At 38.7% G+C, this 57,671-nt stretch carries 53 protein-coding genes (2 of these 53 cut by a window edge); 19 read left to right on the top strand and 34 right to left on the bottom strand.

Features of this window, described 5'->3' with window-relative positions; translation table 11 throughout:
• The 3 genes from OQ268_RS11800 to OQ268_RS11790 form a co-directional block, all read right to left on the bottom strand.
• Positions 1-599 carry the 5' portion of an RsiV family protein gene (locus OQ268_RS11800; RefSeq protein WP_265856349.1) on the bottom strand. 571 nt of this gene lie to the left of the window's left edge, so the window shows 599 of its 1,170 coding nt (coding positions 1-599); its start codon is at positions 597-599; its stop codon lies beyond the left edge, outside the window.
• Positions 600-637: 38 nt separating this feature from the next.
• The gene (locus OQ268_RS11795) at positions 638-1,495 is read right to left on the bottom strand and encodes a polysaccharide deacetylase family protein (RefSeq protein WP_265856348.1); all 858 of its coding nucleotides are present in this window, start codon (positions 1,493-1,495) and stop codon (positions 638-640) included.
• Between the two features lie 68 nt (positions 1,496-1,563).
• Positions 1,564-2,442 (bottom strand): polysaccharide deacetylase family protein, encoded by an 879-nt coding sequence (locus OQ268_RS11790; RefSeq protein ID WP_265856347.1) that lies wholly within the window; start codon positions 2,440-2,442, stop codon positions 1,564-1,566.
• 174 nt (positions 2,443-2,616) lie between these two features.
• Between OQ268_RS11790 and OQ268_RS11785 the strand changes: the two genes are divergently transcribed.
• Positions 2,617-5,124: a S9 family peptidase gene (locus OQ268_RS11785; RefSeq protein ID WP_265856346.1), complete on the top strand. Its 2,508-nt coding sequence runs from the start codon at positions 2,617-2,619 to the stop codon at positions 5,122-5,124.
• A gap of 297 nt (positions 5,125-5,421) precedes the next feature.
• Here the strand turns inward: OQ268_RS11785 and OQ268_RS11780 are convergent, their stop codons facing one another.
• On the bottom strand, positions 5,422-5,979 hold the full coding sequence (locus OQ268_RS11780; protein WP_265856345.1) for an NADPH-dependent FMN reductase: 558 nt from the start codon (positions 5,977-5,979) through the stop codon (positions 5,422-5,424).
• A gap of 96 nt (positions 5,980-6,075) precedes the next feature.
• On the opposite strand from OQ268_RS11780, the gene OQ268_RS11775 reads away from it, so the two are divergent.
• The gene (locus OQ268_RS11775; protein ID WP_265856344.1) at positions 6,076-7,278 is read left to right on the top strand and encodes an MFS transporter; all 1,203 of its coding nucleotides are present in this window, start codon (positions 6,076-6,078) and stop codon (positions 7,276-7,278) included.
• A gap of 77 nt (positions 7,279-7,355) precedes the next feature.
• Here the strand turns inward: OQ268_RS11775 and OQ268_RS11770 are convergent, their stop codons facing one another.
• The 5 genes from OQ268_RS11770 to pyrE all read right to left on the bottom strand — a co-directional run bounded on the left by OQ268_RS11770 (position 7,356) and on the right by pyrE (position 13,053).
• Entirely contained in the window at positions 7,356-7,871 is a 516-nt protein-coding gene (locus tag OQ268_RS11770) for a DUF6646 family protein (protein WP_265856343.1), read from the bottom strand.
• A gap of 424 nt (positions 7,872-8,295) precedes the next feature.
• Positions 8,296-8,949 (bottom strand): outer membrane beta-barrel protein, encoded by a 654-nt coding sequence (locus OQ268_RS11765; RefSeq protein WP_265856342.1) that lies wholly within the window; start codon positions 8,947-8,949, stop codon positions 8,296-8,298.
• Between the two features lie 146 nt (positions 8,950-9,095).
• Complete coding sequence (gene clpB, locus OQ268_RS11760) at positions 9,096-11,696, bottom strand: ATP-dependent chaperone ClpB (RefSeq protein WP_265856341.1); 2,601 nt, start codon at positions 11,694-11,696, stop codon at positions 9,096-9,098.
• Positions 11,697-11,981: 285 nt separating this feature from the next.
• Positions 11,982-12,380: an SRPBCC family protein gene (locus tag OQ268_RS11755; RefSeq protein WP_265856340.1), complete on the bottom strand. Its 399-nt coding sequence runs from the start codon at positions 12,378-12,380 to the stop codon at positions 11,982-11,984.
• Between the two features lie 28 nt (positions 12,381-12,408).
• A complete protein-coding gene (gene pyrE, locus OQ268_RS11750) occupies positions 12,409-13,053 on the bottom strand; it encodes an orotate phosphoribosyltransferase (protein WP_265856339.1) in 645 nt (214 codons plus the stop codon).
• On the opposite strand from pyrE, the gene OQ268_RS11745 reads away from it, so the two are divergent.
• Entirely contained in the window at positions 13,052-13,666 is a 615-nt protein-coding gene (locus tag OQ268_RS11745; RefSeq protein ID WP_265856338.1) for an NUDIX hydrolase, read from the top strand. The genes pyrE and OQ268_RS11745 overlap by 2 nt on opposite strands.
• 134 nt (positions 13,667-13,800) lie before the next feature.
• On the opposite strand, the gene OQ268_RS11740 is transcribed toward OQ268_RS11745, so the two are convergent.
• The 5 genes from OQ268_RS11740 to OQ268_RS11720 all read right to left on the bottom strand — a co-directional run bounded on the left by OQ268_RS11740 (position 13,801) and on the right by OQ268_RS11720 (position 17,041).
• Positions 13,801-14,409, bottom strand: coding sequence for a hypothetical protein (locus OQ268_RS11740; RefSeq protein ID WP_265856337.1), 609 nt, complete (start codon positions 14,407-14,409; stop codon positions 13,801-13,803).
• Positions 14,399-14,902 carry an RNA polymerase sigma factor gene (locus OQ268_RS11735; protein ID WP_265856336.1) on the bottom strand — a complete coding sequence of 168 codons (504 nt, stop codon included), beginning with the start codon at positions 14,900-14,902 and terminating at the stop codon, positions 14,399-14,401. Before OQ268_RS11735 ends, OQ268_RS11740 begins: the two co-directional genes overlap by 11 nt.
• A gap of 161 nt (positions 14,903-15,063) precedes the next feature.
• Entirely contained in the window at positions 15,064-15,525 is a 462-nt protein-coding gene (gene coaD, locus OQ268_RS11730) for a pantetheine-phosphate adenylyltransferase (RefSeq protein ID WP_265856335.1), read from the bottom strand.
• A 182-nt stretch (positions 15,526-15,707) separates the two neighbouring features.
• Positions 15,708-16,244, bottom strand: coding sequence for a 16S rRNA (guanine(966)-N(2))-methyltransferase RsmD (rsmD, locus tag OQ268_RS11725; protein WP_265856334.1), 537 nt, complete (start codon positions 16,242-16,244; stop codon positions 15,708-15,710).
• Complete coding sequence (locus tag OQ268_RS11720) at positions 16,235-17,041, bottom strand: DUF3822 family protein (RefSeq protein ID WP_265856333.1); 807 nt, start codon at positions 17,039-17,041, stop codon at positions 16,235-16,237. The genes rsmD and OQ268_RS11720 overlap by 10 nt, the downstream gene beginning before the upstream one ends.
• Before the next feature lie 217 nt (positions 17,042-17,258).
• On the opposite strand from OQ268_RS11720, the gene OQ268_RS11715 reads away from it, so the two are divergent.
• Together OQ268_RS11715 and OQ268_RS11710 are read left to right on the top strand one after the other, a co-directional pair.
• On the top strand, positions 17,259-18,401 hold the full coding sequence (locus OQ268_RS11715) for a putative sensor domain DACNV-containing protein (protein ID WP_265856332.1): 1,143 nt from the start codon (positions 17,259-17,261) through the stop codon (positions 18,399-18,401).
• A 58-nt stretch (positions 18,402-18,459) separates the two neighbouring features.
• Entirely contained in the window at positions 18,460-19,893 is a 1,434-nt protein-coding gene (locus tag OQ268_RS11710; RefSeq protein WP_265856872.1) for an ATP-dependent DNA helicase, read from the top strand.
• 196 nt (positions 19,894-20,089) lie between these two features.
• Here the strand turns inward: OQ268_RS11710 and OQ268_RS11705 are convergent, their stop codons facing one another.
• Positions 20,090-20,935: a CvfB family protein gene (locus tag OQ268_RS11705; RefSeq protein ID WP_265856331.1), complete on the bottom strand. Its 846-nt coding sequence runs from the start codon at positions 20,933-20,935 to the stop codon at positions 20,090-20,092.
• 192 nt (positions 20,936-21,127) lie between these two features.
• On the opposite strand from OQ268_RS11705, the gene OQ268_RS11700 reads away from it, so the two are divergent.
• Both OQ268_RS11700 and OQ268_RS11695 read left to right on the top strand, forming a co-directional pair.
• Entirely contained in the window at positions 21,128-22,864 is a 1,737-nt protein-coding gene (locus tag OQ268_RS11700; RefSeq protein WP_265856330.1) for an ABC transporter ATP-binding protein, read from the top strand.
• A complete protein-coding gene (locus OQ268_RS11695; RefSeq protein ID WP_265856329.1) occupies positions 22,848-24,608 on the top strand; it encodes an ABC transporter ATP-binding protein in 1,761 nt (586 codons plus the stop codon). Before OQ268_RS11700 ends, OQ268_RS11695 begins: the two co-directional genes overlap by 17 nt.
• Here the strand turns inward: OQ268_RS11695 and OQ268_RS11690 are convergent.
• Positions 24,573-26,666 carry a tetratricopeptide repeat-containing sensor histidine kinase gene (locus OQ268_RS11690; protein ID WP_265856328.1) on the bottom strand — a complete coding sequence of 698 codons (2,094 nt, stop codon included), beginning with the start codon at positions 26,664-26,666 and terminating at the stop codon, positions 24,573-24,575. The two genes, OQ268_RS11695 and OQ268_RS11690, sit on opposite strands and share 36 nt — an antisense overlap.
• A gap of 373 nt (positions 26,667-27,039) precedes the next feature.
• Here OQ268_RS11690 and OQ268_RS11685 point away from each other — a divergent pair, with 373 nt between their 5' ends.
• Entirely contained in the window at positions 27,040-27,480 is a 441-nt protein-coding gene (locus OQ268_RS11685) for a hypothetical protein (protein WP_265856327.1), read from the top strand.
• Positions 27,481-27,491: 11 nt separating this feature from the next.
• Here OQ268_RS11685 and bioA read toward each other — a convergent pair whose 3' ends face one another.
• Complete coding sequence (gene bioA / locus OQ268_RS11680) at positions 27,492-28,745, bottom strand: adenosylmethionine--8-amino-7-oxononanoate transaminase (protein ID WP_265856326.1); 1,254 nt, start codon at positions 28,743-28,745, stop codon at positions 27,492-27,494.
• Positions 28,746-28,924: 179 nt separating this feature from the next.
• On the opposite strand from bioA, the gene OQ268_RS11675 reads away from it, so the two are divergent.
• Positions 28,925-29,713, top strand: coding sequence for a phosphatase PAP2 family protein (locus tag OQ268_RS11675; protein WP_265856325.1), 789 nt, complete (start codon positions 28,925-28,927; stop codon positions 29,711-29,713).
• Positions 29,714-30,130: 417 nt separating this feature from the next.
• On the opposite strand, the gene OQ268_RS11670 is transcribed toward OQ268_RS11675, so the two are convergent.
• Positions 30,131-30,784 carry a flavin reductase family protein gene (locus OQ268_RS11670; protein ID WP_265856324.1) on the bottom strand — a complete coding sequence of 218 codons (654 nt, stop codon included), beginning with the start codon at positions 30,782-30,784 and terminating at the stop codon, positions 30,131-30,133.
• A gap of 230 nt (positions 30,785-31,014) precedes the next feature.
• Between OQ268_RS11670 and OQ268_RS11665 the strand changes: the two genes are divergently transcribed.
• The gene (locus OQ268_RS11665) at positions 31,015-32,088 is read left to right on the top strand and encodes a helix-turn-helix domain-containing protein (protein ID WP_265856323.1); all 1,074 of its coding nucleotides are present in this window, start codon (positions 31,015-31,017) and stop codon (positions 32,086-32,088) included.
• Between the two features lie 110 nt (positions 32,089-32,198).
• Entirely contained in the window at positions 32,199-34,364 is a 2,166-nt protein-coding gene (locus OQ268_RS11660) for an outer membrane beta-barrel family protein (RefSeq protein WP_265856322.1), read from the top strand.
• Between the two features lie 17 nt (positions 34,365-34,381).
• On the opposite strand, the gene OQ268_RS11655 is transcribed toward OQ268_RS11660, so the two are convergent.
• The 5 genes from OQ268_RS11655 to OQ268_RS11635 all read right to left on the bottom strand — a co-directional run bounded on the left by OQ268_RS11655 (position 34,382) and on the right by OQ268_RS11635 (position 36,847).
• Complete coding sequence (locus OQ268_RS11655; protein ID WP_265856321.1) at positions 34,382-35,527, bottom strand: FAD-binding domain-containing protein; 1,146 nt, start codon at positions 35,525-35,527, stop codon at positions 34,382-34,384.
• Positions 35,528-35,530: 3 nt separating this feature from the next.
• Positions 35,531-35,812 carry a TIGR03643 family protein gene (locus OQ268_RS11650; RefSeq protein ID WP_265856320.1) on the bottom strand — a complete coding sequence of 94 codons (282 nt, stop codon included), beginning with the start codon at positions 35,810-35,812 and terminating at the stop codon, positions 35,531-35,533.
• Between the two features lie 98 nt (positions 35,813-35,910).
• Positions 35,911-36,075, bottom strand: a complete 165-nt coding sequence (locus OQ268_RS17880; RefSeq protein WP_265856319.1) for a DUF2256 domain-containing protein — start codon at positions 36,073-36,075, stop codon at positions 35,911-35,913.
• Positions 36,076-36,217: 142 nt separating this feature from the next.
• The gene (locus OQ268_RS11640; RefSeq protein WP_265856318.1) at positions 36,218-36,499 is read right to left on the bottom strand and encodes a hypothetical protein; all 282 of its coding nucleotides are present in this window, start codon (positions 36,497-36,499) and stop codon (positions 36,218-36,220) included.
• Positions 36,500-36,847, bottom strand: coding sequence for a hypothetical protein (locus OQ268_RS11635; protein WP_265856317.1), 348 nt, complete (start codon positions 36,845-36,847; stop codon positions 36,500-36,502).
• Between the two features lie 228 nt (positions 36,848-37,075).
• Here OQ268_RS11635 and OQ268_RS11630 point away from each other — a divergent pair, with 228 nt between their 5' ends.
• A complete protein-coding gene (locus OQ268_RS11630) occupies positions 37,076-38,173 on the top strand; it encodes a Gfo/Idh/MocA family protein (RefSeq protein ID WP_265856316.1) in 1,098 nt (365 codons plus the stop codon).
• Between the two features lie 74 nt (positions 38,174-38,247).
• Here OQ268_RS11630 and OQ268_RS11625 read toward each other — a convergent pair whose 3' ends face one another.
• The 7 genes from OQ268_RS11625 to OQ268_RS11595 all read right to left on the bottom strand — a co-directional run bounded on the left by OQ268_RS11625 (position 38,248) and on the right by OQ268_RS11595 (position 45,210).
• Entirely contained in the window at positions 38,248-40,515 is a 2,268-nt protein-coding gene (locus OQ268_RS11625; protein WP_265856315.1) for a GH92 family glycosyl hydrolase, read from the bottom strand.
• Between the two features lie 173 nt (positions 40,516-40,688).
• Complete coding sequence (locus OQ268_RS11620; RefSeq protein WP_265856314.1) at positions 40,689-41,009, bottom strand: DUF983 domain-containing protein; 321 nt, start codon at positions 41,007-41,009, stop codon at positions 40,689-40,691.
• Between the two features lie 68 nt (positions 41,010-41,077).
• On the bottom strand, positions 41,078-41,491 hold the full coding sequence (locus OQ268_RS11615) for a DUF6691 family protein (RefSeq protein ID WP_265856313.1): 414 nt from the start codon (positions 41,489-41,491) through the stop codon (positions 41,078-41,080).
• Positions 41,492-41,499: 8 nt separating this feature from the next.
• A complete protein-coding gene (locus OQ268_RS11610) occupies positions 41,500-42,057 on the bottom strand; it encodes a YeeE/YedE family protein (protein ID WP_265856312.1) in 558 nt (185 codons plus the stop codon).
• Positions 42,058-42,152: 95 nt separating this feature from the next.
• Positions 42,153-43,571, bottom strand: coding sequence for an MBL fold metallo-hydrolase (locus OQ268_RS11605; RefSeq protein WP_265856311.1), 1,419 nt, complete (start codon positions 43,569-43,571; stop codon positions 42,153-42,155).
• An 83-nt stretch (positions 43,572-43,654) separates the two neighbouring features.
• Positions 43,655-44,452 (bottom strand): sulfite exporter TauE/SafE family protein, encoded by a 798-nt coding sequence (locus tag OQ268_RS11600; RefSeq protein WP_265856309.1) that lies wholly within the window; start codon positions 44,450-44,452, stop codon positions 43,655-43,657.
• A 116-nt stretch (positions 44,453-44,568) separates the two neighbouring features.
• Positions 44,569-45,210 carry a Crp/Fnr family transcriptional regulator gene (locus tag OQ268_RS11595; protein ID WP_265856308.1) on the bottom strand — a complete coding sequence of 214 codons (642 nt, stop codon included), beginning with the start codon at positions 45,208-45,210 and terminating at the stop codon, positions 44,569-44,571.
• A gap of 132 nt (positions 45,211-45,342) precedes the next feature.
• On the opposite strand from OQ268_RS11595, the gene OQ268_RS11590 reads away from it, so the two are divergent.
• Both OQ268_RS11590 and msrA read left to right on the top strand, forming a co-directional pair.
• Entirely contained in the window at positions 45,343-46,386 is a 1,044-nt protein-coding gene (locus OQ268_RS11590) for an NAD(P)-dependent alcohol dehydrogenase (protein WP_265856307.1), read from the top strand.
• A gap of 144 nt (positions 46,387-46,530) precedes the next feature.
• Positions 46,531-47,025, top strand: coding sequence for a peptide-methionine (S)-S-oxide reductase MsrA (gene msrA, locus OQ268_RS11585; RefSeq protein ID WP_265856306.1), 495 nt, complete (start codon positions 46,531-46,533; stop codon positions 47,023-47,025).
• Between the two features lie 67 nt (positions 47,026-47,092).
• Here the strand turns inward: msrA and OQ268_RS17875 are convergent, their stop codons facing one another.
• Together OQ268_RS17875 and OQ268_RS11575 are read right to left on the bottom strand one after the other, a co-directional pair.
• A complete protein-coding gene (locus OQ268_RS17875; protein WP_407674002.1) occupies positions 47,093-47,245 on the bottom strand; it encodes an efflux RND transporter permease subunit in 153 nt (50 codons plus the stop codon).
• Positions 47,246-47,435: 190 nt separating this feature from the next.
• Complete coding sequence (locus tag OQ268_RS11575; RefSeq protein ID WP_265856305.1) at positions 47,436-48,134, bottom strand: NUDIX hydrolase; 699 nt, start codon at positions 48,132-48,134, stop codon at positions 47,436-47,438.
• A 148-nt stretch (positions 48,135-48,282) separates the two neighbouring features.
• Between OQ268_RS11575 and OQ268_RS11570 the strand changes: the two genes are divergently transcribed.
• Positions 48,283-49,338 carry a UDP-glucose--hexose-1-phosphate uridylyltransferase gene (locus tag OQ268_RS11570; RefSeq protein ID WP_265856304.1) on the top strand — a complete coding sequence of 352 codons (1,056 nt, stop codon included), beginning with the start codon at positions 48,283-48,285 and terminating at the stop codon, positions 49,336-49,338.
• 10 nt (positions 49,339-49,348) lie between these two features.
• Positions 49,349-50,518 carry a galactokinase gene (locus OQ268_RS11565; RefSeq protein ID WP_265856303.1) on the top strand — a complete coding sequence of 390 codons (1,170 nt, stop codon included), beginning with the start codon at positions 49,349-49,351 and terminating at the stop codon, positions 50,516-50,518.
• Between the two features lie 64 nt (positions 50,519-50,582).
• On the opposite strand, the gene OQ268_RS11560 is transcribed toward OQ268_RS11565, so the two are convergent.
• The gene (locus tag OQ268_RS11560; RefSeq protein WP_265856302.1) at positions 50,583-50,903 is read right to left on the bottom strand and encodes an RNA recognition motif domain-containing protein; all 321 of its coding nucleotides are present in this window, start codon (positions 50,901-50,903) and stop codon (positions 50,583-50,585) included.
• A gap of 278 nt (positions 50,904-51,181) precedes the next feature.
• Here OQ268_RS11560 and OQ268_RS11555 point away from each other — a divergent pair, with 278 nt between their 5' ends.
• Both OQ268_RS11555 and OQ268_RS11550 read left to right on the top strand, forming a co-directional pair.
• Positions 51,182-53,704 carry a beta-L-arabinofuranosidase domain-containing protein gene (locus tag OQ268_RS11555; protein ID WP_265856301.1) on the top strand — a complete coding sequence of 841 codons (2,523 nt, stop codon included), beginning with the start codon at positions 51,182-51,184 and terminating at the stop codon, positions 53,702-53,704.
• 74 nt (positions 53,705-53,778) lie between these two features.
• Positions 53,779-54,642 (top strand): OmpA family protein, encoded by an 864-nt coding sequence (locus OQ268_RS11550; protein ID WP_265856300.1) that lies wholly within the window; start codon positions 53,779-53,781, stop codon positions 54,640-54,642.
• A gap of 382 nt (positions 54,643-55,024) precedes the next feature.
• On the opposite strand, the gene OQ268_RS11545 is transcribed toward OQ268_RS11550, so the two are convergent.
• The gene (locus OQ268_RS11545; protein WP_265856299.1) at positions 55,025-55,546 is read right to left on the bottom strand and encodes an RNA polymerase sigma factor; all 522 of its coding nucleotides are present in this window, start codon (positions 55,544-55,546) and stop codon (positions 55,025-55,027) included.
• A gap of 353 nt (positions 55,547-55,899) precedes the next feature.
• Between OQ268_RS11545 and treZ the strand changes: the two genes are divergently transcribed.
• Positions 55,900-57,671, top strand: the 5' portion of a protein-coding gene (gene treZ / locus OQ268_RS11540) for a malto-oligosyltrehalose trehalohydrolase (RefSeq protein WP_265856298.1). 82 nt of this gene lie beyond the right edge of the window; 1,772 of the gene's 1,854 nt are visible here — the first part of the coding sequence; its start codon is at positions 55,900-55,902; the stop codon falls past the right edge of the window.

The raw sequence follows: 57,671 nt of genomic DNA, 5'->3' as shown, positions 1-57,671 counted from the left end.
ATTCTTTTCAGCTCTTGGTCTAACCACTTTCCAGTATCATCATTTGCAATGGGCTGTAAGTATTCCATAGTAATCTGCGCCATTGGAGATTTGACCTGCTTATCGTCGGCTTTAATCGAATCCAGAAATATCCCGGCTGTAAATTCATAACTCCCCTGAGGATATTTCTCCACTAGCTTAACAGCATAGCTCCTATTTTTTTCGCCGTTATACCAGGTACCTGTAAAGCCCTTTCCATTCCATTTAAGGCCAATTTTGGCTTGTTTGGCATCTTTGTCAAAATAATAATCATAAAAACTATTTTCATTAAGCACCAAACTATCTGTGCCAACTAAAGTATCAACTGAAAGATTCAGCCAGGCACCATCATAATAGTAGTTTCCATCTACGTCATCGTCAATTCGCTGAAGGTGCATTACCACTGGCTTGCCAGCTATGGTACCTTCTAAACGTTTATAAAAATTACCCGATAAATCTGCTGGCTTACTTTCGCTAATTGTATCATTGCCTACAGTTGCTTCAGAATTTTTATTCGAATTGTTGTTGCAGGCAGTAATTATGGCAGCTAATAATGCTAATGCGAGGATATAGTTTTTCATGGTAGGGCTAAGCGGGTGTACTTAATTTACATTCCTAACTATGATTTTGTTTTGTTGAAACTCTTATTAATGCTATAGTACAAGTTTTTAGCTGTGTATCTTCCAGGATCAATAATCCTCCTAATGGTGTATAACGGGTATTGTTCATCACGCGGGGTTGATAAGATGAATGCTGCTTTGAAACCATGTTCTTTTAGCTTATGTAAGGTAGACGCTTTGTAAACGCCATATGGATACGCAAAATATGCTACCTTTTTGCCTGTAATTTCTTCCAGCTTCTTTGTGGGCTCGTCTATCTGTGTAGTCCAATCGGCATCTGTAAACTGTGTAAAGTTTTTATGGTCGTAAGTATGACTGGCAATTATATTTCCTTCATCAGCCAGCTGTTTAATTTGCGCTTTTGTCATATAGTTTATCCTTCCTTTTCTTCCAATGGAAACTGTCATGATAAAATATACACCCTTGAAACCATATTTTTTCAGCGTAGCATTACCAACAGTGAACTGGTCTTCATCCGTGTCATCGAAGGTAATCATAATCGGTTTGTTCGGAAGTTTCGATCCAAAAACCAGGTAATCGTATAACTGATCTGGCAGGATGGTATGGTATCCGCTATCGGCTAGCATTTTAATGTGATCCCTAAATTTATCTGGCGAAATGATGTCATCGTGTGCGCGCTTGCTATCTGATGCTAAATTATTGCGAATCTGGTGATAGCACAACACAGGAACTTCCCGGCGTGCTAAAATAGTTTTAGCATCGGCAGCTTGCTTTGCAGATAAGTTGGGTGTTGTTTTTTCCACGTGGCCAAGATCGCTTTTTGTTTGACTTGGCTCTAGGGAACAGGATGAAAGCAGGAATAGGGTGATAACGGCAAAGTGCAGTAATCGTTTCATGATGAGCGGTGATGTTTGGTTATTTAGTACAAGGTTTTAAATTAATGTATTATGGCCTGAGCAAAGAATTAAAAACTATTTTTGATGCTATTGCTTAATGTTTTCGGACTCCAATAGCCACTTGCAATAATTCTTCTAATGGTGTATAAAGGGTCTCGCTCATCTCTTTTGGTAGAAAGTTGATAAGCCATTCTAAAGCCGCGTTTTTTGAGTTCAGGGATTCCTTCCGCATTCCATAAGCCAAATGGGTATGCAAATTCTGTCATTTTTTTACCTGTAATCTCCTCTAGTCTTTTGGTCGGTTTATCCAATTGCTCTTCCCAGTCTTTGCCTGTGTATTTTTTAAAATTCTTGTGATCGTAAGTGTGCGATCCGATAACGTTTCCTTCGTCAGAAAGTTGTTTAATCTGATCAGAACTCATGTAATCAACAAACTTTCCTTTCTTGCCTATAGAAACTGTCATTACAAAATATACCGCCTTGTAACCATACTTTTTTAAAGTGGGATTCACAATCGTAAACTGATCCAAATCTGTATCATCAAAAGTGAACATAATAGGTTTAGCTGGCAATGGGGTGCCATTATTCAGGTAAGCGTAAAGTTGATCGGGCAGTATGCTATGGTATCCGCTATCGGCCAACATCTTTACCTGGTCTTTAAAGTTTTGAATTTCAACAATATAATCTTTACCTACTTTTCCATCTGTGGGCTTCCAATTTCTAACCTGGTGGTAGCACAAAATGGGCACTTGTTTTCTCGCCAAGATAGTTTTGGCATCTGCTATCTGAATTTTCGAAACATCAATTTTCGGTTCATCACCAGTAACATTTTCGGTGTTTTTACCCGTCGTGTCGGCTAATGCTTTTGCGTTACTTTTGCTTTCTGATTGACAACTATTTAAAAAGAATAAACTGGCAGCTACCAGGATAATTGTAGAGTTTTTCATCGTATTGATATGTGGTTGCAAAACTATAAAATCTATACACTAATTGCACTTTCGGCAAAGCATTGTTGATAATTATTTTCAACCCAAAATAACTGCTAGCTATCTTATTTATTACATAAGAAAACGTTTTCAATTGGCTTTAATTAAATAATTTAGCTGCTCCAAACAATTGAAATGAACAAATTTTACAAATTAGCCATTTGTGCGCAGTTTTTGTCGCTAACTGTTGCTGCACAAACAAAAACTTTTACCATAGCAGAGAACATTACGCCTCAACCTAAGGCCAACTACCAGCTGGCCTCACGCTTTTCGCCAAATAAACTTAAGAAAATGGTTTATTCTACTTCAGTAGATCCGCATTGGCTTAAATTGAGTAATCGGTTTTGGTACACTTTCGAAAGTCCGAAGGGAAAATTCTGGTACTTGGTAGATCCTGCTGCCAAAAGCAAGAAACAGCTTTTTGATAATGCCAAACTTGCTGCCGATATCACCTTGATTGTACGCGATCCCTTCGACGCCGAACACCTGCCTTTAGAGAATCTAAAATTTGCTGCTGATGAGAAAACCATTTCTTTCGAGGTAAAGAGTTCTATCGATGAAGTTAAAAAAGACAGGAAAGATAAAAAAGCTGCAGACTCGTTGCAGAAAAAGATTTATGCTTTCAATTACGATTTGGCGACTGCAAAATTAACAGAGATGCCAAATTTTACCAAACCTAAACCTAAGCCAACTTGGGGATCAGTAGCGCCAGATTCGTCTGCAATCATATTTTCAAGAAATTACAATCTCTATTGGATGGATAAAGAAAACTACAAAAAAGCCATCAAAAATGAGGAAGATAGCACTATTGTAGAGCACAAGCTTACTAAAGACGGTGTTAAGTTCTATTCATATGGCAGCGATGGAGATGGCGAAAACAATGTAGAAAACGAAAAAAACAATAAAAAAAGGAGAGGTGCTTATGTCCTATGGTCGCCCAATGCTAAGTATTTTGTCTTAGACCGTACGGATGCACGCAAAGTGAAAGATCTGTGGGTAATTAACAGTGTTACCCCAGGGAGGCCTACCTTAGAAACTTATAAATACCAAATGCCGGGCGAGGCAGAGGCACCACAAGATGAGGTTCTGCTTTTTGATTTTGCAGCCAAGTCTTACAAAAAATTAAATGTTGCTGCATTTAAAGATCAAAGCATTAGCGTTTGGAGCAAGCCATCCCTCGCGAAAGATAGAGACAACGAGTTTAGACCGTCAATTTGGTTGGGAGACGATAGCCGCTTCTACTTTTCTCGTACAAGCAGAGATTTAAAGAAAATTGATATTGGCACAATTGATATTGCAACTGGAAAGGTTACACCAATTATCGACGAGCGTTTTAATACCTACGTAGAAGTTAATCGCCCTGGTCTAATTAACAATGGTCAAGAACTTATTCACTGGAGCGAACGCGATGGGTGGGCGCATTTCTATCTCTTTGACGGAAATGGGAAACTTAAAAACCAAATCACCAAAGGTTCTTTCCACTGCGAAAGCATCATTAATATCGATGAAAAAAATCGCGTACTATACTTCACAGCCAACGGTCGTGAAACCAAAGAAGACCCATACTACTTGCATTTGTACAGCATCAATTTCGATGGCTCCAACATGAAGTTGCTCAACGCCGGAGATTTCGACCATGCCATTAGCATGAACGATAATAATACCTACTTTGTAGACAATTATTCCAGGGTAAACACTGCACCAAAATCTACGCTTTATGATAAAGCAGGCCGAAAAGTAATGGATTTAGAAACTACAGATCTATCCTTACTGATGGCAGCAGGTTATAAATTTCCAGAAACTTTTAAAGTAAAAGCAGACGATGGTATCACGGACCTTTATGGGGTAATGTACAAGCCATTCGATTTCGATCCAAACAAAAAATACCCAATTATAGAATACGTTTACCCAGGCCCACAAACTGAAGCAGTAAATAAGGCTTTTAGCAAAAGCATGGACAGAACGGAGCGTTTGGCGCAATTTGGCTATATCGTAATTACAGTTGGTAATCGTGGTGGTAATCCTGCCCGATCTAAATGGTACCACACCTATGGCTATGGCAACCTCCGCGATTACGGTTTGGCTGATAAAAAAACTGCCATTGAACAGCTGGCTGCTAAATACTCGTACATAGATGATACCAAGGTGGGTATAACAGGTCATTCTGGGGGCGGTTTCATGTCAACAGCGGCAATGTTGGTGTATCCAAACTTCTTTAAAGCTGCGGTATCTAATGCTGGTAACCACGATAACAGTATTTACAACCGTTGGTGGAGCGAGAAACATCATGGTGTAAAGGAGGTAATTTCCCTAAAAGGCGATACATCATTCAAGTACAGCATCGATAAAAACCCCGATTTGGCAAAAAATCTGAAAGGTCATTTATTGCTAATGCACGGTGATGTAGACAATAATGTGCATCCTGCAAATAGCATCCGTGTGGCAAACGCCTTAATGAAAGCCGGAAAGCGGTTTGATTTTCTTATAATCCCTGGTCAACGCCACGGTTTTGGCGATATGACGGAGTATGCATTCTGGAAACTTGCCGATCATTTCAACAAGTATTTAATTGGCGATTTTTCAGATCCTGCTGAAGTCGACCTGATGGAGATGGATCGAGATATTGAACAGAACGGTAAATAGTATTTTGTAGGCATTACAAGCAAGAGCGTGTAAGCATTAAGCTGGTATACACGCTCTTGCTGTCGTATTTCATAGCATTTCCCCATCAATTTTTGCGTAATGCTCAGTATGATTTTTATTAGAAAAGCAATGTTCGGTGGTGCTAGGTAAATGTCGTCCTGCTATCGCTAATAGGCCCGATTAAGCCATTCGGTAAACTTCATTCCTGGCAAAATGAATCGGGCGCTATCACGCTTTATCAGGTTTATTTTACTTCTTTCATACAACAAACAGCGTTGCCCCTCGATCGGCCAATTGTTAAACCTTTGCGGCAGAAATAAGGTTTTCAATTTTCTTTTTGATAAATCCTACAGCTGCTTCATCTTTAAGCTTACCTTCATCATCAAACTTATTTTGTGCTTGTGCTATCAACACTTCGGGTTGCAATACAGGGTTCATATTTAGAAAGGTAAACACTGGTAAAAACGCAGCTTGCATTCTTACCGTTCCCCACATGCCCTGGGTGGCGCCCATAACAGCAACAGGTTTGTGCATCAATGGGCTATCCTTTCCTCGGCTTGCCCAATCAATGGCGTTTTTCAATCCACCAGGTATGCTGTAATTATACTCAGGCGAGGCAATAATGAAAGCATCTGCATCAGCCAAGGCATTGCGAAACCCGACTACGCTTTCCGGTCTTTCACTAACCTTTGGGGTATCATTGTCCTCGTTATAAACTGGCAGTTCGGCCCATGATACAACTTCAAAATCAATTCCTTCAGGAAATAAAGTTCCAGCAAACTCAAGCAACATTGCATTATAAGAGCCTTTTCTAAGGCTGCCACAAAGGCCAACAATTTTTCTATTCTTTTCCATTATTTAGAAACCCGGCTAGTGTGAAAATGTTTTTTGTTGGGCAATTGTATAAACCTCAGAAATGTTATTTTGCTTACTTTTGTGCGATATTTCATTATGGCAACAGAACAAACCCAGTCCAACATCATCGAGAAAACTGTTTTTCCTATTTTATTTGCGCTCAGTCTTTCTCATCTTCTAAATGATACTATTCAATCTCTAATTCCGGCTATTTATCCAATAATCAAAACAAACTATCACTTAAGTTTTTCGCAAATTGGGTTAATAACGTTAACATTTCAACTTGCAGCCTCACTGCTGCAGCCTTTTGTAGGGTTGTATACCGATAAAAAACCGCAACCATATTCTTTAGCGGTAGGTATGGGTTTTACATTAACAGGGCTTATAACACTTTCTCAGTCAACTCATTTTTATACCATGCTTTGTTCTGTTGCACTGATTGGTGTAGGGTCGTCTATTTTTCATCCGGAAGCCTCGAGGATGGCACATGCTGCATCGGGAGGTAAACGTGGGTTAGCACAATCGGTATTCCAACTGGGTGGAAATGCTGGTAGCTCATTGGGTCCGCTTCTTGCCGCTTGGATAATTGTTCCATATGGGCAGTTTAGTATTGTTTGGTTTTCCTTTATTGCATTATTGGCGATTGTAATTTTAAGCTACGTTGGTAACTGGTATAAAAACTTTGTGCTCATTAGAGGGAAGAAATCGGTAGTTCAAACAACAACCCAACATTTCTCGCAAAAGAAAATTGTGTTTTCGGTGAGCATCCTGTTGGTGCTTATCTTTTCGAAATACTTTTATATGGCCAGCTTAAGCAGTTATTTTACCTTCTATCTTATCAATAAATTCCAGGTTTCGGTGCAAACATCTCAAATTTATCTGTTTGTGTTTTTGTTCTCTGTAGCTGCGGGTACTTTACTCGGCGGACCAATAGGGGATAAGATCGGTCGAAAATACGTGATTTGGGCGTCGATATTGGGTACAGCGCCATTTGCATTATTGCTCCCACATGCAAGTTTGTTTTGGGTTGGGGTATTAATTATACCCATCGGGATGATTTTAGCATCGGCTTTTTCTGCAATCCTGGTTTATGCACAGGAATTGATACCCGGTAAAGTTGGTTTGGTTGCAGGGCTGTTTTTTGGATTTGCCTTCGGAATGGGTGGCATTGGCTCGGCGTTATTAGGAAAATTAGCAGATGCCACGAGCATTGAATATGTATTTAATATCTGTGCTTTTCTGCCGCTGCTGGGCTTACTAACAGGCTTTCTGCCTAATATAGAAACGAAAAGAAAATAAATGCTGATTAAAGGGTAATCGGCTGTGGAAAGAGATTGGGAAATGCGGGAAAGAAAATAGGGATGATTTAAGGACTGCTATTTGCTTAAATCGAAAGAGAAGCCAGCGTTAACTGTAAACTGGTTGTTTAATTTTTCGTAGCCAATCGCATCTGGATTGTATTTGGCGAGCGGAAATTGCGCTTCTGCAAAAAGTCCAAACCCTTTGGCAAAAAATGCCTTTGCACCAATGTGTCCACCGAAATTTTTCAATCCAAGGTTAAGTCCAGGATATACATCAACGTTTTCTGGTAAGCCTATTACACTACCCACGTTTGCATTAAACCTAGCTTTAAGATCAAATCTATCGCCAAAGCCGGGCTTGGCAATACCATCAAAAAATTTTACACCTAGGGCATATCCGGCTTGGCCGCCAATAGAAAAACTTTGGCCCAATCCATAATCCAATGATGTTACAATACCTGTCGCCCTGTTCTGGAAACTTGCACCAATTTGATATTTCAAATCATCTTTGCCTTTGAAGGCCGTTGTTTGCGCATTGACATGCGTGTACCCTGCAGCCAATAGGCAAAGGCAGGAAATCATTCTTTTCATTCTTAAAAGTTTTAAATTTATTGCCGCAAATTTAGAAGATTTTCATGCATAGGCAATAGTTGGCTTATAAATCGCTAACGGCATTTAATAAGGTGCAAAATGCATGAATTGAAATTGTTGTTAATGATTGCTATATAGCAGCGGCGGCTAGCCTACAGCACTAGCCTGGATAATTTAGTTATCATCTGAGTTTCGAGCCTTGACTTCTGTTACGATTTAATGAAAACCTCATTCCGTAATTTCTTGTGAAACCGGGAAATCTTTTAACCTGGCAACCAGCTGTAACGACTTTCCACTCCACTGCGTTCCGGTCGAGACGAGGGAGTTAAAAATTGTGATAAACCTTGAAAGGATGCAAAAGTTACATCCTTTTTTCTTTGTTAGATAAAATATCCCACGGTCTACCCACATGAAGGATTGTCAGTTAAAAATTAACGTTAATCGTAAAAGTTGGTGTGAAGTTGTCGATTCCAAACTTTATGTTATTCGTGCGGTCGAAGTTATACAACGATTCTGAAGCATAATAGTTTTGATGAAAGAAACGGAGAAGCGGAAAGGAAAAATCTATAGTCGATTCGTCTGATATAACATAAGTAAAGCCTGGAGCTAAACTAGCGCCATAGCCTTTCGCCTTCGCCTCAGTTTTAACTAAATAGCCATCGCTATTGATCCTGTTAAAGGTATTAATTTGCAATAGGAGGTTGGCTTGACCAAAAAACTTAAACCGTTCTTTTACATCGATGTACTTCCTGATGAACGGCGATATCCCGAAACTAAATTCTTTTACACCGCGTACTTCCTTGTAGTAACCCTGTTGTTCATCCCAGGTGGTATATTTTTCTCCCCGCAGTTTTGATAAATTTAAAGGGATTTCTAAGCCTATTGCGAGGTTTCTGGCTAGAAAATATCCACCACGAGGGGTAAGTGTAAAAGTATTGAGTTGTGTAGTGTAATTGTTTTGCTTAGCTGTGCCAAAACTTGCGCTAAGGCCAATAAATCCATCGTGTTTTTCGGTTTGGGCATAGCTGTTACAGCATAGGGCACAGAGCAGTGCCAGCGTTATAAATTTAGGTTTCATTAATAATGTTTTTGTGTGTAACCAATAATAACCATTATCCACTAGAAAAACAACACCTAACCCGCTGGCGAATAGCCTGTTTTGAGCAAAAAAAAACCTTCCAGAGGAATTAATCTCTGGAAGGTTTATAAGGGTTTAATCTTCTTTTAATCCTGTTTTTTATTTACAAAAACAAAATTATGATCGAACATATCCAATTTTATTTTGCTGTCTTTATCTACTTTGCCTGCTAAAATTTCTTTTGATAATTCATTTAATATTCTTTTTTGAATTACCCTTTTTAGCGGCCTAGCCCCAAATTGTGGGTCGTAACCCAATTGTGCCAGCCAATCTAAAGCCTCTTCACTGGCTTCCATTTCTATACCCATTTCAGCGAGCGTATGTTGTACATGTTTAAATTGCAAGGCTACGATATCCCTAATTTCACTTCTGTTCAGCGGGGTAAACATAATCAGTTCATCAATCCGGTTCAAAAATTCCGGACGAATGGTTTGCTTTAATACTTCAAAAAGTTCATTTTTTGTTTTTGCGATAAGAGCATCTCGGTTTTCATCATTCAGATCTTTAAAGTTATCCTGAATGAGGTGTGCGCCAATATTCGATGTCATGATGATGATGGTGTTTTTAAAGTTAACCGTCCTTCCTTTATTATCGGTCAATCGACCATCATCAAGCACTTGTAGTAGGATATTAAACACATCTGGATGTGCCTTCTCAATCTCATCCAATAATACAACAGAATAAGGTTTGCGCCTTACTGCCTCGGTTAGTTGGCCGCCTTCATCGTAGCCAACATATCCCGGAGGCGCACCAATGAGTCGGGATACGGCATGGCGTTCTTGGTATTCGCTCATGTCTATGCGGGTTAGTGCATTCTCGTCGTTAAATAAAAATTCTGCTAGCGCTTTTGCTAACTCGGTTTTACCTACACCAGTTGTACCTAAAAAGATAAAAGAACCAATTGGTTTGCGTTTATCCTGCAAGCCAGCACGAGAACGACGGATGGCATCTGAAATGGCTTCTATCGCTTCCTCCTGTCCGGCAACCCGTTGGTGTAACTCGGTCTCTAAATTTAACAGCTTTTCTCGCTCACTGGCAATTAGCTTGGTAACAGGAATGCCTGTCCAACGACCAACAACTCCAGCAATATCATCCGCAGTAACTTCTTCCTTAAGCATGCGATTGTCGGTTTGCTGGCTCTCCAAATTGGCTTTTAACTTTTCTACCTCATCTTGGGCCTCTTTAATTTTGCCGTAACGAATTTCAGCCACTTTACCATAATCTCCAGCTCGTTCGGCTTGCTCGGCCTCAAGTTTAAAGTGTTCAATTTGCTCTAGCTGGTTGTTTACTGCATCTACCAAATCTTTTTCACCTTGCCATTTCGCCTTCAACTCATCACGCTCTGCAGATAAGTTTGCAATCTCTACTGATAGTTCCTGAACTTTCTTATCATCTTTCTCTCGTTTAATGGCCTCACGCTCTATTTCCAAACGCATAATTTCACGATCCAAGGCATCTACGTTCTCGGGCACACTATCCATTTCCATCCTTAATTTAGACGCAGCTTCATCCATCAAATCGATGGCTTTATCTGGTAGAAAACGGTCTGAGATGTACCGCTGACTCATTTCTACTGCAGCGATAATGGCTTCATCTTTAATCCTTACTTTATGATGGGTTTCATAACGCTCTTTCAATCCCCGCAAAATAGAAATTGCATCCTGGGTATCTGGTTCTTCTACCATCACCTTTTGGAAACGCCGCTCCAGTGCCTTATCTTTTTCGAGGTATTTTTGGTACTCATCTAAAGTAGTGGCACCTATTGCCCTTAGTTCACCACGTGCCAGGGCTGGCTTTAAGATATTTGCCGCATCCATAGCGCCTTCTCCTCCGCCAGCGCCAACTAGGGTATGAATCTCATCAATAAACAAGATGATATCTCCATCACTTTGCGTAACCTCTTTAACTACAGCTTTTAAACGCTCTTCAAATTCGCCTTTGTATTTAGCACCCGCGATAAGTGCGCCCATATCCAGCGAGAAAACTGTTTTGCTTTTAAGATTTTCAGGAACATCACCTTTAATAATTCTAAAGGCAATGCCTTCTGCTATCGCTGTTTTCCCTACGCCCGGCTCACCAATTAATATTGGGTTGTTTTTTGTCCTCCTTGATAAGATCTGAATTACCCTACGAATTTCTTCATCACGCCCAATAACTGGATCGAGTTTGCCACTCTCTGCATATTCATTTAAGTTACGGGCATATTTGCTTAGTGCCTGGTAGGTAGCTTCGGCATTTTGATCTGTTACCCGGTTGTCGCCGCGTAGCTCAATAATGGCTTTCTTAAGGTCTTTCTCATTTACGCCTTGTTCCTTAAGCAACTTCGAGGTTTGATCATTAACAGTTAGAAGACCAAGCAGTAAATGTTCTACAGACACAAACTCATCTTTAAACTCTTTGAGGAAAGTTTGCGCTTTTTGTAAAACACTATTGGTATTTGATGACAGATAGACATTGCTCCCACTTACTTTTGGAAACTTGGCAATTTCAGTCTCTAGATTTTGGTTTAAGGTATTAATATTTACATTCAATTTCTTAAGTACGTAAGAAACTACGTTTTCATCAACAGTAAGCAAACCTTTTAGCAGGTGTGCGGTTTCAATAGCCTGTTGCTGATTGCCTTGGGCTATTGCAGAAGCCTGTTGAATTGCTTCCTGGGCTTTGATAGTGAAATTGTTGAAGTTCATATTTGCTTTCATTCAAAACAAATGCCACAGCAATTTTTAGCTACCAATCGGAAATTTTGTCTGTAAATTAATACTTATCCTGTCTAAATTACTGATAATAAGTGTGTTGTACTGAAAAAATGACGTGTGTTATTTGACTTAACGAGGGCGGATAGGGGAGATTATGAGGTAGTTATTATTGGTGTTACTGCTGCTTCCTTAGGCACCAAATAAAGACCAAAAAAAAAGCGAAGTATGTACTTCGCTGTATGATTTTGCTGGTTGTGACTAAAGCTTTTCGTAGGGTTAACCCAAAATGGCTTTTAATCTTTCAGTTTGATGATCAACTAATTTCTGCATTGGCCCTGCTGCAAGCATCTTCATCATCATATTTAAATCTGCAGAAATGATGTGTGTCGCGGTGGTGGTTCCATTGCCATTATCAACTACCGTCCACTTTAATTCCACATCGAAAGGTGGCTTCTCTACAGGCGTAGCAACAATTTCCTGGTTTTCTATCCTATTAGAAATTTTAAGGGATAGCTTTGCCATGTTCTGAATGGTAAATTTTGCTTCATCTTCGGTAGATTCCCAGTTGTAAATATTTTCTGGCATCAGCTGCTGATGGTTATTCATGTTCGAGAGAAAAGCATAAACCTCGTTTATAGGTTTGTTTACTTCTACGGCGCTTTCGATAATTGTCATTATATTTTTGGGTTTAGTTTAATAAGTGTTATCCCTGGCCCCATTGTTCTGGGTTTCTGCGCCATTTACTCAATAAATCCATATCATTCCTTGCTATAATGCTGTGTTCGGCAGCGTATTCTATTAGGGCTTCGTAGCTTGATAAGGTAAGGTAACGGCATTTGGCGGCGGCAAAATTTTCATCAGCCTTTTCAAAACCGTAGGTAAAAATAGCAGCAAGCCCAGCAACTGATAGGCCGGCAGTTCTCAATGCCTCAACTGCCTGCAAACTGCTTTTACCGGTAGAAATTAAGTCTTCAATTACAACCACACGCTGCCCTTCAACAACTTCACCTTCGATTAAACTCCCGGTTCCATGCTCTTTTGCTTTCGATCTAACATAAATAAAAGGTAAGCCCAGTTCTTGAGCCACCAATACACCTTGAGGTATTCCTGCAGTGGCCACGCCTGCAATTACATCTACCGATCCAAACTCTTCCTGGATGGCTTGCGCAAGCTTCTGACGAATATAAGTTCTAACCTGGGGATGAGACAGGGTAATGCGATTATCGCAATAAATTGGCGACTTCCAACCAGATGCCCAAGTAAAAGGATTATTAGGTTGTAATTTAATTGCCTTTATTTGTAATAAAAATTCCGCTACCTTTAATTCAATATCACTTTTATTATACATGGCCCAAAAATACAGAATTTATATTAACGATAACACCCTCTTTATATCAGATGTTTTGCCAGAGCAGAAGGAAAAAATTCAACAACTTGAATTTCAGGATTTTGATTTACAGACATTTTATAAAAAATTAAAAAATGGTTCCAGGAAGAGTTATATTTTCTTAACTAAGAATCCGAAAGAGACTTTTAGAAAATTAAAGAAGAATTGCGAAATCATTAAGGCTGCCGGGGGTTTAGTAGAAAGTGCCAATGGAAACTACCTGTTTATATTTCGAAATAAAAAGTGGGATTTACCCAAAGGGAAGCTGGAAGACGGCGAAAATATGAAGGAGACGGCTGTTAGAGAGGTAGAAGAAGAATGCGGTATTACGGTAGCAAAGCGTGAAGAAAAGCTGTGTAAAACCTACCATGTTTATCCGATAGGATCGAAAATGGTAATTAAAAAAACCAACTGGTATAGAATGAAAGTTAAGGGTGAACCGAAATTAATTCCACAAAAAGAAGAAGGGATTGATGAAGCTGTATGGCTGGATCAAAATCACCTTTCGCCAGTTGTGAAAAATACTTTTCCATCCATTATGGATGTGTTGCGTGCAGGTGGAATTTTTAAATAGGTTTTAATGTCGATAATTGGTTATTGAGGGCTGAGCTTATCATTAAAGTAAATCTGCTTCAAGCTTTAACCTTTTGAAACCCGTTTTATATGGCTAGCTCGTTTAAATATATTAATTCAACATGTTGGAATAGTTTAATCTTCAACATTTAATTCGTCGACAACTTTTTTTAGCCGTTTTAGATATCTTCCATAGTAATGCCATGCCCACCATTCGGTAATAAAGCCGATAACTACAATAGCTACAAAGCAATTTAAGAGCAAATAGATTGTGGAAAGCTGGCTTGTAATTTTTGCGAATACGCCGGCCTTTGTAGTAAACCAGTAAACTGCAAGGAAAGCCACACCAATAAATGTGATTATGTATGTGAGTGCTTTGTATAGCTCTATGTTCATTTTCATTTCGTAGTAGAACCATAAAACATTTTTCCTACTATCCATACTCATGTCATAGGAGTTTTTGTAGAAACGATAAAACTTGAAAAAGTAATGCGCCGTAAAACCACAGGTTATGGCATAAAATACCATATAAATTAATCTCATTTCGGTAGATAAGCCAAATAGATATGGGAATAATGCCAATATTACCAACGCTACAATTTGGTAGTAGAATTCGTGTTTCATCTTCCTTCTAATAATATCAATTGGCGTGCGGGCTTCTTCAATTTTAAGCATATTTTCAGAAATGTGGATGTCAACGGGGTTTTCCGCACTCCATTCATTTTTCAGGTCATCAAAATTCATAGCCATTTTTCTTTATAATGATTTGTAATTTTTCTTTGGTACGATTTAGTTTTACACGGGCATTTACTTCGCTGATACCCAAGTTTTCGGCGATTTGCTTGTGCGATTGGTTTTCTAGAAACAGAAATACCAATGCTTTTTCTACTGCATTTAGTTCTTGAACAGCTTTGTATAAGTAAGCTAATTTTTCTTCTTTCGATTGGCTATCACTAACATCTTCAATATCGTATGTTTCGCTTAATGGGACTTTATCAACTTTTCTGGCATCTTTTTTATAAAAAACCAGCGCAGTATTTAACGCTACGCGATACATCCAGGTAGAAAACTTGCTATTGCCTTTAAAACTGGGATAGGCCTTCCAGAGTTGCATTACAATTTCCTGGAAAAGGTCCTGTTGGGCCTCCACATCATCCATATATAGCTTGGAGATCTTATGTATAATTCCCTTGTGCTGGTTTATTAAAGTCAGGAAAACCGTTTCAGTATTTTTCATGCAAACCGATTTCTTAACTTAAAGAGCAATAAGATTTGTACCTCGTTGTAGATGGGTGTATTTTCAACTTTAACGAATGGATAGCATAGCCTTTCATAAATCTTAATTTACTTCATAAGTATCAGATTTTAGAAAACGTTACATCAATAAAATAAATTTTTTTACAGGTAACTTAATGCCTCCTTGGGGACAAAAGGACTTACATCACCATGGTTTCTTAAAATGTCACGAACAATTGTTGAGCTAATTGCGGAGTATTCTGGTTTGCTGAGGAGTAGAATAGTTTCCACTTCTGGCATCATGGTTTGGTTAATTTGCGCTATAGCCCTTTCATATTCAAAATCTGCCGCCGAACGGATTCCCCTAACCATGTATGTTGCATTTATCTTTCTGCAAAAATCTACTGTTAGCCCCTCGTAAGTTTCGATTTCGATATTATTGTAGCCCGAGAAAACATTTTCCAGAATTTGCAGCCTTTGGGTAGCACTCAAGAAGTTTTGCTTAGCGCTATTTAACCCGATACCTATTATAATTTTATCAAATAAAGGGGTAGCACGCTGCAAAATATTCACGTGTGCAATGGTAATGGGATCAAATGAACCTGGAAACAATGCGATCTTCATGATTCAAATATAGATGATTAAGCTTAAAGGAGAAAGTGTTTCCTTGTTGTGTCTGTTAGACATTCTGGTTTAATTGATCACTTTAAGTTTACGAGTGTGGATTTGAGCGCTCAACAGGCCTTTTAACCGTGAATGTGTGTGTTTAATAATATGATCTCTTTGGATTGCCTGCTAACTTAGAGTCACCTAAATTCAAAGAAACTAAATGAGGAGTTCCCATACTTGCGGGTGTCGGTGTAGCCCGGCTGACTATTCATTTTCATATTACTCTGATGTTCTACCACTAGCAGTCCATCTGGTTTGAGTAGTTGCCGTTCCTGCACCAATATTGGAATTTGTGGTATGTTTGGCATGTGGTACGGCGGATCGGCAAAAATCAGATCGTAAGCGCCCGTCATTTGCCTTAACAACTTAAATACGTCGGCCTTCCTAACTTCGATTTGATCAAATTCGTATTTCTTTGCCATGTTTTTAACCCAATTAATACAACCATAATCTAAATCGACAGCTAAAATTTTCGTAGCATCTCGAGAGGCAAACTCGAAGGTAAGGTTTCCGGTACCGCAAAATAGATCTAAGATACTACAGCTTTCCAAATCAAAACGGTTATTCAGGATGTTAAATAATGCTTCTTTGGCCATATCGGTAGTTGGCCTTACTGGTAAATTCGTTGGCGGCTGCAGGCGGATGCCTTTCAATTTTCCTCCAATTATTCGCATAAATCTAAGGCAAGTAATCCGCTAAAATAATGCTTAGGCATGTCTGCCAATAATTCACTGTTTTGTGGCATTGGGGGATGAAAGAAATAGAGATTATTGAAGTATTTCAAGAGTGTATTATAGTAATCGTCGTCTTCATTTATAATTCCCTGCAAGTAAACTGGTACTGTTTCCATTAAAGCCAGCTGTTCTATTATCAAGAGCAAAAAATAATTAAACTCTTCGGTATTTTCTGCTTCATAATGATTGTGAAATTGTACTTCTTTGTTTTTAATATATAGCACGCTGAAAGAGCTGGCCGTAAAATCAATGAGTAAACCATCTCCGCTTAAGCCCGGTAATAAGGCCAATAGAGGCGACGACTGTGGAAATAGCCTTGTTTTTGCCGGGAGCTTATTTTCTAAAGAAGAATTTACACAGTATAATGTGTTGATGCCAAGCTGAGCATGTGGTGTATTTAAAATTTGATTTGTTGATCCCAAAAAATTACTAAAGGTATCGAGATTAGCAGTAGTGAGCCAATCGTTTGGGATCAGGATAAAATTATTGGTATGTATCGCTGCTTTGATGTTTTGGTATTCTCGTGTCAAATAGTGGTCTGTTTGAAATGCATCTGCCAATAAAGCGGGTAAATCCTGGCAAGCCTGGCGATCGAAAAGAACAAAGATTTGCTTATTGGTTCGGTCTAGTACAGCGTAAGAAAAGCTGTCATTCGTGATTTTTAGCAACAAGTGGCAGTTTTTCGCTTCATGTTTCGTAAAATCTGGGTCGACCAGTAAGAGGCTGTTATTACTCATTGAAACAAAAATAGCTTTTTTTAAAGATTAACCGCAAAGCGGATAAAGTTTTTTAACCAAGGAATAAGTTTTGATACCAAACGATACTGTTATTATCGGCTCTGCCATTCGGCAGGAGTTTAGATACTCGAACATCTGCTAATTTCTGAATAATCTTTTTACCAAAATCAAACTTTTTGCATGCGCTTATTTTAATTATTCGACTTAAATTCGGAACATGAGTTACAAACCTACTTATAAAGCTGCGCATACCATTTCGGGTACTGTGGCACAGCATTTTAACAAGTTGCATGCCAATGCACAGGTGCAAGGCGAAGTAGATTTGGCTGCTAAACCAACAGACGATATCATTGAGAAATTAATTGATGTGGCTTTTTGGAGTAGTTTGCGCAAAGAAGAAGGACACTCACCAAAAATATCTATCGGCTTTTTATCGCCAGAGCAAACTTCCAAACCATTAATATTTGCTAAGCCCCTTCCACTCAATGCCAACACGCTTACTAAAATTGCGCCAGGGGTAGAGCGTGCGGGCATACACGTAGGTGTATGGGAAGAAGATGGAGAGCTTTATATTTGGGGCACAACTTTAAACATTCCCAATTTTTGTTTTGTAGTTGATGTTTCGGAGCCTGGTTTAATTGTAATTAAGCACAGAAGGATTTACGGTATTGGGAAATATACTAACGTTGCGGTGCTTAAAGGAGAGCAAATTAGAATCGTTGATGACTCAATTTCTTATGGTACAATAGATTGCCCGCCGATTTTAAAGGCGTTATTAGATTTAACGGTATTGGCGAGCTGGAATGATCCCATTAATATTTTAATACAATTCTCGGTCTCAATGCGTTCGCACGGTCGGGGTGGGGCACTCTTGATTGTACCTAAAGAAGACCAGCAATGGGAAGATTCCATCATTCATCCTATACAGTACCGTGTTGCACCAACGTTTAGCGGGTTATCATATCTGGCTAAACAGGGAGGTACGCAAACGGAAATTTTTTCGCAGGGTGCTTTGCGAAGAGAGGTAGAGCATTTAGCCGGGTTAACAGCTGTTGATGGTGCAACAATAATTAATCAGGACTTTGAGCTTATTGCTTTTGGAGCGAAAATTGGTAGAGCCAAGGGCAAGCCGACGGTAGAACAGATTGCTTTTTCTGAGCCCATTATTGGTGGAGAAGATAAAATCTTATACCCTGGGCAGCTGGGCGGAACAAGGCACTTTTCGGTGGCTCAGTTCGTAAACGATCAGCCGCAAGCCATTGGCCTGGTGGCTTCGCAAGACGGACACTTCACCATGTTTAGCTGGAGCAAAACTCAAAATATGGTGATGGCCCATCGCATAGAAACTTTGTTATTGTAACCCGATCACCACTAATTACGCCACACCCGTTTTTAAGATTTCTAAAAGATTAAGTTTGATTTATAAAGACAAAAGCCAGCTTATAGCACAAGCATACCAGCATGAACCAACAAAAGAACAAATGCTTTTCTGTGAGCGGATGTCGCGGTTTTTGCAAGAGGATGATGAATATCGATGTTTTGTACTTAAAGGTTATGCCGGAACCGGGAAGACTACGTCAGTTGCTGCTCTTGTTAGTGTTTTGCCGAAATTCAATTTAAAGAGCGAATTACTGGCACCCACCGGTCGGGCCGCAAAAGTAATGAGTCAATATTCAAATAGGAAAGCGCTCACCATCCATAAAAGGATATACCGCAAACGATCTGCGGCCTCACCTGAAATGCAGTTTCAACTGGCACCAAATTTAGCTGAAAACACCATCTTTATTATAGATGAAGCTTCAATGATTGCTGATGAATTCAATGAAACAGGTTCTTCAATATTGAGGGATTTACTGGAATTTGTTTACAATTCTAAAAACTGTTTTCTACTTTTTGTTGGCGATACCGCACAGTTACCGCCTGTAGGAAGTTTAGACAGCCCGGCATTAAATGAAACGTATTTAAAGGATCATTTTGCGCTAACCATAACTGCTGTTGAGTTAAAGGAAGTGGTAAGGCAGGAGAAAAAGTCTGGAATTTTAGCAAATGCAACGATGTTACGTAACCAGATTGCTAAAAACCCTGAAAATCCACTACCTAAATTTCTGACTAAAAATTATAAAGATATTTACAACATGGCTGGCGCCAGATTAGTTGAGGGGTTAGAATATGCTTACCGCAAGTTTGGAATGGAAAATACGCTTGTTGTTTGCAGGTCTAACAAGTCGGCTAATATTTACAATCAACAAATAAGGGCAAGATTGTTATACCGGGAAGAGGAACTTACAGGCGGAGACCAGATTATGGTAGTACGTAACAACTATTTTTGGTTACCCGAAACGGAGGAAACAGCTTTTATTGCAAACGGCGATATGGCAAAGGTGATTAGGGTGAGGGGTGAGGAGGAACGGTATGGTTTCCGTTTTACAGATGCTACCTTAGAATTTTTAGATTTTCCATCTGCCGGGCAAATCAGTTGTAAAGTGATGCTCGATACACTAAACCTCGAATCGGCAAATTTACCATACGAGCAAAATAAAAAATTGTTTGACGGCTTAAATGAAGACTATAGTCACATCAGTAATAAACGTGAACGAATGTTAGCCATAAAACAAGACCCCTTCTACAATGCTTTACAAATTAAGTTTGCTTATGCGGTTACGTGCCACAAAGCTCAGGGTGGGCAATGGGAGGCTGTATTTGCAGATCAAGGATATTTAACGGAGGAGATGATAGATTTAGACTTTTTACGTTGGTTATACACCGCTGTAACGCGTGCAAAAAAAGAATTGTACTTGGTCAACTTTGCGCCACAGCTGTTCTCAAAAACTGCTCAGGAGGATTATTTCTAGTGTATCAAAATCAAGATTCAAAATCGGTTTAGAATTTAAACCATATAAGAACATATAAATCTTTTGCTGAAATGAAATACATCTTTCAGCATACCTGAATCAATTTAAATTCCTTATATAGTTTCCAGATCATTTTACGTTTGGATCATCATACCTAATCAACTAACCGTCAAAACTTAACTGTTAGAAATAAATCTTAATCTGCTTCTGTATCAGTAAGCAGCCTGATCGAATCATCAGAAAGCACAATTAGACGTTCTTTATAGAGCGATCCGATAGTTTTTTTGAAAGCACTTTTGCTAATCTGAAAACGGTGGTAGATTTCTTCTGGGGAACTCTTGTCGCCTAATTCGATAACACCCCCGCTTTTTTTCAATTCTGCGAGCACCATTTCTTTCGAATCCAGTATATGGCCATAACCACTTGGTTGCAAGGTTAAATCTATTTTGCCTTCTACCCTTATTTTTTTTATCCAACCTTTACGGAAATCTCCAACTTGGATATTATCAAAAACTTCATTGTGGTACAACAATCCAATATACATGTTATTGATAATGGCATTGTAGCCCAAATCGGTTTCTTCGGTAATCAGTAAACTTACCTCGTCGCCCTCCTCGAAATCGAAATTTTCTTCCTCAACAAAATCATAAAGTTTTGAAGATGCAAGCAAGCGATCGTTATTTTCATCTACATATAAGAATACAACATATTTGTAGCCCTTTTGCATAGGCCTTTTTTGTTCTCTTGCTGGTACATAAACATCTTTATCAATACCTAAATCCATAAAAACACCATCTTCGCCATCAGCAACAACCTTTAGGAAAGCAAAATCACCAACTTCGGCATAAGCCTTTTGAGTAGTTCCGGTTAAGCGACCATCTTTTTGGATATACACAAAGACTTTTACGTTATCGCCAATTTCCAACTCTTTAGGTACATATTGATATGGTAAAATCACTAACTTATCACCATCAGTTAGATTTAATCCTGCCTCTGTTTTACTTAAAACTCTTAATTCGTTGTATTTTCCTATTTCGATCATATGTTGGGTTAATCATTTTCTCCAATGATTATGTGCAAAGGTAGCAAGTTTAACTGTATCGGAAACTTTTCAGAACCTAAAATACACATGCCCATTTAGAGCTGGTACATTTAAAATGTAATTTGATGCATTAATGCTAAAACTATCCGGATATTTGGGTTAAATTTGATTTTTACAAGGTTTACACTTACCATGACAAATAACAAAGGAGCTAAAAAAGCGAGTGTTTTTAGCTTATTGGCATCATACAAAGGTTTAATTGCGCTACTTATTTTATTTGCGCTGCTTAGTAATGGGGTAAACTTACTGCTCCCGAAAATTATCGCTCACGGAATTGATGCATACACCAACCATACTTTCAATTTAAAATCCATTTTATGGCAGTTTGGCCTCGCTATAATCTTGGTATTTATATTTACTTACTTGCAGAGTATTGTCCAAACCTATGCCTCAGAACGGGTTGCGAAGGACTTAAGAACCCAATTGTCTGATCAGATTTCTAACCAGAGTCATGCTTACATTCTGGAAGCCAATCCATCAAAATTGCTCACTAATCTCACATCAGATACAGATTCAATAAAGATGTTTGTATCACAAGCTATCGTATCTCTTGCGTCATCAGTATTCTTAATTTTTGGAGCGAGTATTCTTTTGCTCATGATTAATTGGAAACTAGCCATCTGCATCATTGCCATCGTACCTATTATTGGCTTCGCATTCTTCTTCGTATTAAAAAAGGTAAGGGTACTTTTTATTAAAAGCAGGGAAGTAATCGACTGGTTGAATAAGGTAATTAGTGAGAGTGTTTTAGGGTCGGCACTTATTCGGGTAATCAATTCGCAACAGGTAGAATACAACAAATTTATAGAAGCAAATACGAAGGCAAAACACCTGGGGCTATCTATTTTACGTTTATTCGCCGGGCTTATTCCTATAATAGTTTTCATAGCAAATCTTGCCGGTTTAACCATTTTGGTATTAGGTGGGCATTTTGTAATCGATTCACAAATGAGTCTGGGAGAGTTTGCGGCTTTCAATAGTTATCTATCTCTTATCATATTTCCTATCTTAGTAATTGGTTTCATGAGCAATGTGATGGCCCAGGCAAGCGCTTCGTACCAGCGAATAGAAAGTGTATTAAATGCCCCACGAGTTGAACATCCAGGCACCATAACAAATGTTTTAAATGGATTAATTCAAATTGAAGATGTTTCGCTTACTATTGGTCAGAAGCCTGTACTTAAACATGTAGGGTTTACGGTAAAACCTGGTTCCAAAACAGCCATCATTGGTCCTACAGCTGCTGGGAAGACACAGCTATTATATTTGTTAACCGGCTTAATTTCCCCAAACTCTGGCTCCATACTATTTGATAACCAGGATATCAATGAATATCAACAGCAAAATTTCTACAAGCAAGTTGGGCTTGTTTTTCAGGATAGTATTATGTTTAATATGAGTATTAGGGAAAACATCGCTTTTAGTGATATAGTTACTGACGAGTCTTTATCTAAAGCGATTGAGACTGCAGAACTGAAAGACTTCGTAGCGTTGTTGCCAGAAAAACTAAATACCATTGTTTCTGAAAGGGGAAATAGCCTTTCTGGTGGACAGAAACAGCGGATTATGTTGGCAAGGGCCTTGGCTGTTAACCCAAAAATTCTATTTCTTGATGACTTTACCGCTAGGGTAGATACACAAACAGAAAGGCGAATTCTTCAGAATATTAATAAAAACTATCCTAATCTAACGTTGGTTTCTGTTACGCAAAAAATTGCTTCCGTAACCAGCTATGATCAGGTAATCTTACTAATGCAGGGCGAAATTGTGGCTTCAGGTACACACGAACATTTATTAGAAAGTAGCCTAGAGTACGTTCAAATCTACAAATCTCAGCAGAGCACAAGCAACTATGAACTACAATCTTAACAATCTCAATCAGCAGCTAGAAAAACCATCTACGTTCCAGGCGCTTAGGAGATTGCTCAAATTTATATCCGAAGAGAAAAAAACGCTATGGCTTGCGTTGGTAGCTATTTTAATAAATTCTGGTTTACTTTTAACTGGTCCGCTGTTGGTTGGTTACACGATAGACAAGTATATTCGCACCAAACAGTTTGAAGGTGTTCTAACGATGGGTGGAATTTTGCTTGTAGTGTATGCTATTGCCATGATTACTGGCTATATGCAAACCAAATTAATGGGTGGGGTAGGACAGCGGATGCTTTTCGGTTTGAGGAATGCGATTTTTAATAAATTACAAACACTGCCTGTTTCGTTTTTCAACCAGAACAAGGCGGGAGATTTAATATCGCGTGTTAATGCAGACACAGATAAGGTGAATCAGTTTTTCTCTCAATCGCTGATGCAGTTTGTGGGCAGTATTGTGACGATGTTTGGGGCTGGCATTTTCCTGCTTTCTATCAACCTCGAATTGGGTTCTGCCGCACTTTTGCCAGCCGTAATCATCGTTATTTTTACTTTAGCACTTTCACCTTGGGTAAAGCGGAGAAATGCCAAAAATCTAACAAGCGTTGGCGGATTAAGCGCAGAAATTCAGGAGAGTTTAAATAATTTTAAAGTTATCATCGCTTTTAACAGAAGGGATTATTTCAGGAAGCGGTTTGATCAGGCGAATGCCCAGAATTATAAAACTGCCGTGGCTGCGGGCTTGGCAAATAATGTATTTGTGCCCGTTTACGGGCTGCTGTCCAGCACAGCACAGCTGATTGTGCTTCTTTTCGGCATCTACCTCATCTCAAAAGGTAGTTTTACTGTAGGTTTGCTGGTAAGTTACCTGTCTTATTGTACAAACTTTTATAACCCATTACGCCAATTGGCTGCCCTTTGGACCAGCTTTCAAGTCGCAATGGCTAGTTGGGATAGGATTTCCCAAATCCTTGTGTTGGATAACGACCTTACTCAAATCGAACGCAAAGATTCGCCAACATCTGATACCTTGCTTGAGTTCAAAGATGTTTCATTTAGTTACAATGATTCTAAAGAAATTCTGCATAACATTAACTTACGCTTCGAAAAAGGAAAAACCTATGCTCTTATTGGTCCAACTGGCGGCGGAAAAACAACTACTGCTTCACTAATTGCCCGTTTATATGATGCTACTAAAGGTCAGGTTTTACTGAATGGCCACGACATTAGGACTTTCACTGATGAAGAACGTACGGAGAGAATAGGGTTTATTTTACAGGAACCTTTTCTATTTACTGGTTCTGTTAAGGACAATATCCTTTATGGAAACAAAAAATATCAGCATTTAAGTGATGAGGAGTTGAGCAAAATTATTGTCGATGCAAACCTGGATGGGTTATTATCTATCTTCGAAGAAGGATTAAATACCCAAATTAATTCTAATTCAGACAGCATTAGTTTAGGGCAGAAGCAGCTTATCGCATTTATGAGGGCTGTTTTACGTAATCCGGCATTACTCATTTTAGATGAAGCTACCGCAAACATTGATACCATTACTGAAAAATTATTAAGCAATATTTTAAAAAAGCTTTCCGAAGATACCACCTTGGTTATTATAGCACATCGATTAAACACCATTGAAAGTGCAGATGAGATATACTTTGTGAATGAAGGGGAAGTGCAGAATGCAGGATCTTTGCAGAACGCCCTAAACATGATTCTGGAAGGCAAGAGAACCAGCTAACTCTTTTTTATCTAACGGAAGTTTGAAAAAGAATATTGACCCTTTATTTTCCTGGCTTTCGAACCAAATTTTGCCGCCATGTGCTTCAATAATCTGTTTTGAGATGTTGAGGCCAATTCCGTGAGACTTTTCTCCACCCGTTCCTGGTCTTCTTACTTCATCCTGCAGGCTGAAAATCGTATTCTTCAAATGATCGGGTATTCCCATACCTTCATCCCTTACAGAAATGATCACATCTTGTTCTTGTAAATTCAACGTTACTTCAATTGTTCCACCTTCCTGACTAAATTTTACAGCGTTTGTGAAAAGGTTGCTAACCACACGCCAAATTTTTTCTCTATTAACGTTAATAAGGATTGGTTGGCTATTTAGAATAACGTGTTGTTTCTTTTCCAATGCCTTGTACTGGAGCAGGTTAATGCAATATTTCAATAGTGCGTCAAGATCTACAAGTTCTTTATCCAGCACATTCTTCTCTCCATTTTGGTTTAATAAATTGTTCACAAACCGAAGCGAATCGGTAGCCGATGATTTTATTAAGCTAACCATTTGATGGGCATCTTCCGAAAGTTTCTCGTCATCCACTATCAATGCAGCCAGATTCACTATTGCGCCAATGGGGCTTCTTAGATCGTGTGCAATAACCCTCATTACCCTATTGTTTTCATCGTGGCTTTTTTCCAGTGCATTTAATGCGATCTGTAGGTTCAGGTTTTGCTCGGTTATTTGTGTATTTAGTCGCTTTAAATTTTCGTTATTTCGCTTGGTAGTTCTCCAGCTACGCAATATCTGGTAAATAATGGCTCCGGCTAGAACCACAATTGCAGAGGTGAGTATCAAAAATATACTATTAAACTGACTTTCTTTTTTTAACAGCGACAGTTCATAATCTCGCTGCAGACTTACCAGTTGGTTACCATTGCTAAATTGGTTTAAGTTTCTTTCCTCCTGCATTATTTTTGCCTGTAACACCAAAAACCGCTGTTGCAGCAACCTTGCTTTTTGATATTGTTGAGTGATATTGAAGTAGTTTACACTCATCTCTAACCATAAGAGGGTAGTACTATTATCGTTAAGAATGGAAACCTCTTTTTCGTTTGCATCCAGAATTTGTTTGGTTTTGGCAAATTCACCCTGGTCGAAATAGAGTTTGGCAAGTCCCAAATATGCCTCAACCCGATTTACTGGCTCAGTGTTCTCTGCTTGAATATATAGAATGCTCTTTTGGAATAGTTTTTCAGCCTTTGCAAAGTTCCCACTATCTACATATACAACGGCCATATTCTTATAAAAAACTCCCTTCGCTAACCTTATATATGTCTTGTTTTTAAATTTGTGTTCATTTTTTGCGATGTATGCCAGCCCTTTCTGGTAGCAGATAAAAGCACTATCAGTCATTTTGACTTTTTCATAACTTAAGCCAGCATTACTTGCTGATTGTTGCGTCTCAACAAACGTGTCAAAATCGTTTACACAGGCCATTCTTTTTTGATAAGACTGATAGAAAAGCCGGGCAGCGTCTCTATACCTTTTTTGCTGGTAATTGATAAATGCAAGCCTGACAATAAAGCTAGCCTTATCACAATCGTAACTGAGTTGATCGGCAATTAACTTTGCTTGGTAGAAATTCTGGTAAGCTAACCCAAATCGTTTCATCTCAAACAAAATTTCCCCTTTAAAAAATATGGTATTGGCCATTTCTTTTTTAAAGGTCTTGTCAAGATCATGTTCTTCCAACATATTTATCATAGCGTCTGCTATTTTTAGTGCTTGTTGGAGCTGATATATACTTTTGGTTTCCTTGGCTTCAGTAAGTATTGCTTTGGAAAGAATTCTGTAATAATTCCATTTGTCGATAATGCCAGGATTATCTAACCGCTTAAATACCGAATCGAGATAGTGGGTTCCTTGCTTGTATTGCTTATGGATGTAATATACAGAAGCGGTATCATCATATGCTTTAAAGTTTGGATATTTCAGTTCATCCAATTGAGCCGATCTGTTTTTGCAGGCAAACAGTAACAGGCATGAACATAAGAGGATGCTAAAGCGTTTCATAGCGAGAACTTAGATTGATGGGAATGACCTTAACGATTAAAATGAAATCATGTAAACTAAACTATAAAAAAAACAGATTAAAAACAAACAAATATTTAATGGTGGATTAGACAACTAAAATTTGCTTTTAATCTTTAAATACCTGTAAAACAGTTGTTTGTAGTAGTGTTGTTTATTTTGTTTTGTGATAGAATATTTTGTAAACGAGAAGCACTATCGTATTGATAAAATATTTTTGCTTTTTTTAAAACCTTTTTGGTGAACCAATGTTGTGTAAATGTGTAAATGTTGCTTTACAACTTTCGATCATTTTGCAATTGAGCGATAAACTAAATCAACTTCATGATTACTTTTGAATGTTAAAAGGATATATATGAGACTATCGTTTTTTTTAGTATTAATCGTTTTGGGATTTACCCAGGTTAACGCACAATCGGTGCAGCCATCAATCGAAGCAAAGGTGGTATACAATGCCAGCCAAAATAATGTTAAGGGACTTAAGATCTTTCCTAAAATTAGCCTAGATAAGCGTAAAAATACCGACATAGTTGTTTATGCCAGTTTTTACATGGAAAACGGTGTTGAACTTAAGCAATTCAGCAAACTTTTTTGTTGCGAAGATGTGGCGCATACCACTGATATTAAGGAAGTAAAGCAAGGTGAAGAAGCGCAAACTTTTCTATTCATTCCTTATGATGGATTAAATCTTGCCGAAAACAAAGTTCACAAAGTTAAGTTCGATCTGAAAGTTTCTGGTTACGATATTGACATTCAGTCTGACAAAACTTACCATAGCATTATAAACTTATTATAGCATTAACTTCACTATTTTAAGTGTTTAATCCATTGGTTCATTACACCAATTACCTGCAAAAGCTCATTCTTTTCGATAACGTATGGAGGCATTAAATAGAGAATTTTGCCTATTGGCCGTAGCCATACACCTTGTTCGGCTGCATAGTTATTAAAACCAATTAGTACTTCTGCATTTACCATCTCTATTGCCCCAATCGCACCAATTACCCTCGTATCCTTAATAAATGGTGATGTTATTTTTTTAAATTCTTCAACAATAATTTTTTCGATTTCCGCTATTTTAGAAATGTAACCATGCTTTTGGATCAACTCGATACTTTTCAAGGCAACGGTGCACGCCAGTGGATTGGCCATAAATGTTGGTCCATGCATTAATGCTGTTTCATAATTTCGTCCCAAGAAACCGTTATAAACCATTGTGTTCGCCAGTGTAGCCGCATGCCCTAGGTAGCCGGCTGTCAACGCTTTTCCAACAACCATAATGTCTGGACTAACGCCTGCATGCTCGGCTGCAAACAGCTTACCTGTTCTGCCAAATCCTGTTGCCACTTCATCGAAAATCAATAAAACCTCATATTTTTCACATAGCTTTTTGATGGCACGAAGATATTCGGGCGAATAGATAATCATTCCACCTGCGCACTGAATAATCGGTTCCAAAATGAAGCATGCAATTTCATTTGCATGTTTTGTAAATAAAGCTAACACCTCATTTACTGCAATTTCAACTAATTTTTCATGGGCATAATATCCTCCATCTGGTGGCTGAACTAAAAACCCACGGTGTAACACCGTCTCAAATGCACTGGTAAAATCAGAGTCATCGCTGGCTTCCATTGCTTTAAATGTATCGCCATGGTATCCATTTTTTAAAGAAACGATTTTTGTTTTTCCAACTTTGCCTATGTTTTTCCAGAATTGGATCGCCATTTTCAAAGCTACCTCAACACCAACCGATCCGCTATCAGAAAAAAATACGTGGTTTAATCCTATTGGAGTTATCTCGCAAAGTTTATCCGCTAACGCAGTAGCTGGTTTGTGAGATAGGCCGCCTAACATCAGGTGAGCAACCTGGTCAACCTGTTGCTTAAGTGCCGCATTGATTTCTGGATGACTATAGCCATGTATCACTGCCCACCATGATGAAATTCCATCGATGAGGGATCTTCCATCGGATAAATTGAGGTAAACACCCCTGCCCGAATCCACCTCGAGAGGAACCTCCATGTTTTGCATCTGCTTGTATGGAAACCACAACTTCATTATCCTACTTTTAAGCTGCGAAGTTAGGCATTATTTTGTTTCTGAATTTTCGAAATGACTTTAAACAGTTATCACCATAATTAAATGGCATTCTGCTTTTCTTAACTTCAAGATTCCTCCATATTTATGGTTTAACTTCGAAAGTACCTTTTCTTGGATTCATCCTAAAACCATTCGTCATGCGTAAATCGCTTATTTTCATAGTTGCCATCAACCTTATCTTTACAAATGGTTATGCACAACGGCAGGAGCTAATAAATTCGACTCCAATTGATAGCAATAGCCAACTTCAAGATGAATTTGTCAAATCTCGGAAATTTGGTGTTGCTTCATTTGTGATACCAACTGTATTTATTGGCTATGGTTTTTTTGCCCTATCCAATAAAGGTTTTGCAAAGGAGTTAGATTTAAGTACCAAGGCCGAATTACAAGAAGATCATCCACTCTTTGCTGCACATGTTGACGATTATTTACAATTTAGTCCGGCAGTTGCCGTGTATGCGTTACAATTATCCGGTTTAAAAGGGGAACACAATATCTTTGACTCATCAATCCTCTATGCTACTTCAGCAATTGTGATGGGTATATCTACGCACATTGTAAAACAGGCTGCCGGGCGCAACAGGCCAGATGATAGCGGCACGAACTCATTTCCATCCGGCCACACGGCATCGGCTTTCATGGCTGCAGAATTTCTCCATCAGGAATATAAAAACGTTAGCCCATTTATTAGTTATGCAGGCTATTTCGTTGCCACATCTACCGGTGCACTCAGAATGTATAACAACAAGCATTGGCTGAGTGATGTAATAGCAGGAGCAGGTTTCGGAATCGCTTCTACGAAAATAGCTTACCTTGTTTACCCTTATGTAAGGCAGTTATTTCATAACAAGGCCGCCAAAAATGTGACATTTATGCCATACCATGCACAATCATTAAACGGCTTGTTTTTATCAATGAGATTTTGACGATATTATTTTTGCGTGTTTGAAACCAATATCCTTAAATGTTTCAGGAATTTATTAACTTAGGGTTGCCAAAATGCCGGTAAAAGTAGATTAAACCACTTGTTCTGTAGATACCGCATTCTTATCTTGATGAAAAATGATTTACTTTCGTTGCCAATAAAACTATCTCTTTATTATGAAATTAAAGGAATCGTCTAAATTAGTTACCACATGCCCCGCTTGCCCAAAATGCAAAAATAGCGAAACGAGTAGGGTGCCAAGAGGCTTTCTTTTTAAAACAATTTTACCCTTTATTGCTATAAAGCGTTATAAATGCTACCGTTGCTTTAACAGGTTTTATGTTATGTAGTTTGTAGCGATCTTAAATAAAACCATTAAGGAAATAATTAGCTTCAAGACACTTCATTTTCAACGCTCTTAAATATTTCCTTTCCCTTTTGAAATTTGCGTTAATGGTCGGTCTGGCTTTGCGTAGCTAAATCTTGCAATAGGTGTTGTGGCATAGTAGCTATCTAATCCCGCAACGGTTATTGTTCCTGCCAGGTGATGATCAACAAATCCGTCGGCCGCTACTAAATCCTCATTTAGCTGGATCCGCACAATTTCTCCAATAACCATGGTGGTGTCATTCGCTTTTATAGGAATAATCTCTTTTACTGACAGGCCGATTTTCACACTCGATTCGGCCACAAATGGCGCTTCGAAATCGGGGATGTAATATTCTGTTAACCCACATTCCACAAACTCAGAAAAACCACTTTCGTACCTGGCGCTGGTTTGATGAGCTTTGTCTACAAAAGATTGCGTTACGTTGTTAAGCGTGTATATCCCGGTTCGCTTGATGTTAGTTAAGGTGTCATGGTCGGTAGACTGCGGTCTGAAGATGACACCAAGAAGTGCTGGCGAAGCACCCAAATGAAAGATTGAATTGAAAAGACCCAGGTTACTGTGGCCATTATCGCTAGAGGTTCCAATTAACTGCAGGCATTTAAATCCGGGCAATGAATTAATCAATGTTGCCCGGTATCTCTTTTCCATTTGGCCGATGATGGCATTGGTTATGTCAATCATAATTAATCCTTGAATTATAAGTGTATTTATATACTAATTAGAAAGGTAAAAGTACATAAATGAATTATCAATCTATTTTAGCGAAGCCAAAATTTTACTTATTTTAGGATATGCTTTTCCAATTTAGCTTTCAAAGTAGCGTACTTCTCATTTTTTTCTTCCATATCCTGGTCTATTGCTTCCTTTTTTTTAAACGTGGCATCAAACAGGGTCAATACGCAGATAAATTAATGGGCTTCTTTTTGCTGGTTGCCGCAATGCTAATTGTACCTTACATGGTTGGCTTTGCAGGCTGGTATGATAACCAACCCTATCGCGATATCTTATTCTTCGTACCTTTTGTACATAGCCTGTTCATAGGCCCGGTACTGTATTTTTACATCATCTCGATATTTAATTATGAATTTAGAATAACAGGTATTAAGATGCTGCATCTTCTGCCTGGAATCTTATATTTTGTATATGCTACCGGTACTGGACTAATCGATTTTTTCGTTTTTGATCGATACAACCTTACCAATGAATATGAGGATCCTGATTTTGCATCATGGTACAAATATTTATCTATCGGCAGTGTTTTTTTCTATTTGTTTCTTGCCATTAGGTACTATCATCAATACAAGAAATATGCTGTAATTGCTACATCTTTTGCAGATCAAGCAAGTATGAAATGGCTAAGGACCTTCCTTTATACCTTCGCGATGATTAGCTTAATGCCTTTAATTGAGACTTTATTATCCAACTTCGATTTCTTTACACGCTTGAGATACTTTGGGCCGTGGTATTATTTCTGTGGCTTTGCTATTGTAGTGTATTACATTGCTATTAACGCTTACCAAGCAGTTTACCTGCCACTGTACAAAATTCAGTTCAACCCTCAAATGCTTGAGCCCTTTGAAACAGTTGAAGTGAAAGAAGAAATCAAAGAACAATCCATCAGCTTGGTGAGCGAAGACAGCAAAAAAACAAGCGAAAAGATGATGCTCATAAAGAATGGATTGATCACCTTAATGGAAGATGAGTTGTTATTCGAACGTTCGGACCTTACATTAACAGAAGTAGCCAGAAAGCTAAATACAAATGCAGTTATCTTAAGTAAGGCCGTTAATCAGCAGTTTGGCCTTAACTTTAATGATTTTATTAATCAATATCGTGTAAATGCGGTAATCAGAAGATTGGCTCTTCCTGAGTTTAAAAACCAAACGTTACTGGCAATAGCATTCGATGCCGGTTTTAATTCTAAGGCAACCTTCAATCGGAGTTTCAAAAAATTTACTGGAAAAAACCCAAAGGAGTATCTTTAGAAATTGTAGGGTATCATATCATAATTTGAGACGTATTATTTAGGCTTCAGATTATAATGTGAAGCGATAGGCTATGTTTAAAAGGAGAATTTCGTTGGAAAAAACAGCATATGAAACGCTCTTTAATCATTTTAATTTGCTCTGCATTGGCTACAACCGCAATGGCACAAAAGACTGATAGTAGCAAAATCCTGAAGGATAGTATTAAAACCTACCTGTTGAAAGATGTAACCATCAAGAATAATACGCCAGCTATTCAGGTGAAAACTGACAAGGTATTATTAAATGTTGAAAGCATTGGCGATGCCGCCGGTCTTAATGCCTTAACCTTAATCAGGCGTATGCCAGGCGTAATGGTAGACGGGCAAGATAATGTTAAGATTAGTGGCAAGAGTGGGGTGCAGGTATTACTAGATGGCAGAATGCAAACGCTAAATGCTCAACAGCTTACCGCGTTATTGAAAGGAACGTCTGGATCTAATCTAAAAGCGATTGAACTCATTACCAATCCCTCTGCTAAGTACGATGCTGCTGGGAACGCAGGAATTATTAACCTTGTTTTCAAAAGATCGACCATTAATGGTACTAAAGGAAACGTAAACTTGGGTTATCAGCAGATGACACATTACAGGCAAGATGCGGCCTTAAACCTCACAAGTAACTACAATAAATTTAACGCCTTCCTGAATGCAAATCTTGATAACAGTTTGCAATATACTGCTGTAAAAAGTTTTAGATTAGCGAACAATAACACATTAGAACAAAGCGGAATTGAAAGACAGGGCTATAGCAACTCATTCGGACGTGTGGGGCTAGATTATGCTTTAAATGAAAAACACAAGTTTGGGGCTATTTTAAACTACCAGCGCACATGGAATGACTTTCCTTCTGATGCGAGCACAAATATCTATGGAAATAATCCTGATTTACTATTGACTAAAACCATAGCAAGCCTAACTGAAAATCGCTATTCAGCAAATATCCATCATCAATACCTTCAAAAACAAGACCATCAGCTAACGATAGATCTGGATTTAATGCGCTATAGCTCTGGTTTAAACAATGAGGTTAAGAATATTTTCCTAAACAGTGGATTAAATACAAGTGGAATCAACTATACAAAAACAATTATTAATTTGTTTGCCGTCAAAGCAGATTACAATTGGAAAACCAAACAGGGTTCATTTGAATCTGGATTTAAGTTAGCTTCTAGTAAAACCAAGAATGTATTAAACGCTTTAAGCGATGATGAAATATTAGGTAGCATTGCAAGCTTTAATAAATTTAATTATCAGGAAAAGATAGTTGCAGCCTACGGAAATTTCCAGCAAAGATACGGCAAATTTGAACTTCAAGTTGGTTTAAGAGCTGAGCTTACAGATATGAACGGGCGTTCTGTGAATGAGCTTGATGCAATTTTCAGCTTGCCTGATAGCGTTTATATAAATTTCTTTCCAACTTTATTTGTTCGATATCAAATTAACGAGGAGCAGAGTGTGGGCTTGGCATATGGTAAAAGAATAAATCGGCCATCTTTCCAAGATCAAAACCCTTACCTCTATCGAACCGACTATTACTATGCTTCCAGGGGTAATCCATTACTATTGCCTCAATTTACACAAAACCTTGAATTAGACTACACTTTCAATGGCCAGAGTCAACTAAAACTTGGCTTCAACACAACCAGAGATCTAATTGAAGTGATACGTACACAAACCGGCGATCAAATGGTGGAGCTTCCGATAAATGCCGGTCGGCGCAGCTACCTTGAATTAAGTTTAAGTACACCATTCAAATTATCGAAAATATTGTCTGGCTACTTTTCTGCAACGCCATACTACCAGTTTTATAAGGCAGACCTAAGTAAGTACGACGGGTTAGCAATGATCAATAATGGTGGAATGGGGTTTAACGGATATATAAGCAATACATTGCGACTAGGCAACGGCTGGAATTTTGGTTTGAGCAGCTGGTATAATTTTGCCAGTCGATCTTCTATCTACCGAACCAAGGCCATTTATAGCGTAGATTTCTCCATAAAAAAATCACTTCTAAAAGATAGGCTTGCCTTGAATGTTGCAATGCGTGATATTTTTAATACCCAAAGGTGGCAGCAGCATGCTGTTTTAGGCATCGTAAATGTAAATAGTGCCAGAAAATGGGAGAGCAGGGGACTATATATGGGGATAAACTATAATTTCGGCAATAAAAAATTAAAATCACTGGATGAGCGAAGCAAAGCAAGCGAACAAGATCGAATCAAAACTAAGGGGTAAATCTTGCCAAAAGAAGGTTACGATTTTAGCTTTAATTGTTTCTTACACTGTTTCCAGAAGCTGAAAAATGAAGGGTAATAACCTGAAACGTCGGGGTATATCCAATCGTAAGCATCTTTTGTTCCAGGATAATATGTAAACGCTGGATGAGCCTTTGAAATAAAGCCTTCACTCATTTTCCCATCATTTAGTGAAGCCAATTCACTGATTTCGCCGGTGAAAACTTGTATGCGAGGGATATTTGAAGCTAATTTTAAAATGAAATCAATCACAAGATTGCTTACCGGATATTGGCTAAAGTGGCTAGGCTCTAATAACAGAACCCGATTTACATCTTCATGTTTTCGCCATTCAGGATCAAGGTTGTAACTGTTATATATCAACGTCGGTTTTTCTACGTTTAAGATTGGTTTCTCGGGAGCAGGAAGAATGGTTGTAAGCTTAAGGCTTGTGTTTTCCTTTAGCGTTGGTGGCACATCCAGCTCTGGTAGTTCATCATAGGGATGATCTAAAAATGTGTTTTGCTGATTGGAGTTTGTGTATTTATTAACATTTTCTTGATTGAAATAATATTTCTTGGAAGAAAAGGCTCCTGCTACCCATTGCCAACTGCAAGTATTGCTGGCTAAATCTCCATCCAGTAGGTGATAATAAAGCCACTTGGATGGGTTTAGCCAATAGGCTTTAGCCGTATTGCATGTAAGTGAGGCCACATACATACGCATATGATTGTGCATGTATCCATACTTGTAAAGTTGTTTTATCTGTAAGTCAATGGCCTCAATTCCGGAATTTGCCTGTTCAATTCCACTAACTTGGTTATGGTGTAACACCCCTGGCTGCGGCTGCTTCAGGTCTTCAAATATTAAGTTGCCCTTTGCTTCCCACACACGCTGAAAGTATTCTCTCCACGCAAGCTCCTGTAAAAACCGTTCAATGTCTAACGCGGAAAATCCTCTACTCAATACTGATTCCTGCACTTGTTTTACAGTGATAACGCCTCTAGATATATAGGGCGATAAAAATGTAACATCCCCATTAATAAAGTTTCTGGTTTTAATATACCTAACGGGATCAATCCGTTCTATTCGTTCCAGAATTTGATCGTAATCTGTTGGAAAAGTTAGTTCCCGAGATCTACTGCCTGTTTGAGAAAATGGCATAAGCTATCTTTTGCTGATTTTATTATTGCTGATTGCCCGTTGACGTGAGCATTTAAACCGTGAAACTTCAGACGTCCTTAGGGCTTCATGCTTTGTAAAGCGGCCTTTGGTACGTGTTCGCCATAGCTTAAAACTATTGGCTTTCATCTCCCTACGCATTAGTGCAATAACAGCTTTTTCTCCTAAGCCAAACTGTACTTTAATAGCGTCGAAGGTGGTACGGTCTTCCCATGCCATTTCAATGATCCGGTCGATGTCTCTTGTACTTAGTTCAATATCATTCATATATAAAATTCCCACTAATTTTGATGCAAATTAACTAATTCAGGGTGAGGTCTATTTCCTGTTACGCATTATTACTTTTAACCGACTATCTAGAAACGTTATTCACGATAAGCATCGACTTGGGTAGGTTTTTGGTTTCTGCATTTTTCGCTGCAATATTTAACCTCTTCCCAAACTTTGGCCCATTTCTTACGCCAGCTGAAAGGCCTATTGCAAACCAGGCAGATCTTGGTCGGAAAATTTTCTTTTTTAATCGTTTTCAATTATATCTTAAGAGTTGGTGAATACATACTAAAAGAAAGATATGAGGTTTAGCTACTTGGAACATACGCTATTAATTACTTATGGTAAATTAAACCCAAACCAACCTTAAACTCATCGCACATAATTTCCGAGAAATGGAGTTTAGTGATATTCAAACATCAACTTATCGCCTTCGGTAAACAAATAAGTAGTTTGGTTGGCTAAATAATTATGAATCGGATACTTGCTGTCCATATCTTTCAAAGATGCAACCAAATTTCGGGTTACCATCTGCAACGTTTTTTTGTAAATAATACGCTTTTCTTTTAGATCGGTAATTTCTACTTCATTGATTAAAGCGTCTATATCTTGGTCGATATTGTGAATCTTGTTAAGCAGCTCGATGTAATTGTTGAACTGTTCCTGTATTGATAATTTGCTCATTTAAACTGTTTTCTCTTCTATTGTAATTGCACCACCACAGCATCCGATGATCACTTCATCGCCGTCTCGTCTATCTATAACGCGAACTTTGGTATTTATCTTACATAACTGCTCTACTAATAAATCTTGCGCTTTCGTCCATTCTTGCGACAGTTCCAGCAGGTACTGTTCTTTTCGTTCCAATTCTATACAGGCAATTAAATGTTCATCTGCCTGTGCTGCAGAGATGGAATCTTTCGATGATTGATCTGGTACCTGGGCATCTTGCACAGCCTTTTGTGCCTGTGCCACCTCGATCGAAAGGTCTTCATATTTATCAAACAAATCTTGAATTCTTTGCGTTCCCATTTTTATACAACCAAAAATTTTAGCCAATGTTTTATGCAATAAATCATTTAATATCCCCAGGTAATGGTACCTTTTTAATTCCAAAAACGGTGGCTTAAAACAGTGTATTTTGCATAGCCAGTAAACAGACCGATACCAAAGTGGTAATCTGTAATATTTTACAAGCAATTCATTTTCCTTTGAGAATTAACTCTACCTTGAGGACATTTCTAATATCATTAAATAAGTATGAATTTACAATCGAAATTTGGGAGCTTACTAACCATAGCTTTATCGTTTTTTTTATTTGCCGCTGTAAGTGCACAGACCAAGTTGAACGTTGCAATTGCGGGTCTTAGTCACGATCATATTTACCTCATTATGAGCAGTTATCAGAAAGGAGAAGTGAATATTTTGGGCATTGCAGAATCTAACCCTGTGCTCATCGAGCGGTTTAAAAAGCGTTATTCCCTTCCTGATAGTTTGTTTTACAATAACCTACAAGCTTTATTAAAGAAACATAAACCCGATGCGGTATTGGCCTATAACCCAATAGCTGAACACCTATCGGTTGTTGAAACTGCGGCTCCACTTGGTATCTCGGTTATGGTAGAAAAACCTTTAGCAGTAACGGTAAAGCAAGCAGATCGAATTGCGGCACTTGCCAAGCAGTATAATATTAAAGTGCTTACCAATTATGAAACCACATGGTACCCAAGCAACCAGGAAGTATATCAAGACATCAAAAAAGATAACAAATATGGTTCAGTAAGAAAAATGATTGTACATGATGGCCACCAGGGACCAAAGGAAATTGGGGTGAGTAGTGAGTTCTTGGGCTGGCTAACCGATCCAGAAAAAAATGGGGGTGGGGCTTTAGTTGATTTCGGATGTTATGGTGCTAACTTAATGACTTGGATGATGGACGGAAAAGCACCAAAATCCGTTTCGGCTATTACTCATCAAATTAAACCTGATGTTTATCCTAAAGTAGATGATGATGCTACTATTTTGCTTGAATATGGAGATGCTACAGGTATAATTGAGGCATCATGGAATTGGCCTTTCAGTATTAAAGACTTCGAGGTATTTGGTGATAAAGGATATGTTCAGGCCGTCAATGATAAAACCTTGAGATCTAGAAGCAACGCCGGATACAACTTATACCAGGCAAAACCCTTACAGTCGGCCAATAGCAGCAGTTTATCCTATCTCTCCGCTGTACTTAGCGGGCAAATCGATAGTTCAAAAGATCTTTCGGGGTTACCCAATAATCTTCTCGTAGTAAAGATTTTAGAGGCAGCTAAGCTATCTGCCAAAACCGGCAAAAAAGTTGACATTAAATAACAGCCTTTCAAAGCTGCACCTCTTCCAAAGATAAGTGCAGCTTTGCATAAACTTCTCGATTCGCATTAGGTACATTACTTCATTTCAAACGATGGGGGTGTAGCCGCTTCACTCGCAGCCCAAGTCTTATTAGGTTTCCTGCCCATTATCAATTCCAGTTTGCCTCCTTTCATTAAATCATTGTGTGAAAACCAAGATTGATCCCATATTTTACCATTGAGTTTGGCTGACTGGATATACTTATTATCTGGAGCATAATTTTGGCAGTCTACTTCGAATTTTTTGCCGTTTCCTAAATCAATTTTTACATTTTTAAAGGTTGGGCTACCGATAACATACATTGGTAAACCTGGAGTTATTGGATAAAAACCAATCTGCGAAAAAACAACGAATGATGTCAAACCGCCGCCATCTTCATCACCAGGGATACCCATTAAATCGTTTCTAAACCATTGCGTTAATAAGCTACGAACCCGTTTTTGCGTCCTCCAAGGTTGCCCTGCGTAGTTGTATAAATAAGGGATGTGCATGGCAGGTTCATTACCCATAGAAAACTGACCGACATTACCGGTATGGTCCGGGAGTTGGCTGTAGAAATCAAAGCGGCTTTTTCCTAAGGATGTATTGTACATCTTTTCGAGTTCATCTACGAAAGCCTCTTTGCCACCAATCATTTTTACCAGGTCTGCAACATTGTGTAAAACATCCCAGCGATATAACCATCCATTATTTTCATCGTAGGTTTCTCTTGCACCTAATCCGCCAGAGAAACGATAATCTAAGGGTTTTATAAAAGCACCATTTGCGTCTTTCGGGTGAAAAAATTTCGTTTCTGGGTTAAAAACAGTTCGGTAACTTAAACTTTTCTCTAAAAACATTTTCGCGTCGTCTTTTTTACCCAATTGCTTCGCAATATTTCCGAGACACCATTCATCGTAAACCGTTCCTAATGTTACTGCGATTGGCTGGCGCTTTTCGAAGCCATGTACTTCTGGTGCATTTTCCTTTTCACCTGCTGGCAAGGCCGGAAAATAGCCATTATCTTTAAAAAACTGATCGAGCACGCCAGCTTTCTTGGCCGACCATGGGGATAGTGTTTTCTCGGTAATGCCAGCCTTGCAATATGCATAGGCTTGTTCCAGATCAAATGAGCGCAGGCCTTTATTGTAAGCATCTATAACAGTTGCTACGCCGTGGTTGCTATTCATCCTTCGGCTATCACCCGTAACCTCTGGGAAGGTAGGCATCCAATGATCGTCCATCTGTTGTGCCATACGAAGGTAGGAGTTAATCATATCACCTTCCATTTTTGGCTCAATAATTACCCGAAGGGGATGGGTAGCCCTGTAAGTATCCCAGATCCAATCATCAGTGTAAAAAGGTTTGCCATTGTCGCTGTGGATTTTTCCATCAAATGCGCTAAAATATTGCCCATCTTCAGAGATGTTAATCATCCTTTCGTAAGTACGATAAAGGGAAGTGTAAAAAATGGTTTTGGCGTTTTCTTCTGCTCCTTCAACCTTTATTTTTCCAAGGCTTGCATTCCAAATTGCTTTGCCTTTTTGCGCTACATCACTTAAGTTGTAATCTTTTATCTCTCTGCGTAGGTTTTGTTTTGCTTGTGCTACACTAATAAATGAAACACCATACCTGGCTTTAATTTTTGAAGTATTGGTAGGGTACTGCAATAGCAAATAAGCATTTTGGCCGTTAGCAACTGTTTTATTGGTATTAATGTTAGCACCATCATGTGTTCCAACTTTAATTGGTGTTAAATCAGTTTCTAGATAAATATAAACCTTTGTGTTATTACCTATTTTTTGGAAACCACTTACGCTTTTGGCATCAGCGGTTAATTCTCCATCTCTGGTATTTAAAACCAGATATGGTGGAAGTTTGGTTTGGCTAAAATCTATTTGGTAAATGCCCGACTGGTGCGACGGTGCAAAACCGACGTGGATACCAAAATCGTCTAAATCTACTTCATAATAATAGGGCTTTATAATTTCATTGTCGTACCCAAACCGAACCGTACTCTTAATGTTTTTTACATCACCCTGAAACGGACTTAAGTTGAATGCAGAACTTCCTCGATGGCTGGTAATAACTAAAGGTAGGCCGCTCATTGTGTTGCTGGTATAGCTATCGCGTTCAGGATAAAACCGAAGCATGCTATTAGGCAAGTGTACAGTAGGGTATGTAGGTACCAGTAAGTGACTTATGTTTCCGATATAGGGATTTACATAATCTACAGGCATTTTGGCCACCTGCGCAATAGCGCATTCAACTGTTGCCAATAAGCTATTGCCAACAATCAATGTAGTGTATAAAAAATTTCTCATGGTTTGCTCGTGTATTGAAAAACCAAATTTAAAATTTTTCCAGGGTGATAGACAGTCTTGTTGATGCCTATACTGTAACAAAACTATGGTAAAGTAAAACGATTTAGATATAAACTGATGGAATATAAAATATGGGTTTGGCAATTTTTATTAAGATTTAACAAGACTATTTTTCAGCAATGCTCACCTGCATTTTTATTATATTTAATAGGAGAGAGCACATGTAGCAGGATGGTTCGTGCATACCTATAATTGAATGTAAATAGCAAAATTACTGGGGCAATGGTGGTTGCGATAATTGCCCATTGATCTTCCTCACCAAAAATCATAAACGCTATAATACCCGCATTCACGAGCTCAGCCACAATGAAAACATAGCTCACATACATTGCACCAATAAAAAAACCAGGCTCTATTTCATAGCTTAGATTACAGCAGCTGCACTTGGTATTCATCTCATCATATTTCCAATGAAACATAGAATGTTTGAACATTTTTCCTTTTCTACACCTGGGGCACCTATGGTTGATGATTGCACTAAGTTTGGTCATGAGCTATGGATTTAGTGGGGTAACTTATTTTTAACTGTTCCATAAAGGTACGTTCCGAGCAGGGCGCCGATAATTACGATTGCCATGCCAGCATACCCGCTTCCTAAATTAACAAACATAGGACCCGGGCAAGCACCTGTGAGTGCCCAACCTAATCCAAAAATGATGCCACCTAAAATATATTTGGTATAGGCTTTGTCTTTTTCATGAAAAACAATCGCGCTTCCAGTAGCATCTTTTACATTAAATTTTTTAATTAGCCGTACAGCAATTATGCCTAGTACAACTGCAGTACCGATGATGCCGTACATATGAAACGACTGAAAACGGAACATTTCTTGTATTCTATACCATGAAACAGCTTCTGATTTGTTCATGATGATCCCAAAAATTGTTCCGGCGATAATATACTTTATATATTTCATGGTATGACTTAGAAGATAAGTGGGATGATAAAAAATGTCATGATGAGTCCGCCAATGAAGAAGCCAATGACAGCGACCAAAGAGGGTATTTGCAGATTTGAGAGCCCAGAAATTGCATGTCCTGATGTGCATCCACCAGCATAGCGAGATCCAAAACCAACCAGTAAGCCACCAATCAGTAAGATAGCGATCGTCTTTATATCTTTCATCGCGGCCAGCGAAAACAAACTTGACGGGTTAAGTCCACCATCGAATCTTACACCTAACTGATCGAGATCTTTAATTGTTTCTGGCGAGAGTTTTAAAGGTGAAGGCGTACTCAGGTAATTGGTAGCTATAAACCCACCTAATATCGATCCCACTAGGAACATCAGGTTCCAAATTTGGTTTTTCCATTCGAAATCGAAAAATTTGACACGTTTCCCTGCCCCAGCCATGCTGCACATCGTGCGCAAATTAGAAGAAAAGCCAAATGATTTACCAAAAAAAATTAAGACGAGCATAACAGCGATAATCATGAAGCCCGAAAAATACCACGGCCAGGGCTGTTTGATGAATTCAATCATAATGACTTTATAGGGTTAATTGCCGACTAACGTAAGTTGTACTCAAAAGTAATGTTTTACAGCCCGCAGAATGAAATGTGTTAAATTTTAAATGTTTACTTTACTGTCGTGGGACAAACAAAAGCCGTTACAGGAATTTTCTCGGTTTCTTTAATTGCTTTTAAACCGCCAGATACATCAACTAAGTTTTGGTAACCCCTTGCACGCATAATTGAATTAAAAATGACAGATCGGTAACCGCCAGCGCAGTGAACAAAATAGGTTTCATGCTTATCTACTTTGTTAAAATTATCGTTTATATAATCTAGCGGAAGATTGATAGCACCCTCAACATGCTCGCTTGAAAATTCTTTCTCTTTTCTAACATCTATAATATTACACGATTTGGATTTCATTAAGGTTGCCAAATTTTCAGGGGCAATGGACTCAATCTCGTCGGTTACCTTGCCAGCACTTTTCCAAGCCTCAAAGCCTCCATCTAAGTAACCCAATGTACCATCGAAGCCAACTCTTGATAGGCGTGTTAAGACTTCTTCATTCCTGCCATCTTCGTTTACCAGCAAAATTGGTTGTCTGATATCAGGAATTAATGTGCCCACCCACGGTGCAAAGTTTCCATCAATACCGATGTTGATTGCATTTGGAATAAACCCCTTTACAAAAACTTCGGGTGCTCTGGTATCTAAAACCAAGGCGCTGGTTTCATTTGCAATCTGCTCAAATGCCGTTGGATTCAATGCCTGCATACCTCGTTTCATTACCTGCTCAAAGCTATCGTAACCATGGATATTCATCATTACATTTTCGGGGAAATACGCAGGTGGGGGTAAGAGCCCCTGCGTAACCTCTTCAATAAATGCTGCTTTCGACATGTCTGCTCTTAATGCATAATTGGTTTTTTTTTGGTTGCCAAGTAGGTCTGATGTTTCCTTACTCATATTTTTTCCGCATGCGCTACCGGCTCCATGTGCAGGATACACCACAATGTCGTCGCTTAAGGGCATAATTTTATCTCGAAGCGAATCGAATAGGTAACCTGCCAGCATTTCTCTAGTTAGTTCACTAGCTAGTTTTTGTGCCAAATCTGGTCTACCAACATCCCCGATAAATAGTGTATCACCAGAAAAAAGTGCAACTTCCTTCCCAGATTCGTCGCTGGCAAGAAAACAAGTGCTTTCCATGGTATGGCCAGGTGTATGTAATACTTTAATCCTGGCAGCCCCAAGTTCCAGAATCTCTCCATGCTTTGCAGAATAGAAGTCGAAATCTGGCTTAGCATTTGGTCCATAAACTATTAATGCCCCGCTTTCCTTGGCAAGGTTGAGATGCCCTGAAACAAAATCGGCATGAAAATGAGTTTCCAGTACATATTTTATTTTTGCACCCCTTTTTTCAGCACGGGCAAGATAAGGCTCAACCTCACGTAGCGGATCGATAATGGCAGCCACCCCATTACTTTCAAGGTAGTATGCTCCCTGTGCCAAGCATCCTGTATAAATTTGTTCTATTATCATGATGATGTGTTTAATGTGTCAAAATTAATTATATGCAATATTTTAATCGGTGACTTTTATCACACGGCCGGCCGGTATTCAAATTATTTTAAGATTATTTCTTTTATGATGATATAGCAACCCATAAAGACTACAAACCAACCGAACCCCTTTTTCAGCTTTGCTCCGTTTACTTTCTTGTTTACAACACCACCAATTACTATACCCACTATAGCAATAGTGGTAATTTTAAATAGGAAAATCCAGTCGAACGCGAAATGGCCCAGGTCTCCTGTAAAACCAATAAGGGAATTAAGTGCAATAATAAATAACGAAGTGCCAATCGCTTCTTTAATTGGCAATCCGACAAGAATAACTAAGGTTGGTATGAGCAAAAAACCACCACCAGCACCTAAAAAACCAGTAGCCAAACCAATTGCAATGCCGTAAGATAAAAGTTTGCCAACTTTTAGACTGTGTTTTTCAGCGCAGATAACCATTTGTGTTGTAGTATCTTTGATCATGGCTATTGCGGCAGCTAACATTAATATAGCAAATAGTACCATCATTAACATATTTTCAGTTATACTAAAGTTCTTATTGCTAAAAATAATCTTTGGAATAAGCGGTATAAGATATTTCCGGGTCAAAAATACGGTCGAGATCGAAGCACTTCCGAATAGCAAAGCGGTTTTAATGTTAACTAGCCCACGATTGAAATTAGCGATAGCACCTGCTAAACTTGTAGCACCTACGATAAATAATGAGTAGGAGGTAGCCAATAACGGATTGATGCCAAATAAATAAACTAATACGGGCATCGTTAAAATCGAGCCGCCACCGCCAATTAAACCAAGCGAAATACCAATTAAGCCGGCAGCAGAATATGCAATGATTTCCATTTTTAAATATTTCTAACAAAAATCAAGATATGGTATGGCAATGTTTGTGACTTTTGTCACACGGAATGAATGATGCTAGATATGATTAGAAAACTTAGTCTAGGATAACATTCTTTCTATTGCAGATACTCAATATAGTTTCTGTGCATAACAATTTGATTGGCTTGTTCCATTTTTTTAAGCAACCTCGAAACAACCTCGCGAGAGGTGTTTAAATCGGAGGCAATTTCACTATGGGTAAGGTGGATTGTTGTAGAATTTAAGTCTTTCACTTGTTTCTTAAGGTAAAAGGCTAGGCGCTCATCCATTGCTTTAAAAGATATGTTATCAATTACAAAAAGCAACTCTTCAAATCGAGTGCGATAGGTTTCAAGAACGTAATAATACCAGGTTTTATAATCACGCATCAGCTGATCCATCAAGGCGATGGGAATCATCAAAACCTTAGTTTGTTCTATTGCTTTTGCCATTACTTGGCTGGTCTCTTGCCTGGTAGCGCAGATCATAGATAGTGCACAGGCATCGCCAGGTTGCAGGTAATACATGAAAAATTCTTGTCCATCATCTCCAGTTCGGTATAACTTCACCGTGCCAGCTACAACCAATACGGTTGAGCGCATATTCTGACCAGTTTGCATCAGCATTTCTCCACTATTAAAATCTCGTAACGTAGCGCTGTCAGTTAATATTGATTTTAATGCAGGTTCAAACTGCGGAAAGAGTGAATTAATATAGCCTCCTACAGTTGGGTTTTCCATTTTGATGATTTTATTTTCAAAGATAAGCATACTTATTGCCATGCCAAATAATGAGCTTTTGACGACAAAACTTTTCTGTGCTTAACACTATATTCATTTATATTTGTTAGAAGCATTAATAAACTAGATAAAATGATACCAGCAAAAGGATATGCGGCACAAAGTGCCGAAACGGATCTTGCTCCATGGAATTTTGAACGCCGTGAAGTAGGACCCAATGATGTACAATTTGAGATCTTATTTTGTGGCGTTTGCCACTCAGATCTTCATCAGATAAAAAACGATTGGTTCCCGGGAATTTTTCCAATGGTACCTGGTCACGAGATTGTGGGCAGGGTAATTAAAGTTGGCGACCAGGTTAAAAAATTTAAGGTTGGCGATTTAGCAGGAACCGGTTGTATGGTAGATTCTTGCCAGGTTTGCGAAAACTGTAAACAGGATTTAGAGCAGTACTGCCTTGAAGGAAATACACAAACCTACAATGGCTTATCTCGCGATGGAAAAACGCCTACTTACGGTGGCTACTCTAATCAAATTGTAGTAAGAGAAGAGTTTGTTCTACATGTATCAGATAAATTAGATCTTGCTGCGGTAGCACCTTTGTTATGTGCGGGCATTACTACTTATTCTCCGCTTAGGCATTGGAAAGTTGGTAAAGGTCATAAACTTGCGGTTTTAGGACTAGGCGGACTTGGGCATATGGCTGTTAAGTTTGGTGTAGCTTTTGGTGCGGAAGTTACGGTCTTGAGTACATCACCGGGTAAAGAAGCAGATGCCAAAAAGCTTGGTGCTCATCACTTTGTGGTTACTACAGATCCGGCACAAGTAAAAGCAGCTACTGGAACCTTTGATTTTATTCTCGATACGGTTTCTGCAGAACATGATTTTAATATGTACTTATCTTTACTCCGCACAAATGGAACACATATTTGCGTCGGGGTACCACCAAAACCTGCCGAAATTGCTGCATTTAGTTTACTAGGCGGCAGAAAAAGCTTAGCGGGATCTGGAATTGGAGGCATTGCCGAAACTCAGGAAATGCTAGATTTTTGTGCTGAGAATGGGATTGTTTCAGATATCGAAATGATTGATATGAAAGATATACATGAGGCGTACAAACGGATGGAAAAGGGTGATGTAAGGTATCGTTTTGTGATTGATATGGCAACTCTATAGTCGCTAACCAGATCCAATTAACCTGATAGAAACTCCAAAGCTCGAAAAGGTGTTTTTCGAGCTTTGTTATTAAAATCAGTTTTAAACTTTGATTTGCAATTTTTCAACTGTTAAAGACTAAACAGTTAGATAATAAATATATAGATGATGAATACAGAAAAAGCGATACTAGCCGGTGGATGTTTTTGGGGCGTTGAAGAACTTATCCGTCAGCAGCCTGGCGTAATTTCGACAGTTGTTGGTTACACTGGTGGCGATGTTCCTAATGCAACTTACCGCAACCATGGTACTCATGCCGAAGGAATCGAGATTGTTTTCGATCCCGAGAAATTATCATACAGGAAATTATTAGAATATTTCTTTCAAATCCACGATCCAAGTACGCGTAATAGACAGGGAAATGATGTAGGTACTTCATACCGCTCTGCAATTTTCTTTGAAAATGAGGCACAACGAGATACCGCAAACGAATTAATTGCAGCGCTAGATGCTTCAGGTAAATGGCCTGGAAAAATTGTAACAGAAGTCGTGCCCGCAGGAGTTTTTTGGAATGCCGAGGAAGAACATCAGGATTACCTTCAAAAATATCCATATGGCTACACCTGCCATTTCGAACGCCCCGACTGGAAATTGGGTTAAGTAAAGAGCGAGATCTATTTTGAGGATCTCGCTATTTTCGAAATTAGACTATTTAAAGGACGTCGCCTTAAGTAAAAGATTGCCTTTTATAAACCCAATAGAAAACAATCGGATAAACAAAGAGGTTGAAGAAAGTGTTGGTAATTAAGCCGCCAATTACGACGATTGCCAAAGGCTTAGATGCCTCTGAACCAATTCCGGTTGATAGTGCATCTGGCATGAGACCAATAGCGGCCATCATTATTGAGCACTAGTAAGGCATCCCAGAATAGTGGTTAGTAGTGCTGCTATTTTCTCGTCTTTTTCGGCTATTCCAATTTTTAACATCTAGAAAAATAGCCATCTCTTCTTAAAACGGCATTAAAATTCCTGGCAATAGACTTTCTGGTACCTTAGTGGTCCTTAACCCACTAAATCTTCAGGTTTGGTATTAGATTTAGAAAAGCCTGAAAATTAGCGGTATATTTCTTCTTATCAAGTTTGAAGTAAAATGCACCTTTTTTTGATCCTGACTTATCTTTTTCCTCCAGCTTAATCAATAAACCAGTTGAGCCCAGTTTCCTGCTAAAGTTTCTCGTATCTATTTTGGTATCATTTACTTCTTCAAACAAAGTCTGTAATTGTGGAAGCGTAAATTTTTTAGGCAACATTTCGAATAGGATAGGGTGTAATGCCGCCTTATAGCGCAGCTTTTTCCTGGCATCGGCAACCATTTCATCGTGGTCGAAGATCAATTTTGGCCTTTCGTTTATTGGAAACCACTCTGCGTGGTAGTCATCGCTCAGTTGTGTTTGGTATTTATTTATATCAATCAGCGCAAAATATCCTATTGATAATGTTCTCTCGATTGGATCTCTGGTAGGTTCACCGTAAACTTGAAGTTGTTCTAGATAGATGCCCGCCAAGCCAGTATTCTTTTTGAGTACCCTATTTGCCGCATCGTCTGGCGTTTCTTCTGCAGCAACAAACCCTCCGATTAAACTCCACTTACCAATTTCTGGCTCTAAACCTCTTTTTACAAGCAAGATTTTTAAATGTTCCCCATCAAAACCAAACACTATACAATCTACAGCAACCAGGTAATGTGGCTGACCAGAATACGCTATCATTCGAACAAAATTATAATCGTCGAATATCCTCAAATTTATGCGAAAAGAAAAATTATAAATAATTCAATAAATGTCATTTTGACAATTAATATTTATTTTATAATTTCGTTTATCACTTTTGAATCAAACCAAACAAATATAAATTGTAATGAGCAATACTTTCAATCTGGACTTAAATCCACATAGGCGACTTAATATTTTAACTGGAGAGTGGATATTGGTGTCGCCACATAGAACAAAACGCCCTTGGCAAGGTAAAGTAGAAGATGTTGCGCCAGATAACAGACCAGAATATGATCCAAAATGCTATCTCTGTCCAGGGAACGATAGGGCAGATGGAGACGTTAACCCAGCTTACACGGAGAGCTTCGTCTTTAAGAATGATTTTTCAGCTTTACTAGAAGACACCCCTGCTGCAAGTTTGAATGAGAGTAATTTGCTGGTTGCTACAAATGAGAAAGGAATTTGTAAGGTAATTAGTTTTAGCCCTAAGCATAATTTAACACTACCCGAACTTACAGTACCGGAAATTACGGCAGTTGTAAACCTATGGCAAGCGGAATTTACTTCTTTAAGTAGGCATACATGGATCAAGTATATCCAGATTTTTGAAAATAAGGGTGAAATAATGGGCTGTAGTAACCCTCATCCCCATGGGCAGATCTGGTCGCAGAGCGAATTGCCAATGGAAATTCTCAAAGAAACAGAACGCCAGAAAAATTACTATGCTGTACACAAACAAAGTCTGCTTTCAGCATACCTGAAGTTGGAGCTTGCCAAAAATGAACGAATTGTTTATGAAAATAATGCCTTTGTGGTATTGGTGCCGTTTTGGGCGGTTTGGCCATACGAAACCATGATCATCAGCAAAAGACACGTTACAAATATTACTTTTTTTAATCTGGAAGAAAAGACTGCATTAGCAGATGCCATTAAGGTGCTTACGAGTAAATACGATAATCTTTTCGAGACGTCTTTCCCTTATTCGGCAGGGATGCATCAAGCACCGGTTAACGACGGTGACCACCCCGAATGGCATTGGCACATGCATTTCTACCCACCATTACTTCGCTCTGCAACCGTTAAAAAGTTTATGGTCGGTTATGAAATGTTGGCTAATGCTCAGCGTGATATTACCCCAGAATATGCAGCGAACCAGCTAAGAATGCTATCTGCTGAACATTATAAATCCAGAAACATCTAAAATTCCACACATGGATATAGAACGCTTAATAAACTCTTTCGAAAAGATTTTTAGTACAAAACCTACCGTGGTAAAATCTCCGGGTAGAATTAATATTATTGGAGAGCATACAGACTACAATAACGGTTTCGTAATGCCCGCAGCTATTGATAAAGCAATCTATGTTGCCATTTCAAAGCGTGATGATGATGAAATCCATTTATTCTCTGAAAGCTATCAAGAAAGTCACCAAACTTCTACAACTGAAATAGCAAAAGCCGAAAAAGGTTGGGCTAACTATATTCTGGGTGTAGCCGATCAGTTTGTAAAAAGGGGATACCATATTTCCGGCTACAACCTATACGTTGATGGGGACATTCCCCCGGGAGCAGGCCTTTCTTCATCGGCAGCTTTAGAATGTGCCACGGCTTTTGCACTTGCTCACATTAATGGCCTGGCGCTCGATAAAATGGAGATGTCGCTGATGTCGCAACAGGCAGAGCATATATTTGCTGGTGTAAAATGTGGTATTATGGATCAATTTGCATCTGTTTTTGGGCAGAAAAATCATGCGATTTTACTTGACTGCAGAAACTTAAAGTATGAGTATCTTCCACTTAATCTGGATGGGTATCAGCTTGTATTGATGAATACCAATGTGAAACATTCCTTATCAGATTCTGCGTATAACACCCGCAGGCAACAGTGTGAGCAAGGCGTAGCGTGGGTTAAGGCACACCATCCGGAAATTGAAAGTTTGCGAGATGTAACCGTAGCACAGCTAAACCAGTACGTTAAGCCTCAGAACGAAGATGTTTATATCAAGTGCCGCTACGTGGTAGAAGAAATTGCAAGAACACAACAAGCTGCGGTTAAACTTAAAGAAGGCGATATTACAGCCTTAGGTATGCTCATGTATGCCACCCATAAGGGGTTAAGTGAGATCTATGAGGTAAGTTGTGGTGAGCTTGATTTTTTGGTAAACTTCGTACGTGATTTGGATTATGTTCTGGGCGCCAGGATGATGGGTGGTGGTTTTGGTGGATGCACGATCAATGTTGTGAAACAACAAAACGTTGCAGCGTTAGTTGAACAAGCAAGCGAAGCTTATGAAAGCGAATTTGGAGTGAAGTTAGATGTTTATGTGGTACAAACGGGAGACGGCACTTCGCTAGTGAAAGACACGCTTCAGTCAGTGTAATTTTAATCGTTTTATGAGATTGAGCGTTTGGAACGATAGCTTTTAAACGTTCTATCTCATTCATTTAACGCTGCAGACGTGGGCGTTTAGATTTAATTGTCTCCGCAGATTTAGGTTTCTGCATGGCTTTCTTCTTTGGGGGAGTCTCTTCAGAAAGTTTTACAGTGATAACATTGCCTTTAAAAGTTTCCCCATTTAACATCGAAATGATATTATTTGCATCTTCCAAATTACCGACTTCAATAAAAGCGTAGCCTTTACATTTTCCGGTAGCCCGGTCTCTAACAACCTTTATCGTTTCTATTTTACCATGTAAACTGATGAAGATGGCTAAATCCATTTCTTGAATATTTTCTGCAAGACCACCAACGAAGAGCTTATTCATTTTAAAGATGTTTGATACTATTAATGATAACGTTAACAAAAATATTCGATGTTTGTTCGTTAAATTTTGTCGCAAATTAAAACTTAATACTACATAAAACAAATGATTTTGTACAGAAATCAATCATTATCAAATGGAGTTGATACGATTTAACGCTATTTCTATGATATAAAAAGTAAATGATGATCAGGCGTAAATCAAAATTAAGAGTAAAACGTTTTAGTTTCCGATATTTTCTTTTAGGTTTATATTAATTTATACCAACACCAATTTTGCTTATGCTAACCAAAATAGACTTTTCCAAATTTACTGCTTCAGCTATATTAATGCTAGTTGCTACCTGCGGCTTTGCTCAAAACCCATTTCATTTTAATTCGAAGCCGCTGAAACAAGATGTCTGGGTTCAACTTCCGCTGGGAAGCATTAAAGCAAAGGGTTGGCTATTAAAACAGCTGGAACAACAAAGAGATGGCGCCACCGGGATGGCTGAGGAACTCTACCCGGAGAAAGATAATTTGGGAAAAGATACCGACTGGCTTGGTGGAACAGGCAGTAGTTGGGAACGGGTGCCATACTATGTGAAGGGATTAATTGCTTTAGCTTACACGTTGGATGACCCGGCTTTGAAAGCAAAAGCACAGAAATATATCGATTGGACACTAAAGAGCCAGCAAAGTGACGGTTTGTTTGGTCCTCCGAAAATGAATGATTGGTGGCCACGCATGCCCATGATGTACGCCTTACAAGGCTATTATGAGGCTACTGGAGATAAAAGGGTTGTACCTTTCTTAACCAAATATCTGAAGTACGAGTTAGCGCAACTGGACAAAAACCCGCTGAGGGATTGGGGAAAAGCCAGGGCCGCAGATAATATGGAGATTGCGCTTTGGCTCTACAACATCAATGGCGACCAGGATTTGCTAAGCTTAGTTAATAAGCTGAAAGGGCAGGCCTATCCATGGGTAGATATCTTCAATCAAAACCAATTTTTTTATTTCGGCGAAGACTTTCACCCGAAGCATATGGTTAATGTGGCGCAAGCTTTGAAATTTCCAGCAATTGTCGGTCAATTGAATGATACAAAAGAATCTATAAATGCTTTAGGGAAAGGTTTGGATCATCTTTCGAGAGATCATGGGCAACCCCAAGGTTTAAGCTCGGGAACGGAATTCCTGGCCGGTCGATCTTCGATCCAGGGCGTTGAAACCTGTACGGTTGTGGAATGGATGCAAAGTATGGAAACGGCAACTCGGGTTATTCAGGATGTAGCACTGGGCGATGAATTAGAAAAAGTCGCATTTAATGCGCTACCTGCTCAGTTTGATCGTGAATTTAAAAGACATGCCTACTATACGCTTCCAAATCAGGTCCAAAGTGTGCATGGCGAAAATGGTTTTAATCAGGATTACACAAATGGGGTAGTGTTAAGCCCTCAATCAGGATTTGGTTGCTGCAGGTATAACATGCACATGGGTTGGCCTTATTTTGTAAAAAACAGTGTAGCCGCTACACCAGAAAAAGGATTGGCATTTATATCTTATGGACCTATGGAAATTGAAACCATTGTGGCTGACGGGCAGAAGATAAAAATTTCCGAAGTAACAAATTACCCTTTTGAAGAAGCAATTAAATTAAATATCTCCTTAAGTAACGCGGCTCGTTTTCCATTGTTATTAAGAATCCCGGCGTGGGCAGTTAAACCATCCATTAAAGTTAATGGCCTTGAATTGAAAGGTGTAAAATCTGGCTCATTTTATTCAATAGCTCGTGAATGGAAAGACCAGGATCAGGTGGTGATTAATTTCCCAATGGAGATTACTTCAAGCAAACAGGTGAATAACTCAACCAGTATAGAAAGAGGCCCGATTGTTTATGCGCTGGAGATTAAATCATCAGAAAAAATAACAAAAAAGAATGTTATAAGTGGCTTTAACGATATGGAAATTTTACCAGCATCACCATGGAATTATGGCTTGGTTATCAAAAGTGGGCGTCTGGATCAATCCTTTGCTGTTGAGCGTGGAAATGTTACCGACTATCCATTCACCGCTAGTGCTACACCAATTAAGTTAAAAGCTAAAGGCAGGAGGATACCCTCATGGGGCTTAAGTGCCAAACATGTAGCTGCTGCTGAGGTACCTTTTAGTCCGGTATTTTCTAATGAGCAGGATGAAGAGATTACACTCGTTCCGTTTGGTTCAGAAAATATTAGGTTAACATGCTTTCCTGTTATTGGTAAAGCGAATATGATTACAGAAAACCTATCGGAACAGTTTGATAAAGGAATGCCAGCAAATTGGGTTTTCTATGGTGGCGGATGGTATCAAAAAGATGGAGAGATGCATGTGGCTCTTAATTCAGGTTCCTTTGGATCTGGCATTCGCGGATCGAAAATTGTAGCCAATCAAACAGCATTTGACGATTTTACTTACCAGGCAAATATAAAAGTAAATACGGCTGGAGACGCAGGACTAATATTCAGGGTAACCAACCAGGCGATAGGCCCGGATGCTTACGACGGTTATTACGTTGGGCTAAATCCAGATAAAGGTGTAGTTGAGATTGGAAAGGCTGTAGATCAAAAATGGGTAGTCATTAAAGAAGAAAAGTACCCTTTGGAACTAAATAAAATGTACAATGTGAAAGTTAGCGCCAAGGGGAGTGAATTTGCAGTTTTCCTCGATGATAGTGTTAAGCCGACTATAACGGCAACAGACACTACATATAGAAGCGGGAGTATAGGCTTCAGGGCGTATAACGCTTTAGCATCTTTTGATATGGTAAAGGTGAACCCGCTTTAACACCACATAAGAGCGGTTTCAAACTTTACGGCAAGGAATTTGTTTATCCATAATCTAATAAAAAATAAAAGATTATGAAATTTTACAAATCAATCCCAATGATGCTCTTTGCAGTAGTTATGATTTCTGGTTGTGTAAGCAATAAGAAGTATGCAGAGTTGCAAGATACCTATGCTAAGCTAAGAGAGCGCAATCAAGAACTGAGCAATAAATATCAGGATAGCCAGCGTGAGCTTACCGGCACAAGCAGTCGTGTTAAAAGTTTAGAGGAACAAATTGCATCAGAAAAATCAAATGTAACAGCGCTTCAGGATGCATTGAATAAATGCTTAAATTCAAGCAGCCAGGGTAATGTAAATATCTCCAAGTTAGTTGATGAAATTAATAGCTCAAATAAGTACATCAAGCAGTTAGTTAATGCTAAAAACAAAAGTGATTCGCTTAATATGGTGCTTACTAATAACCTAACCAGATCGTTAAGTAGAGAGGAATTAAGTGATGTAGATGTTCAGGTATTAAAAGGTGTGGTATACATTTCTTTAGCTGATAACATGTTATATAAATCAGGTAGCTTCGAAGTTTCAGATCAGGCTAGTGTTACGCTAAGTAAAATTGCAAAAATCATTAAAGATTACAGTACTTATGATGTATTGATAGAAGGTAATACAGATAATGTGCCTATTTCACAAGCTAATATCAGAAACAACTGGGATTTGAGTGCGTTAAGAGCATCGTCGGTAGTTCAGGTTTTGCAAAACAAATATGCGGTAGATCCTAAAAGGTTAACAGCTGGTGGTCGCGGAGAGTTTAATCCAATTGCCGATAATAGCACACCTGCTGGTAAGGCTAAAAATCGCCGGACTCAAATCATCATCACACCTAAATTAGATCAGTTTATGGATTTGATCGGTAAAGCACCAGAATCATCTCAAAAATAAAACAAGAAACTAGAAAATTTTAAGCAGCCTAAATTAGGCTGCTTTTTTTGTGCATTTAGTTACCTGCGCTACAGTTCAAATACCGGGTGAGTTTGTTAAAATTGTTTATAAATCTTATTCTCAAAGTATACACTTGTTCTAACCTCTCCCTCTTCTAATCCTATCAAGCAAGCCATGTGTTGATTGAGAAACTTTTTTTGGTGAATGGATTTTAATTGATGAGCTCTAGGAATAGTTAACTAAACTACGTGGTGCAATTAAAACATGAGGATGAAGCTGCGAGAAAACCATTCGGTGCTTGTAGCGCTTATTCTCCTCAATACAGATAAGTCAAAATGTTGTGATGCAAAAAAGGCTCTCACTTTTCAGCGAGAGCCTTTTCTTATACCGAATAGGTTTCCTTTGCATAGGTTTTGAGATACTTCTTTAACATCTCCCGGGCAACGTGTATTCTGGTTTTTACCGTTCCGAGCGGAATCTGCAACTCATCTGCAATTTCATGGTATTTAAAACCTTCAAAGTACTTAACAAAAGGAACACTGTAAACTTCTGGTAAATGACTAAGTGCTTTCTGAATGTCGTCGACAATCATTTTACCCACGCTTGAATTGGTGTCAGAGCTGTACATCAAGTTTGCTGAAGAAATTTCGTCATCCTGGGTAATCAATGTCTTAGTCTTAGCTGTTTTTCTGTAATTATTGATGAACGTATTTTTCATTATTACAAATAGCCATCCTTTAAAATTAGTACCCTCTTCGAAGTTTTGGTAAAATCTAATAGCCTTAAGCATGGTATCCTGAACCAGATCATTGGCATCTTCGATATCCTTGGTAAAATTTAATGCATGCATTCGCAGCGATAATGAATGGCTATTAACCATATTGTTAAATTCCAACTGAGTCATGATGTTTTAGGTTAGGGTGATATACCGGATTTCATCAAATGTCATACCAAGGAATAGAAAAACAGCAGCGTAACAAACCTGTTAAGAGTTTTAAGATCTTGAAAATCAAATATTTAACACATGTTCAGTCAATATGCTGTGGTGAGTGTAGATAATAAAGCGTATTAATACAAGTGTTTTTACGATTTTGGAACTTAATGCTCTTTTTGAGTTGGTTCAATTTGAATACAACAATTCCTTAAAACATTTTAACGCTTAATACACTTTAATAAGCGATTAAGGGACTGGTTAAAAAACTGAAATTTCATTTTATCCATAAGACTTTCTTATAAAACCATGTTGACTAATGAGTTATGGAAATCGACGTTCGAAATAGGCAGTTAGGTGTGCAGATTAATAATGGCTTCGCCGAAATTTGGCTTTGGGCACCGAGAGCTAGATGTATAAGCATCTTTGTAAATAATAGGTACCTTTCAGACCTTTCTGCACGTAAATTTGGTTATTGGTATTTAAAAACGAATGGTCTGAAACACGGTGATGTCTATCATTTCGAGATTTCATCGTTGAATCGAGATGACGAAGCTGTGAGAAGATCAGATCCAGCATCGTTATGGCAGCAGCAAGGCGTACACGGATATGCTACCGTGTTTGATGTAAATTCTTTTTCTTGGGAAGACGACCAGTGGCAGGGACTTCCACTTGCAGACTACATTATTTACGAATTGCATACTGGCACCTTTACGCCAAACGGCGATTTTGATGCTATTCGAAAAAAAATTGAATATCTAAAAAAATTAGGTATCACCGCAATAGAAATAATGCCGGTGGGGCAATTTCCCGGTGAACGGAATTGGGGCTACGATGGTGTATTTCCCTTTGCAACTCAAAATTCTTATGGTGGTCCTGAGGGTCTACAGCAACTCGTAAATGCTTGTCACGAAAATGGAATTGCAGTTATCTTGGATGTCATTTACAATCATGTAGGCCCTGAAGGCAGCTATTTCGATACTTTTGGCCCTTATTTTACCGATAGGTATTCAACGCCATGGGGAAAAGCCATTAATTTTGATGATGCTGATTGCGATCCTGTCCGGCATTATTTTATTGAAAATGCCCTCATGTGGTTCAGGGATTTTCATATCGATGCCTTAAGGTTAGATGCTGTACATGCAATAAAAGATTTTAGTCCTCACCATATTTTAAGCGAAATTACCCAACACGTTGAGCAGCTAAGCAAATACACAGGCAAGCCTTATCATTTAATAGCTGAATTGGATTTAAATGATAATAAATACATAAATCCTAACGAGCAGTGTGGTTACGGAATACAGGCACAATGGGTTGATGAATTCCATCATACACTACGGGTAGCAGCCGGACAAACCAAAACGGGTTACTATGAAGATTTTAATGGCTTAGCAGATTTGGCAAAGTCGTATAAGGATGCGTATGTGTACGATGGACAATATTCTTTCCACCGAAAAAAGAAGTTTGGTAAAAAAGCATTGGGAAATCCCGGCGAACAGTTTGTGGTATTTTCTCAAAATCACGATCAGGTAGGAAATCGAATGCTAGGAGAGCGCACCAGTCAGTTGGTCAGTTTTGAAATGTTAAAACTTCTGGCCGGAGCAGTTTTTTGTAGCCCATACATTCCGTTAATTTTCATGGGTGAGGAATTTGGCGCTACAAATCCATTTCAATTTTTCATAAGCCATACCGATCCTGCGCTTATAGAAGCTGTAAGAGAAGGCCGGAGGAAGGAATTTAGCGCCTTTCATACTGCCGAAGAAAATCCAGATCCGCAGAGCGAGCACACATTTTTAAACTCAAAGGTAGATTGGAATAGTTTATCGCAGCCGTCTCATAAAATGCTTCTCGACTATTATCAGTACCTCATCGCAATTAGAAAGTCCAATCCTGTATTCTCAAATCTTAATCGTGAGAATTTGCAGGCCTATCCTTTCGAAAAACAAAATTGCTTGGCAATAGAACGATGGCAGGGAATGCAGAGGGTTTTGTGCCTGATGAATTTCTCCGAAGTGGATCAAACCATTCAGCTACAACAATCGCTAAACCAATACCAAAACATTTTAAATTCTGCCGCACAAAATTGGGGAGGTAAACA

This window comes from Pedobacter sandarakinus (genome assembly GCF_026240095.1).
GTDB classification, from domain to species: Bacteria; Bacteroidota; Bacteroidia; order Sphingobacteriales; family Sphingobacteriaceae; genus Pedobacter; species Pedobacter sandarakinus.
Note: the sequence above shows the minus strand (reverse complement) of the source record. Positions and strands in the feature narration are given on the sequence as shown.

Excerpts from the sequence above, each read along its gene's own strand:
- OQ268_RS11660 (WP_265856322.1), top strand. The coding sequence starts at position 32,199 with ATGAAACGCTCTTTAATCATTTTAATTTGCTCTGCATTGGCTACAACC.
- OQ268_RS11735 (WP_265856336.1), bottom strand. The coding sequence starts at position 14,902 with ATGAAAAATACTGAAACGGTTTTCCTGACTTTAATAAACCAGCACAAG.
- clpB (WP_265856341.1), bottom strand. The coding sequence starts at position 11,696 with ATGAACTTCAACAATTTCACTATCAAAGCCCAGGAAGCAATTCAACAG.
- rsmD (WP_265856334.1), bottom strand. The coding sequence starts at position 16,244 with ATGCGAATAATTGGAGGAAAATTGAAAGGCATCCGCCTGCAGCCGCCA.
- OQ268_RS11550 (WP_265856300.1), top strand. The coding sequence starts at position 53,779 with ATGAAATTTTACAAATCAATCCCAATGATGCTCTTTGCAGTAGTTATG.
- OQ268_RS11615 (WP_265856313.1), bottom strand. The coding sequence starts at position 41,491 with ATGAAATATATAAAGTATATTATCGCCGGAACAATTTTTGGGATCATC.
- OQ268_RS11595 (WP_265856308.1), bottom strand. The coding sequence starts at position 45,210 with ATGGAAAACCCAACTGTAGGAGGCTATATTAATTCACTCTTTCCGCAG.
- OQ268_RS11705 (WP_265856331.1), bottom strand. The coding sequence starts at position 20,935 with ATGATCGAAATAGGAAAATACAACGAATTAAGAGTTTTAAGTAAAACA.
- OQ268_RS11555 (WP_265856301.1), top strand. The coding sequence starts at position 51,182 with ATGCTAACCAAAATAGACTTTTCCAAATTTACTGCTTCAGCTATATTA.
- OQ268_RS11720 (WP_265856333.1), bottom strand. The coding sequence starts at position 17,041 with ATGAGTAATAACAGCCTCTTACTGGTCGACCCAGATTTTACGAAACAT.
- OQ268_RS11755 (WP_265856340.1), bottom strand. The coding sequence starts at position 12,380 with ATGACAATTATCGAAAGCGCCGTAGAAGTAAACAAACCTATAAACGAG.
- OQ268_RS11600 (WP_265856309.1), bottom strand. The coding sequence starts at position 44,452 with ATGGAAATCATTGCATATTCTGCTGCCGGCTTAATTGGTATTTCGCTT.
- OQ268_RS11630 (WP_265856316.1), top strand. The coding sequence starts at position 37,076 with ATGAATTTACAATCGAAATTTGGGAGCTTACTAACCATAGCTTTATCG.
- OQ268_RS11775 (WP_265856344.1), top strand. The coding sequence starts at position 6,076 with ATGGCAACAGAACAAACCCAGTCCAACATCATCGAGAAAACTGTTTTT.
- OQ268_RS11575 (WP_265856305.1), bottom strand. The coding sequence starts at position 48,134 with ATGATAGCGTATTCTGGTCAGCCACATTACCTGGTTGCTGTAGATTGT.
- OQ268_RS11625 (WP_265856315.1), bottom strand. The coding sequence starts at position 40,515 with ATGAGAAATTTTTTATACACTACATTGATTGTTGGCAATAGCTTATTG.
- OQ268_RS11770 (WP_265856343.1), bottom strand. The coding sequence starts at position 7,871 with ATGAAAAGAATGATTTCCTGCCTTTGCCTATTGGCTGCAGGGTACACG.
- OQ268_RS11685 (WP_265856327.1), top strand. The coding sequence starts at position 27,040 with ATGAGACTATCGTTTTTTTTAGTATTAATCGTTTTGGGATTTACCCAG.
- OQ268_RS11610 (WP_265856312.1), bottom strand. The coding sequence starts at position 42,057 with ATGATTGAATTCATCAAACAGCCCTGGCCGTGGTATTTTTCGGGCTTC.
- msrA (WP_265856306.1), top strand. The coding sequence starts at position 46,531 with ATGATGAATACAGAAAAAGCGATACTAGCCGGTGGATGTTTTTGGGGC.
- OQ268_RS11780 (WP_265856345.1), bottom strand. The coding sequence starts at position 5,979 with ATGGAAAAGAATAGAAAAATTGTTGGCCTTTGTGGCAGCCTTAGAAAA.
- OQ268_RS11620 (WP_265856314.1), bottom strand. The coding sequence starts at position 41,009 with ATGTTCAAACATTCTATGTTTCATTGGAAATATGATGAGATGAATACC.
- OQ268_RS11765 (WP_265856342.1), bottom strand. The coding sequence starts at position 8,949 with ATGAAACCTAAATTTATAACGCTGGCACTGCTCTGTGCCCTATGCTGT.
- OQ268_RS11675 (WP_265856325.1), top strand. The coding sequence starts at position 28,925 with ATGCGTAAATCGCTTATTTTCATAGTTGCCATCAACCTTATCTTTACA.
- OQ268_RS11565 (WP_265856303.1), top strand. The coding sequence starts at position 49,349 with ATGGATATAGAACGCTTAATAAACTCTTTCGAAAAGATTTTTAGTACA.
- OQ268_RS11570 (WP_265856304.1), top strand. The coding sequence starts at position 48,283 with ATGAGCAATACTTTCAATCTGGACTTAAATCCACATAGGCGACTTAAT.
- OQ268_RS11790 (WP_265856347.1), bottom strand. The coding sequence starts at position 2,442 with ATGAAAAACTCTACAATTATCCTGGTAGCTGCCAGTTTATTCTTTTTA.
- coaD (WP_265856335.1), bottom strand. The coding sequence starts at position 15,525 with ATGAAGATCGCATTGTTTCCAGGTTCATTTGATCCCATTACCATTGCA.
- OQ268_RS11745 (WP_265856338.1), top strand. The coding sequence starts at position 13,052 with ATGGCCCAAAAATACAGAATTTATATTAACGATAACACCCTCTTTATA.
- OQ268_RS11605 (WP_265856311.1), bottom strand. The coding sequence starts at position 43,571 with ATGATAATAGAACAAATTTATACAGGATGCTTGGCACAGGGAGCATAC.
- OQ268_RS11700 (WP_265856330.1), top strand. The coding sequence starts at position 21,128 with ATGACAAATAACAAAGGAGCTAAAAAAGCGAGTGTTTTTAGCTTATTG.
- OQ268_RS11715 (WP_265856332.1), top strand. The coding sequence starts at position 17,259 with ATGAGTTACAAACCTACTTATAAAGCTGCGCATACCATTTCGGGTACT.
- OQ268_RS11740 (WP_265856337.1), bottom strand. The coding sequence starts at position 14,409 with ATGAATTTTGATGACCTGAAAAATGAATGGAGTGCGGAAAACCCCGTT.
- OQ268_RS11785 (WP_265856346.1), top strand. The coding sequence starts at position 2,617 with ATGAACAAATTTTACAAATTAGCCATTTGTGCGCAGTTTTTGTCGCTA.
- OQ268_RS11670 (WP_265856324.1), bottom strand. The coding sequence starts at position 30,784 with ATGATTGACATAACCAATGCCATCATCGGCCAAATGGAAAAGAGATAC.
- OQ268_RS11665 (WP_265856323.1), top strand. The coding sequence starts at position 31,015 with ATGGGCTTCTTTTTGCTGGTTGCCGCAATGCTAATTGTACCTTACATG.
- OQ268_RS11545 (WP_265856299.1), bottom strand. The coding sequence starts at position 55,546 with ATGACTCAGTTGGAATTTAACAATATGGTTAATAGCCATTCATTATCG.
- OQ268_RS11695 (WP_265856329.1), top strand. The coding sequence starts at position 22,848 with ATGAACTACAATCTTAACAATCTCAATCAGCAGCTAGAAAAACCATCT.
- OQ268_RS17875 (WP_407674002.1), bottom strand. The coding sequence starts at position 47,245 with ATGCCAGATGCACTATCAACCGGAATTGGTTCAGAGGCATCTAAGCCT.
- pyrE (WP_265856339.1), bottom strand. The coding sequence starts at position 13,053 with ATGTATAATAAAAGTGATATTGAATTAAAGGTAGCGGAATTTTTATTA.
- OQ268_RS11560 (WP_265856302.1), bottom strand. The coding sequence starts at position 50,903 with ATGAATAAGCTCTTCGTTGGTGGTCTTGCAGAAAATATTCAAGAAATG.
- OQ268_RS11590 (WP_265856307.1), top strand. The coding sequence starts at position 45,343 with ATGATACCAGCAAAAGGATATGCGGCACAAAGTGCCGAAACGGATCTT.
- OQ268_RS11635 (WP_265856317.1), bottom strand. The coding sequence starts at position 36,847 with ATGGGAACGCAAAGAATTCAAGATTTGTTTGATAAATATGAAGACCTT.
- bioA (WP_265856326.1), bottom strand. The coding sequence starts at position 28,745 with ATGAAGTTGTGGTTTCCATACAAGCAGATGCAAAACATGGAGGTTCCT.
- OQ268_RS11690 (WP_265856328.1), bottom strand. The coding sequence starts at position 26,666 with ATGAAACGCTTTAGCATCCTCTTATGTTCATGCCTGTTACTGTTTGCC.
- OQ268_RS11655 (WP_265856321.1), bottom strand. The coding sequence starts at position 35,527 with ATGCCATTTTCTCAAACAGGCAGTAGATCTCGGGAACTAACTTTTCCA.
- OQ268_RS11795 (WP_265856348.1), bottom strand. The coding sequence starts at position 1,495 with ATGAAACGATTACTGCACTTTGCCGTTATCACCCTATTCCTGCTTTCA.
- OQ268_RS11640 (WP_265856318.1), bottom strand. The coding sequence starts at position 36,499 with ATGAGCAAATTATCAATACAGGAACAGTTCAACAATTACATCGAGCTG.
- OQ268_RS11650 (WP_265856320.1), bottom strand. The coding sequence starts at position 35,812 with ATGAATGATATTGAACTAAGTACAAGAGACATCGACCGGATCATTGAA.